Source organism: Peribacillus simplex, from assembly GCF_900156045.1.
GTDB classification, from domain to species: domain Bacteria; phylum Bacillota; class Bacilli; order Bacillales; family DSM-1321; genus Peribacillus; species Peribacillus simplex_D.
The window spans coordinates 57,672-115,342 of sequence record NZ_FTMX01000007.1; the positions used below are offsets into that span (position 1 = coordinate 57,672).

A 57,671-nucleotide genomic window follows, 5' to 3' on the forward strand; every position below is an offset into this window, starting at 1 on the left:
GTAAACAAATGGTTTCAAAGGCGGTGGAAATGCACCCGGTATCAGACTCCGCCACGATAGAAACTGTAGAGGGGAATGACGAACCGGCGGCGAAAGCAACTGAGGAAGGATCCAAAGTAAAAGATAAGGCGGCACCGGAAACGAAAGGCAAAGGAATCAAGGATTCGGTCAGTACATTAAGTAAATCTCAGGCGGAAAAGCTTGTGAAGGATTATGTGGACATGGAAAATTTTTCTAATTTAAATATCGAATATGATCATGATTCCGAAAAGGGCGATTACATTTTTCATGTGTTCGAGGTGGATGAACCTAGTCAGAAAAGTGGCCACAAAACCACTTGGGGCTGGTATGGCGTGAATAAGAAGAATAAAGAAGTTTATGAAGTCATGTAAGGATAACTGAATGGTCGGATTAAAGGCCCCTGTAGAGGCCTTTTTATTTTGTGGCGCGGCAAAGTACAGGATTCGATAAAATTTTATAATTTTTGTAAAAAGATCACCTCATTCTTTATTTTCTTAAGAATTTTTTAATATTTACTGTTTATGATTGAGCCAAGTAAAGGACAATCCTAGGAGGGATAAAGATGGAGAATTATAATGGTGATGAGCAAGTCAAAGTCAAGGCAGAACGGAAAAAGGGTAAATCTCTTTGGATAACCAGTCTTGTTTCCGGAACGGTTGCTTCTATGGTTACATCGTCTGTATTTCTATTTGGCGGGGATTTTATAGATCAAGGGAAAAGTTCAGTGAATGAGGCAACCGAAACGGCAGGTGTACAGCAAACGGAAAGTGTTGAAAAGGATAAAAGTGTCACGGCGGAAAAGTTATCGACAAGTACGGATTCAAATGATAGGGCAGAGATGGTCGAATCAGCATCCAAATCGATTGTAGGGGTCGTGAATTTACAGGAGATGCAAAACCAGAACCCTTACCAGCAGCAAAGCACGGAGAGCGAAACGGTTGAGAGCGGCACTGGCTCAGGGGTCATATATAAAAAAGCTAATGGGAAAGCCTATATCATCACGAACAATCATGTTATTGAAGGAGCTAAGGAAGTCGAAATTTCATTGTATGATGGACAAAAGGCAACGGCAGCGGTTGTCGGCGCGGATGCTTTGACAGATTTAGCGGTTTTGACAATTGATGCCTCGAAAGCACCGGAGGGAATTAAATTCGGTAATTCTGATAGCATGCGACCAGGTGAAGAAGTATTGGCAATTGGCAACCCACTTGGACTTGATTTTTCACGATCGGTTACACAAGGGATCGTCAGTGCGACCGGACGCTCCATTTCAGTCGATACCTCGGATGGGGAGTGGGAACTTGATGTCCTTCAAACAGATGCAGCGATCAACCCCGGCAATAGCGGCGGTGCGTTGATCAACACCGCTGGGGAAGTGATCGGCATAAACAGCTTGAAGATTTCCGAAAACGGCGTGGAAGGCTTAGGGTTCGCCATACCGAGTAATGATGTGATTCCGATTGTTACGGAGCTGATTGAAAACGGAAAAATCACGCGTCCATATTTAGGAGTCAGCTTGGCCAGTATGGAAGAACTGCCGCAATATTATATTCAAAATGTTCCTGAAGCCGTAAAGTCCGGTGTCATGGTGACGAGTATAGAAGCGGGATCGGCTGCGGCGAATGGAGGGCTTAAGCAACAGGATATCATTGTTGAGATTGATGGAACGAAAATAAATACTGCCGCTGCATTAAGGAAGTATTTATATACAGATAAGAAAATCGGCGATAAAGTAAAGGTTAAAGTATATCGGGGTACTGAAGAGAAAACGGTAACGTTAACCTTGCAAAAACCATAGAAAGTAGTTTGCCCCCTGATTATTAATCAGGGGGCTTTTAATTGGAAGTCGAGAAGTTTTTAGTAGTATAGAAAAGGTTAATATCGGAAAAATAGATAGTGTATTTGCACTGTTTTTCAGATTTCAAATATAGTCTTTAATACCTAAAAGCTAATAGTGGCGCGTTCTATTTGTCAAGGTTTTCATTGTAAATATGTTAAAAAATAGAAAAGATTTGACAAATTTGTGAAATGTCATAAAATAGAAAGAAAGGGGATGAAATTATGGAAGCTAATCAGAAGATGTTAGATGCAGTGAAATGGGTATCGGGCACAGGTTGTGTAATCGGAATTATTATTTTTGCTTTAAGTTTCTTTGTAAGCGATTACAATAAAGATTATATATTTACCGCCGTTGGAATCGCCATCACACTAAGCGCAGCTGCAATTTTTCTAGTTGGTATATTTTTTGTCCTAACAGAAGAAATGGTAATGAAAACACATAAAGGTGAAATTGTACAGGAAACGACTAAAATCATAAAAATGAAAACAAAGGCTAACACTCAAACAAAAAGAAGTACGGAATTCAGTAACTAAAACGAGGAATATAGCATAATGAACTTGCATTCTATCATCAGATTTACTAACATGGATGAACGCCTGTCTAAAGAATTTGAGTATACGTGATCCGAATGATTGAATGCGCTTTCATTTCGTGAAGGACTTGGATTAATTATCAGTTGGATACCTTTTAATTCAATACAATATAATGCACTCGTCATGTACCAAAAAAATATTTCAAGAAACCCTTTGTATTTAAAATACATACGATGTGCTTGGACATTCAAACCAAACTGCCTGAACGCCAGGAAGTTTTCACTTTGCATATTGAACTATATCCACGAGAAAAGGACACTTTGTAAAAGTCCTTTTCTCGTGGATTTTTTATGCCTTGCAGATACAAAAGGGATGCCGTTGATTTTTGAGTAGTGAGTTTCCAAAAGCCAAAGTTTATTGAACCACCACATGTACTTTTTTGTGAAATGGTTTTTGTCCTGTCCTACTGATATTGATTGATAAAAAACTTGACTAGTTGTAGCTAGTTTGCTTGACCCCTGAATTACTTCACCCAAGACTACTGCTAAACGGCTGTTTACGAATATGAAAAGTCAATAAGTATTGCGGGGAGAATAAAGCCAATTACATTTCGCACTCGTTATTTCCTTATATATATATAATATTGACCAGTGTAGAATCATAAGGGTATTGAAGCATGGAAAAATCATCTTGTACAATGCGGCCACCATTTGCCAACTTCCATGGCCCAGTGAAAAAAATCCGCTATAAATCATGTTCTCCAACGATATATACCTAATTAGCAGGATAGGTAATATACTTCATAATCTTTATAAGTCTTGAGGCAATAAACGTGGTGAATATAATGTGGAAATTTTATATGATTATATTAGAATAATATTAAATGGAAAGTGACCGATACTGTCAGCAATCCTGTACTAATAAGTGAATTTTCCATAGGTAATTTATTAAACAATTATTATATTTCATTTGCTGAAGATTTTCGAACATTTCTGTTCATTTACCATCTTCTTACTGCTCTTTATTGAACTTTATGTGACAGATGTCACTTTATATTGTCTTTTTTTACACTTGGGATTAATATTGGTATGTCGGGTTTGTGAACATGGTAACACTTTGTCCGAATAATTACCAATTGGAATTTTATTATGTAAGAAAGGGGTAGTACTATGAAAATAAAATGGGCTCTATTAACTATACTTTTTACAATTGCCACTGTACTAACCGGTTGCGATAACCCATTAATGGTCTTGGACCCTAAAGGGCCAGTAGCTGCAACACAAGCAGATGTTATTATGATTTCGATATGGACAATGTCCTTTGTCGTCCTTGTCGTTATGGTACTGTATATCTTCATGATAATGAAATATCGTGCTTCCAAACAACGTGATGATTATGAACCGCCTCATATAGAAGGAAGTAAGGTTCTTGAAATAATTTGGGTTGCGATCCCAATTTTGATCGTCGCTTTCCTATCCGTTGTTACTGTTAAAACAACAAATGAAGTTGAGGCAACACCTAAAGGGTACGGAGATCAAGAACCTTTAGTTATTTACGCTTCATCTTCCAACTGGAAATGGCATTTTAGTTATCCGGAAGAAGATATCGAAACAGTCAACTACCTGTTTATACCTACTAACCGACCAATCGAATTTAAACTTTACTCATTCGGTCCAATCTCAAGTTTCTGGATTCCGCAACTTGGAGGACAAAAATACGCGATGTCTGACATGGTTAATACGTTGCACTTAGCAGCTGATGTACCAGGTGAGTACATGGGTCGAAATTCAAACTTCAGTGGTTCAGGTTTTGCTCAGCAAACGTTCAACGTTAATGCACTGTCAGCAAAAGAATACGATAAGTGGGTAGATGAAATTAAAGCTACTGCTAAACCGATTACTGAGGAAAAATTCAATGAATTATTAAAACCTGGTCATGTGGGACAATCCACTTACACTGGAACTCACTTAGAGTTTTCACCAGCTCCTGAAGGGGAAAATGCTGGTCATGACCACGGATCTTCTGATACTGAAGAAAATGATTCCAAGGATTCACACGAGGAACATTCAGAACACAGCAACATGAATCATGATAAATAAGAATTAATTTCGTTCGATAAAACAACTAGGTTTACAAGATAAGGAATATTTTCCTGAAAGGAGTCACAAAAGTATGGATTACTTTGATCGATTTGCCGTACCTCATCCAAGTCCTGCGATTTATGCATCCATGGTTGCCATTGGTTTAACCATGATTGCGGTTGTTGCCGGAATTACCTATTTTAAAAAATGGGGTTACTTATGGCGTGAGTGGTTAACAACGGTTGACCATAAACGTATAGGTATCATGTACATCTTGGCAGCACTACTTATGCTTTTCCGTGGTGGCGTCGATGCTCTTATGATGCGTGCTCAAACGGCTATTCCAGATAACGGTCTTTTGGATGGACAGCATTATAATGAGGTATTTACAACACACGGGGTCGTCATGATCCTGTTCATGGCTATGCCATTTATCATTGGGTTAATGAACATTGTTACACCATTACAAGTTGGAGCGCGTGACGTAGCATTCCCACGTCTGAACGCAGTAAGCTTCTGGTTATTCTTCATGGGGGCAATGCTATTTAACATCTCTTTCGTAGTCGGTGGTTCTCCTGATGCAGGCTGGACATCTTACTTCCCGCTGGCAAGTAACGATTTCAGTGAATCAGTAGGTTCGAACTATTACGCGATTTCACTTCAAATAGCAGGTATCGGTACATTAATGACTGGTATCAACTTTATCGTAACCATCTTGAAAATGAGAGCACCTGGCATGAACTTAATGAAAATGCCAATGTTCACATGGTCTATCTTGATCACAAACTTCATCATCGTTTTCGCTTTCCCTGTATTGACAGTGGCACTTGCGTTGATGACAATGGATCGTCTATTCGGAACTCAATTCTTTACGATGGCCAATGGCGGTAGTGATATGCTTTGGGCGAACTTGTTCTGGGTTTGGGGACATCCTGAAGTTTATATAGTAATTCTTCCAGCTTTCGGTATTTACAGTGAAATTATTTCGACATTTGCACGTCGTAACCTGTACGGGTATAATTCGATGGTTATCTCCATGGTGGCTATTTCTACACTATCTTTCATTGTATGGGCTCACCATTTCTATACAATGGGTCACGGTGCAATGGTTAATGGTATCTTCTCGATTACCACGATGGCAATTGCCGTCCCGACTGGTGTTAAGATCTTCAACTGGTTGTTCACACTTTGGAAAGGTAAAATCGTATTTACCGTTCCAATGCTATACTCTTTAGCTTTCATTCCGATTTTCACGCTCGGTGGGGTAACAGGGGTAATGCTTGCCATGGCAAGTGCTGACTACCAATACCATAATACAATGTTCTTAGTAGCTCACTTCCACTACGTATTGATTCCAGGTACTGTATTTGCCGTACTTGCCGGTTTTACGTACTGGTGGCCAAAAATGTTCGGTTTCATGTTGAGCGAAAAAATTGGGAAATGGTCGTTCTGGTTCATTATAGTCGGCTTTAATGTAACATTCTTCCCGATGTTCATCACTGGTTTAGATGGGCAGGCACGTCGTATGTATACGTACTCTGAATCAACAGGGTATGGTCCATTGAATATGCTCTCTTTCGTTGGAGCGATTGGCTTGGCAATAGGTTTTGCACTTATTGTGTACAATATCTATTGGAGTACTCGTTATGCATCAAGAAATATTTCGAACGATCCATGGGATGCGCGTTCTCTAGAGTGGGCTACACATACACCAATCCCTGAATATAACTTTGCAGTTGTACCAACAGTTGATTCTACAGAAGCATTCTGGGATTCAAAGAAAAAAGGCTTCAAATTATTTGGCGGTAAAGTAGAAAAGATTCATATGCCAAATAACAGTGGCGTGCCGTTTATCATGAGCTGTATCTTCTTCGTTTGGGGATTTGCATTGGTATTCAGCATGTGGATCATTGCAATCATTGCAACGATCGGTATCTTTGCTTGTATGATTCACCGTTCATTCGAAAAAGATCACGGACGTTATATCTCTGTTGAAGAGATCGAAGAAACTGAAAATAAATTGCGAGGTGCTAAGTAATGAAAATAGATAACTCGCTGCCACTAGAATATAGCACGGAAGAAAATCGCTTAAAGATTTTTGGGTTCTGGATTTTCCTTGGGGCAGAAATAGCTCTTTTCGCTACACTGTTCGCCACTTATTTTGTATTAGTTGATGGTACTGGAAATGGTCCAACAGGGGAACATCTTTTTAAAGTCCCAACCCTAATGTTTCAAACAATCTTTCTTTTAACTAGTAGTTTTACCATAGGTCTTGGAATTAATGCAATGAGACTTGGCAGGCAGAAAGCAACGATTGGTTTCTTCATTATCACCCTTATTCTTGGTTTAGGCTTCTTAGGAGTCGAAATTTATGAATTCGTGGAGTATGTACATGAAGGAGCAACGATTCAAACAAGTGCTTTCTTATCTAGTTTGTTCACATTACTAGGTACGCATGGAGCTCACGTTACACTTGGTTTATTCTGGGGAACCTTCATCATCTTGCAAATTAAAAAGCGCGGTATGACTCCACAAACAACAAACAAGGCTTTCATCTTTTCACTTTACTGGCATTTCTTGGACGTTGTCTGGATTTTCATCTTCAGTTTCGTCTACCTGAAAGGAATGATGTAATATGAAAGAATTATTCCCACGGGGTCAAGTTATGGGATTTGCTTTTTCGCTAGTTCTGACTTTGGTCGCACTATCAGTTATTGTGTTTGATCTCTCGCTTAAAATGGCTGTGATCATCCTACTTGTTACAGCTTTCATGCAAGCAGCACTTCAATTTGTTATGTTCATGCATGCAGGAGAGTCTGAAGATAAAGCATCGATTTACACAAACGTTTATTACGGATTGTTCGTTGCATTGGTTACAATTTTCGGTACATTGCTAACAATGGTTTGGGGATATCAATAATCCATTCCGGAAAAACTGGGCGTCTTGATGACGCCCGGTTTTTTTGTATTTAATTAATAATATATCGCTCTGTCCACTTCATACTTTGTGGATGAACCCACCATGTTTAGTATAACCATTCCGGAACATAATATTTATAATGGAAAAATTTCCTGATTTCGAAGCGTGGCGGTGCGTTCAAGTGCAATGTTTTACAAAAGTAAAACGTTAATAGAACATACACATTTTCTAAGAAAAACTGTCAGACCTTTTGATATAATAAGCGATATAAGTAATTTATAAACGTTGCGCAGATGATAAAATTGACATTGCCGGTCTTGATATTGACCATCTTCTTAAGTTTGTTAAAAATATTGGTTTCCTGTCTTCCAACCGATGCAGTTAATTGGATTATCAGCAAATTTAAAATACACTCAGAAATTAGTGACGAGAATGCGATCGTAACCTTTGACGGAAAACGTTTGGAAGGTGAAGAAAAAATACAAGTCATTAATTATTTTATTTACGCTAGGTTTTTGAAAAAAAATCATATATTCCCAGGGAACGAGCAATTGTTTTTACATCCAGAGAACAGTGGGACCCCATTGGTCATTGATACTAAAAGAAGCCCAAAGGATGTTAGGTTATTTGTGTACATTTACAATGACCACGTGGATGTAGTTAAACAGTACAAGAAGAAAGTCATTTCTTATAGTCTGCTTTCAGATAGCCTCCAAGAGCGTTCCGTGCCATTAATAAGAAATTTAGTTTAATAGAAAAAGACGGTCTCTTTAAGGACCGTCTTAGACTGTAGACAATTTAACCGTTAATTTCCACTCCAGGCACTAGCTTTCCGCGGGTGGTCCCGTGAGCCTCCTCGGCGCCTTTGCGCCTGTAGGGTCTCCCTTGGACTCGCTTTTCCCGCAGGAGTCTCGTAACCTCCGTTCCAATTAACTTTATATAGAACCCTTTTGTCTACAAACTGAGACCATTTTTAATGCATTTTTTAAAAAATCTAGTAAACAAACTGACGTCTTAATTTTAGTATCTTTTGAAAAAAACAATTAAAAGTGTTTTTAAGTAGGAGGGAATTGCTGCAAGAGGGTCTTTAATCGTGCATATGAAAAATATTTTGGATAGTATTTGTATTTAAGGTAATAAAAAAGCAGGTATCTATTGCGATGCCTGCCTTTTTATGCCTTCCATTGTTTTTCAACCTGATGAAGCGCTTGTTGTAAAATTACTTCATGATCTGTATCCGGTTTAGTAAGGACGTTAGTTTGATAAGATTTTCCTTGAAAATCAACTGTTACTGTAACTTTTACCATTATGCATCTTTCCTTTCTTATTTCAGAATTAAATGATGTGGTTGTACCTATTTCTTTAATACCCGTTGCAGAGGATTTTTCAAACATTTCAAAAGCGGTAAAAACTAAAGAATTAATATTCAAAATTATCTGATATTTTTAGGGGAGTGTCAACACTTTTTTTTACCACCATATTTCTGGGCAAAATACAAAACGACCTGGCTTGTAATCATGACAGCCGGGTCGTTTTTGTAAATGAACTATATTCATATTTTAGTCAAGATAATGCCGATCAATGCTGCAAGTACGCCGGCAATTTGATAGTTTTTTAGTTTTTCCTTGAATAAATAACATCCTGCGAATACGACAACTAAACAGTTCAGGCTGACGACAGGGAATATGATGCTTGCGATGCCGGTGTTCAACGCAAAGAAATAACATCCATAGCCTATAGTGCTTAAAAGGCCTACTAAGGAACCGATTTTGACTTCCGGTAGCTTGATTTTTTCCTTTTTAAAGGCCAGAGCCGAAAGAAGATAAAGAGTTCCGCCTCCATACATTGATACCAGGATATCAAGGGAATTTAAATGAAGACGTGTTGATGTCGTCATAAGAACCCCGAGTACACCAAAAGATAAAATGGATAATAATGTGTGCATCATCCAAGGGAAATATTGATGGTTACCTTTAGCATTGGGTGTATACTGAATGACTAATGTAGCGAGAAACATGCAGACGATTCCAGTCCATTGCAAAGTAGAAATATGTTCGTGAAAAATTAAAGCTGCACAGAGAATGGGGAATATTGCATTCGCTGCGATTAATGGAGATGTCAAGCTTGCCGGCCCTTTTTCAAAGGCGCTTGCCATCTGAATATTACCATTAGCGTTCAGTACCCCAATGGCTCCACCAAGCATGATGGACAGCCAGTTAAACTGTAAACCATCCACAAATAATCCATAAGATATGGCCAAAATAAAAGCTGAAAAATAAAAGAAAAATTGGATATGTACTTTTGAGTAACCCTTTCCGCTACTCCATTTAAAAATGCTGTTATTGATTCCGAAACATAAACTAGTGATGAGGGCTGCAAAAATCCACATTGACGTAATCTCTTCCTTCATGTAGGATAAACTTCTTCTACATTTTAAGCTGAATGCATGCAGGAATCAAACCAAATTTAAAAAGTATGATTGACAGATCAGATATTTTTTTCTATATTTACTATGACAATTTTAAAATATTTCCCGATAAACGGGAGAGGTTCATAGCATCACCCTCTTAAAAAAACTATGGCTTTGATATTTTTCGCGAATCAACCATATCTTTGAGGAGATATGGTTTTTGTTATATAGAGGCCCATTTTATGAATCTCCCTGAAACGTGGGATTAGGAGGACTTTTAATGTCTGGAAGAAAAGAAGAAGAATTAAAAAAAGATATCACGCTGCTTGGGAATCAAGGAACAAAATATACATTCGACTATGCGCCTGAGATCCTTGAGTCATTCGATAACAAGCATCCGAACCGGGATTATTTCGTCAAATTCAATTGCCCGGAATTCACTAGCTTATGTCCGATAACGGGCCAGCCGGACTTTGCAACCATTTACATCAGCTATATTCCAAGTGTGAAAATGGTGGAAAGCAAATCTTTGAAACTTTATTTATTCAGCTTCCGCAATCACGGTGATTTCCATGAAGACTGCATGAACATCATCATGAATGATTTAATCGAATTGATGGATCCAAAATATATTGAAGTCTGGGGCAAGTTTACACCTAGGGGCGGAATTTCCATCGACCCTTACACGAATTATGGGAAACCAGGTACGAAGTATGAGGAAATGGCGGATTACCGCTTGATGAACCATGACTTATACCCGGAAACCGTGGATAATCGCTAAAGAATAGGAGAGACAATGGGCAAATGCCCGTTGTCTTTTTTAGTTTTTTAGCCATTCTCGATCAGCGGTTTTGTTGTTTTGTCCTTTTTAAAAATACAAATGTCCTTCAGCAATGGAATTTACACTTGATTGTTTCGGGAAAAAGCGTAATAATAAGGAGAGATAATTTTGACAGAATATTTACGAAAATAGGGGTTGTCGAGATGAAAGTTGCTAAGTTTGGTGGAAGTTCACTTGCGTCAGGTGAACAGTTGAAAAAGGTATTCGAAATTGTTGTTTCTGATCCAGAGAGGAAGATTGTAGTCGTTTCGGCTCCGGGGAAACGCAATTCCGATGATATAAAGGTGACGGATTTATTGATTGAAGCTGCGGAACAGCAGCTGCGCGGGGATAACGGAGAGCATTTGATAGAAGATGTCGTATCCCGCTATGCGAGCATTGCTGAAGAACTGAATATATCCGAGAGTGTCGTCACTGGGATTCATGAAAATTTAATGGCACTGTTGCATGCAGACCAAACTAACCCGAAGCGCTATTTGGATACCTTGAAGGCCAGTGGCGAGGATAATAATGCGAAGCTGGTCGCAGGTTATTTCCAAAGCCTTGGAGTAGAGGCGCAGTATATAAATCCGAAGAAGGCTGGCTTGATCGTAACGGATGAAGGTGGATTTACCAAGGTGCTGCCAGAGTCTTATGATCGGTTATATGCTCTGCGTGATGAGCCTGGAATCATAGTATTCCCAGGGTTCTTCGGATATACGTTAGATGGTGATGTTTTAACCTTCTCAAGAAGCGGTTCCGATATTACTGGTTCGATTCTTGCGAATGGGGTCAAAGCTGATTTGTATGAGAACTTTACGGACGTGGATGCCGTTTATGCGGTGAATCCAAATGTGGTTTCCAATCCAAAGGGAATCCGGGAATTAACTTATCGTGAAATGCGTGAGCTTTCTTATGCAGGTTTCTCGGTATTTCATGATGAGGCGCTGATTCCTGCATTCCGTGCGGGAATACCTGTCCATATTCAGAATACGAACAATCCGGCGGCACAAGGGACCCGCATTGTGAGTACACGGGATAATACGAACGGGCCGGTTATTGGCATTGCAAGTGATAAAGGATTTTGCAGTATTTACATTAGCAAATATTTGATGAACAGGGAAGTTGGTTTTGGCCGGAAACTGCTGCACATCCTCGAAGATTATGGAGTTTCATATGAGCATATTCCATCAGGCATCGATGATGTGACGCTTATTCTAAGGCAGGACCAGATGAAGGGTGAGGCCGAGAAGAAAATCATTTCACGAATCAAGAAAGAGCTTCATGCTGATGAAGTGAATGTTGAGCATGATCTTGCCTTGATCATGGTTGTAGGGGAAGGAATGCGCCATAATGTCGGAACAACGGCAAGAGCGTCAAAAGCCTTGGCCGAAGCGAAGGTGAATATCGAGATGATCAACCAAGGCTCTTCGGAGGTAAGTATGATGTTCGGTGTGAAAGGGCATAACGAAGAGACGGCAATTCAGGCATTATATCACGAGTTCTTTTGAGTATGATAGTTTAGGGACCTCCTTTTAGAAGGGGGTTTTTTGTGATTAATCTTTTAGTCATTACATACGGCTAGTGGACTTTTCATCTGGTTCTTTATGATAGTGGCAATGACCGTGGGGGAATCATTCCAAGCTAACAGACGCGCTGTAGGGTTCAGGAAGCCTGTCTTAATTCAATACCCATTCATCAAGTGGCTAAAGCAATTTGAGGGGAACGGAGTCGACGCTCTTGAAACGGATAAAAAGGGGCGTCCAACCTCTGAATACTTTTCTTTCACCAAATCATAAATGAAAGAGATGTCAATGGCGAATCAAGTTTACGGGCCAAATGATTCACTTGCACAAATTGATTTAAAGTAATCACTTCGAGTTGACCTTGCTGAATAGAATCATGTTTAGAAAGCATCCTTATCATCTCAAGTTTAATACTTCTATATCATACAAAAAAGAATGTAGGAATAAGTTCTATCTATATGTTAAAACAAAGTTGATTGGAGTGTAAGGTGCGGGACTCCTGCGGGAAAAGTCTAGGGGAGACACCACAGAGGATTAAGCCGAGGAGGCCCCCGGACCGCCCGCGGAAATCGAGTGCCCTACGTTACAATCAACGTTCAAATTGTAAAAACCATAAAAAAACTGTAGCCAAACTCGATTTTCATCGAGTTTGGCTACAGTCTGAGCCTCCAGTTGAGAATTGAAGGTCTCTCTTTTATATTAGTCCATAATGGTCAGTATTTGATCGATCTCTTTCCTTGGACGTGGAGTGGGGATCATATCGGGATAGCCGACGTGAAGGCTGCCGACGATCTTCTCGCCGGGTTTCACGCCTAAAGCTTCACGAAACTCCATGCTGTGTATCATGCCGTATGTTTCCCATATCATCCCGATTCCTTTTTCCCAGGCAAGTAGGCTGAAATTCTGGATCAAGGCACTTGTAGCCGCATAATCTTCTTCACGTGTCATGGGATTCGGATTCTCTTCCATGATCACCGCAACAAACATCGGTACACCTATAAGTTTATTATATCCTCGCTCTCCGGCCGCTTTTTTCTTTTCAGGGTCCTTCTCTTTGCCTACCATGAAAGCACTGGTTGCTTCCGCGAGTTTTAAACGGCTTTCACCATGCACCACGACGAAGCGCCATGGTTGGGTCATTTTATGGTTCGGTGCCCATGTAGCAGTTTCCAATAAAGATTGGATGGTATCAATAGGAACAGGAATGTCCTTAAATCGTTTGATGCTGCGCCGTTCTTTAATGATATCTTCCAGTTTCATGATCATCCTGCTCCTTTAATCATATATGTAAGTTTAATAGTTGAAAAAAAATAATCCCCGGCTGCCTAATATGCTTTCAACGTGAATAAATTACTTGAATAAAGAGGGGGCAATATTCTAGTGACTTGCATTCGCTAATGAGCATATAATTTTACTAGGCACAGAGAAGCCGGGGCGACATTGTAGCTATGTACAATATCAAAAGGGTACGATAAGAGAATATCGTAATTGCTTATCAAATTTCAGAGATCGATAATGAAATTGAAAATCATTATCAATTAGAATTTTCGCTTATTTCGTGTAATTTGTCAAGGGTATTTATTAAAAAAAATTCAATATATTTACCAATCCTTTATAATAGTTAATATCTTTTAAAAAATCTGTATAAAAATGTATAATGAAAGGATGAAAAGATGCTATCTACATATGAAGAATCGAAGGGTGTCATAGATGAAAAATTTGTCCTCATTTCTTAAGCCATACTGGCTTTTGATCATTCTTGCTTTATCCTTAATGATTGTCGAGCTCGGGGTAGAGCTGTTACAACCTCTATTTATAGCAAAAATAATTGATGATGGCATTTTGCAGAAAGATTTATCGGTGGTGATTAAATGGGGAAGTGTCATGGTTGGACTTTCCGTTTTTTCATTCCTTGGCGGGATCGTTAATTCCTTTACGGCATCACATGTAAGTCAAAGCTTTGGACATGATGTAAGGAAAAGCCTTTTTGGTAAAATACAGGCGTTTTCTTTTGCGAATTTGAATAATATCCCTACTTCCTCGTTGATAACAAGGATGACGAATGATGTGACCCAACTTCAAAATACGGTTTTTATGGGCCTGCGTATCATGGCAAGGGCGCCATTGATCGTAATCGGCGGGGCGATAATGGCGATTACGGTCGATTTGAAACTATCCCTTGTTTTGGTCATTTCAATTCCAGTTCTTGTCTTCTTCCTTAGATGGGTGATGAAACGAGCGGCCAAGCTGTTTAAGCTCGTACAGAATAAACTCGATAATGTCAATGGCGTCATGAGGGAAAACCTGATAGGCATGCGATTGATCAAAGCTTTTCTTCGTAAGGAGCATGAAATCGGCCGATTTGACGATGCGAATGAAGAGTTGAAAAGAAAGACTGTGACTTCCCTTCGTTTAATTGAAACGACGATGCCTGTGTTGATGCTTGTCATGAATGTGGCGATTCTGATCATTCTCTGGCTTGGAAGCGAATTTATAACAACGGGAGATATACAGGTAGGGGAGGTGGTGGCGATTGTCAACTATGCCACGAGGATTGCGGCATCCCTTTCCGTTTTTTCATGGCTGATCATGGTCATTTCCCGTGCGAAGGCTTCAGCGGAACGTGTGACGGAAATATTTGAAACTCCGATAGATATTGATGAAGGCAAGGCGGAAAGTAAGAGTGGGGACATCAATGGGGGAGGCATCAAGTTTCTGGATGTATCTTTCCGCTATCCTGGAACCGATACCCCGATATTGAAAAACTTGAGCTTCTCCATCGATCCTGGAGAATCGCTTGCCATCATAGGAGCGACAGGATCAGGGAAAACATCACTGTTTCAGCTGATTCCGAGATTATACGAAGTTGAAAGCGGCTCCATTCGAATTGATGACCAGGATGTGAAAGATATTCCATTGAATTCGCTGCGGAAAAGGATCGGCTATGTACCGCAAGAGGCCCTGCTATTTTCAGGAACCATAAAAAATAATGTCGCTTGGGGAAAAGAAGATGCCACGATGGAGGAAATCATGACAGCGGCCATGCATGCCCAGGTCCATGAGACCGTAATGAAACTTCCGAAACAATATGAAACCCAGTTAGGGCAAAAAGGTGTGAATCTGTCCGGAGGGCAAAAACAACGCTTATCGATTGCAAGAGCATTGGTGCGCAGACCTAAGATTCTCCTTCTGGATGATAGTACGAGTGCGCTGGATTTGAAAACGGAAAGTAAATTGCTTGCCGCTTTAAAGGACTATACATGCACAACGCTCATCATTACACAAAAAATCAGTACAGCCATGGAGGCGGACAAAATATTGTTGCTGGAAAGCGGTCAAGTAATTGCGCTGGGGAAACATCAGAATTTGATGCAAACAAGCGATCTTTATCGAAAAATCGTTCACTCACAGTTTGGGGAGGAGGGGATTTCTCTTGAGTCCAAGAACATCTCCCGATAAGGCAAGGACTAAACCGGTCAACTCCTGGAATACGATAAAAAGGATCATTCCCTACTTAGCAACGAATAAAAGCCTGCTATTTTGTGTCCTTTTCATGGTACTGATAAGCTCGGTTTTGGGATTGCTTGGCCCTTTTCTAGTTGGGATGGCCATTGATGATTATATTGTCACAAGAGATAGCGGGGGGCTGATCAGCCTTCTTTTCGGACTTCTCGGGGTCTATATATTCTATTCCTTATCCATGTGGCTTCAGAATTATTGGATGATCGGAATCGCTCAGGATACGGTTTATGCAATGCGCAATCAATTGTTCAAAAAGCTTCACCAGTTGTCCATTCCCTTTTTTGACCGGCGTCAGCATGGTGAATTGATGAGTAGGGTCACGAATGATATAGAAAATGTCAGTTCCACTTTGAATAGTTCAGTCATCCAGATTTTTTCCAGTGTTCTGACACTGGTCGGGACAATCGGAGTTATGCTGTATTTGAGCCCTTTATTAACTGTTTTAACCTTATTAATCGTTCCTCTTATGTTCTTCGGTCTGAGATGGATAACAAATCGGACGGGAAAGCTGTTTAAACAACAGCAGAAGAATCTTGGAGAACTGAATGGTTTTATAGAAGAAACGATTTCAGGACAACGGATCGTAAAGGCTTTTTCACAGGAAGATAAAGTGATCCGGGATTTTGTCATCAGGAGTGAAAATTTAAAGAAAGCTGGTTTCTTATCACAATCATACTCTGGGCTGATTCCGAAATTGATGAATTTACTGAACAACTTAAGCTTTACGGTAATAGCCGCTGTCGGCGGGTTTTTGGCGCTGAGTGGCATAGGGACGGTTTCCATCGGGGTCATTGTCATTTTCACCGAGTATTCAAGGCAATTCACCCGTCCGCTCAATGACCTCGCTAACCAATTCAATACACTTCTCTCGGCTGTTGCCGGTGCGGAGCGGGTTTTCACCATACTTGATGAAAAAGAAGAGGAAGTGGATGAGAAACAGGCCTCTGAGCTTCGTGATGTCCGTGGTGAGGTGGAATTTGAGGGTGTTTCCTTTTCGTATAATGATGAGGAGCAAACGATATATGATGTTGATTTCCGTGCGGAAAAAGGGGAGACCATCGCGCTTGTAGGTCCCACTGGGGCAGGTAAGACTACGATCATTAACCTTATTGCCCGTTTTTACGAGCCGAACAACGGCCGGATATTGATTGATGGCCAGGATATCCAACAGGTGACGAGGTCCAGTCTCCGTAAGCACATGGGCTTCGTTTTACAAGATTCTTTTTTGTTTCAAGGTACGATTCGTGAAAATATCCGCTACGGTCGACTGGATGCCGAAGATGAAGAAGTGGTGGATGCAGCGAAGCTTGCCAATGCCCATTCCTTTATCATGAAACTGCCGGATCGGTACGATACCATCTTGAATCAGGATGGCAGTGGGATAAGCCAGGGACAACGCCAGCTATTATCGATTGCCAGGGCTATTCTAGCCGATCCCGTTCTCTTGATTTTGGATGAAGCGACAAGTAGCATAGATACGATTACAGAGCTTAAAATCCAGGAGGCTTTACACCGTTTGATGGAGGGGAGGACAAGTTTTGTCATTGCCCACAGATTGAATACAATTCAGCAAAGTGACCAAATCCTTGTTCTTGATGAAGGAAGGATCATTGAAAAGGGAGCCCATGAAGAATTGTTGCGGCAGAGGGGTTTTTATTATGAACTGTTTCGCCGTTCATTAAGGGGAAACCAGATTGGATGAAGAAAGAATGTGTGCCGTCAGGGCGCACATTTTTTGTGTTGGTCCCCATTATTAGGATATTAAACTTGGGGATTGCATTCTATTCATATAATGAAAAACCTTCTAAAAAATGTGGATTTTTCACCCAATACGGTTTTATAAAGCGTGAAAATCACCAATTCCATCTTGGTGGGAACCGAGGGAATTATCGACAAAATAATGGGAAATACTTTACAAATTGACTAATTTGCTATTGCTAAAAAACCTTAAGGTAACATATAATTCAGAATATATATAAAATTCTTTAAATTTAATGGGCTAGGGGAGAAATATTGCCCTGGTCCCTTATGAATGAGGTTTTTTATAGTTGCAACCAGTTCAATAGAGAGGAGATGGAAAAAATGAAAACGCTTAAATCTGTCATTCTTTGGGGGATCATATCTGCGTTGGGTGCGGTGAGTTTTGGTTTCGTCGCGCTAAACCGGGGGGAAAGCATCAATGCCATGTGGATTGTCACTGCAGCACTCTGTGTTTATTCAATTGCATACCGCTTTTATAGTAAATTCATTGCACGGAAAGTGTTTGAGCTAGATGACAATCGCCAGACTCCATCTGAAGCGAATAATGATGGGAAAGATTATGTTCCTACAAACAAATGGGTGTTGTTTGGTCACCATTTTGCAGCGATTGCCGGAGCTGGCCCTCTCGTTGGTCCCATCCTTGCAGCGCAAATGGGATATCTGCCAGGGACACTATGGCTTGTAGTCGGAGTTGTATTGGCTGGTGCCGTACAGGATTTTATCATTCTCTTCGGTTCGATGCGCCGTAACGGCAAATCATTGGGAGAGATGATCAAGGAGGAAATTGGACCGATTACAGGCTTGATAGCGATGATCGGTATCCTGGGTATCATGATCATTTTATTAGCGGTTCTTGCCCTGGTTGTCGTAAAGGCGCTAGTGGGAAGTCCGTGGGGGATGTTCACGATTGCCTCGACCATACCGATAGCTGTGCTTATGGGCATTTACATGCGCTATATAAGGCCTGGACGGGTTGGCGAAGGATCGATTATCGGAATCATACTATTGATGCTCGCGTTATATTTCGGTCGCTTTGTATCAGAGAGCGCAACATTGGCGCCAATGTTCACTTTCAATGGGGAAACGATTGCCATCATGTTGATTGTATACGGGTTCGTTGCCTCCGTTTTGCCTGTATGGATGTTATTGGCACCGCGTGATTACTTAAGTACATTCTTGAAAATCGGTACGATCATCGGACTTGCACTTGGTATCTTTATTGTCATGCCGAGCCTTGAAATGCCTGCCGTCACTCAATTCATCGATGGAACAGGACCCGTATTTTCCGGAAACTTATTCCCGTTCCTATTCATTACGATCGCTTGTGGGGCGGTATCAGGTTTCCATGCACTCGTTTCTTCAGGAACAACTCCTAAAATGATCGAACGTGAATCCCATTCACGTCCAATTGGATACGGGGCGATGTTGACTGAATCCTTTGTAGCCATCATGGCGATGATAGCAGCTTGTGTACTGACTCCTGGTATCTATTTTGCCATTAATAGCCCGGGTGCCGTTGTGGGAACGGAGCCAGCACAAGTGGCTGCCACGATATCCGATTGGGGTTTCATTTTGACACCTGAGATGATTACCGGACTTGCTGACGATGTAGGGGAAGAGACCATTATATCCCGTACTGGAGGGGCTCCAACCTTTGCTATCGGCATGGCCCATATCTTTTCGCAAGTGATTGGCGGATCATCCCTGATGGCGTTCTGGTATCATTTCGCGATCCTGTTCGAGGCATTGTTCATATTGACCACCATTGATGCTGGAACCAGGGTAGGGCGTTTTATGATACAGGATATAATCGGGACCTTTTACAAACCTTTTGCCGAAACGAATAAATGGCTGCCCAATATTATTGCGACTGCCATTTGTGTAATCGGCTGGGGGTACTTCCTTTATCAAGGGGTCATTGATCCTCTTGGCGGAATCAACACCCTTTGGCCATTGTTTGGAATTGCGAATCAAATGCTTTCCGCCATTGCGTTGCTGCTTGGGACGACGGTCCTTTTCAAAATGGGCAAAAAAGCGTACACATGGGTCACTCTTGTCCCTACTACATTCTTGTTGATAGTGACCATGACGGCTGGGTGGCAAAAGCTGTTTCACGAAAACCCCGCTATTGGCTTTTTGGCACATAAGGATAAGTTTAAAGCGGCCTATGATAATGGGGAAATTCTTGCTCCGGCAGCTAACCTTGCCGAGATGAAACGGGTTATCGTCAATGATTATGTGGATGCTGCCCTATGTGCCATCTTCATGATCGTGGTGATCACGGTCCTGATTTCTGCAATTAGGTTATGGATAAAAGTCTTGAAGAACCAGAAAATAGATTTACATGAAACACCGTATGTATCAAGGACGTCATAAGGGAGGGAAGGCAATGTTGAAAAGATTGATTAAAATTCTCAGCTACAGAAAGCAATTCGTCAGTTTGCTAGTCGGCGTGCCAAGTTATGATACTTATGTGGCGCATATGAAAATGCATCATCCTGAAGACCCTGTGAAAACCAGGAAAGAATTTTTCTGTGAAGCCCAGGATGAGCGGTATAATGCTAAGGGTGGGAAAGTGTCTCGTTGTTGCTAACTGAATATCTTTTGAAGGGCCCTCATTAGGAGGGCCCTTTTTTTGCTCGCTAGAACTTTAATTCAATATTAAGCGTCATACATCACAACTCTGAGTATAGAAAGGAAAGCCAATAAGGAAACATTACTTCAAGAGGAATTGTTTTCGATAAGCTAAGATTACCCTCTTCATTCAATCACTGAATCTTAAGCTACCTGCAGGTACCATTGCAAAAGCATATGAACCATATCAGTTTCCTATTGTCTATGTGATTTTTCGGTATTTGTTTCGGCATTATTTTAGTGTAGTTTGTTAGTATGTCCTTGTGTAGTAGCTTTTTGTAAAATTGCACAATAGCAACCTAAAAAAACTAAAAATTAAAAATTATCAGTCTAAAAGCGGTAATTTTTCACTATTAAATGAGGAAGGGTTTTGGTCTGTAAAAATAACAACAGGATTAGTTATACTTTAAATTACAAGGTTACTACTTGTTGATTACTATGATAAATGTGGTGATTAAAATGCTTACAACTAGAGAATATCGGATGGTAAGAGAATTACTCCAAACGGTAAATGCAATTCGAATCAAAGATTTATCGGAAGAATTTTGTGTTAGTGTTCGAACGATTAAGAACGATTTGGATAATGTGAGAAGTTGGTTTAAAGAACAGGGAGTAACCTTTCACTCGCAACCCAATAAAGGAATATGGATTGAATGCTTAGAAGTAGAGCGTATATACTTGCGAAATAAAATGGAACAAATCGGAAAGTCAGAAATGTATCCAGATCAAAGCATCCGTGTGCACTTAATTATAGGGTACTTACTTATTCAACCTGGCTACGTAACTGCACAAATGTTAGCTGACTATTTAGATGTTAGTAGAAACACAATTATTAATGATTTAAATCTAGTGGATGAATATGTTAAACCGTGGATTGTTCACTTAGAAAGAAAGCAGCGATCAGGTTATCAATTAGTAGGAGAAGAGAAATATATACGACTATTATATGAACATATTATTAGAGAAGATTTAAGTCATGATAAAATTTACCAAATCATCATGTGTATTTTAAACGAAGAGGAAAATCAAGATGTAGAGTGGGCTTTGGGAGATGGCTTGTTATTTAGTTATAACTTAGCAATGAAGTATATGCGCAAAGAGCTTAAACAAATAGAAAAAAACCTACACAAGCAATCTGAATTAATTACCCTTTTAATAAGGTTGATGGTTTCTGTTACAAGGCTGAGTTTGGGTTATTCATTAGGTAGTTATCGATTATTAAAAAGAGATAAATGTACAAAGCCACAGGAGAGCTTTTTGCTCAAAGTGATGGATAACATTTTCGAAGAAGCAGAATTAGCGTTACTTGAAAGTGAGTTTTTATACATTTCAGGAGGAATGTTTGAAGAAACGAAGCAAATTGATAGTACGTATGTAACCAAACAAATTATTCGTTATGTGAGTGAAAAGGAAAATATAAATTATGACAATGATATGAAATTGTATAGTAATTTGTTAGCTCATTTATCGTTGCGCTTACAAAGTGGAACGACATATCTTGAAGAAATAAATCCATTCACTAATGAAATTAATAAAAATCACTCTACATTAATCCAAGCAATTAAAGAAGCATGTCAATTTTATTTAGGGAATTATGTAATTTTGGCTCAGGAGTCATTTTGTGCGTTTATCGCTTTACATTTTCTCGTTTCCTATGAAAATAAGTTAATTGATAAAAGGAAAAAAGCAAAAGCGATATACGTGTGTGCTACAGGGCACGGTGTAGCGAGACTTATAAAAAATAAAGTGGAACGGGAAATACCTGATATTCACATTTTTGCTTATTGCTCAATTATGGAAGTGGACGAAATATGCAAGAAAGAACAAATTGACCTAATCGTTAGTGTTTTCCCTATTGAAGCTAATATACCTGTTATAGTTGTAAACCCTTTGCCGACAAAAAGTGATTTAAAGTCAATAAAAAAAGAAGTTGAAGCAATTATTAGTTGTGAATACAGACAGGTAGACAATTTTATAACAAACGAATCTTACGAAGAAAGAAATATGGAAAGCGAGGCTATTAGCCAAGAAATCATTGTAAAGGGATACGAAGTTTATCAAGAAATAATCTTTGGATTTTTCAAAGAAGCAGATCAACAAAATAAAAGAAATGCTTTAATGATGCACATTTTTTTAATGGTGCACCGCTATTACTTTGGTAAACAATATGACTATTTTTCTTATTCTAATGAAAATCTTAATGAAAAAGACGAACGGACAAAACAAAAATTGCAAGAAATTATGGAAAAAAATAATCTACAACTTAACGATGCAGAATTAACAGCATTATTACAATATTTTAAGTAAGTAGGTGAAAAAATATTGGTCGAAGCAATAATCATTAAAAATGGCTATGTCGTTGATCCGGAAGTGTCAAAAATTCAAAAAAGAGACATAGGGATGTTAAATGGTAAATTTATCGATCCTACCATTATAGAAAGCTATGGAGCTGATATAAGTTATATTGATGCAAATGGATCTTATGTAGCGCCAGGGTTCATTGACATTCATACCCATGTTTTTAAGGATTATACCACTTTAGGAATTGAAGCTGATAAGGTAGGTATCAACCAAGGTGTGACGACAATTATTGATGCAGGAAGTGCTGGTCTAGATAACTATGCAACGTTTAAACAGAAGGTGATTAACACCAGTAAAACAGAGGTTCTCGCCTTTCTGAATATTTCTACAAAAGGTTTATGTAATGAAGGAGGAGAACTTGCTAATCCAAATGATTTAATGGCAAGTGAAGAAGCGCGCAGTATATTCAGAACAGAACCATCTTTAGTTGGTTTAAAGGCAAGAATGAGTGGTTCAGTTGTTGGAAATAACGGATTATATCCTCTCCTGCACGCAAGAAAATTGGCAGATGATTTGCATGTTCCTATCATGGTACACATTGGCAATCCTCCCCCACTAATTGAAGAAATCCTGCCAATGCTGAGAAAGGGGGATATTGTAACACATGCCTTTCATGGTAAACCCAAAAATAAGATTATTACTCCGCATCAGGAATTAACTTCAGAAGCAATTAATTGCCTAAATAGAGGTGTTTTGTTTGATGTTGGACATGGGGCAGCTAGTTTCAGTTTTAAGACATTATCAATTTATAAGGAAAAATACAACTATCCTTTTTCAATCAGTAGCGATCTTCATGTAAGAAATTACGAATCACCTGTAGGGAGTTTAATGCAAACTATGTCTAAAGTTAGAGGGCTAGGTTATTCATTATTGGAAGTTGTGGCAGCAGTAACTATGGAACCAGCAAAAACACTTCATCTTACCGAACAAGGTACATTTGCTTCTGGTACAAGGGCAGACGTCACTCTTTTCTATGAAACGGATGTTTGCATGGAACTGAAAGATTCGGAAGGTGAACCAATGATCGTAGAAAAAGTGATTGAACCTTATTTGACTATACGAGAGGGAAAGAAGGTCTATGAAAGCAATGTTGGAACTAAATCACAAAGAAATTAAGCAGATGATCTTAAAAAGTGATGATGAAGAAAAGTGTAGAGAAATATTTAATAGATTACAGGTATTTATAAGAGAAAATGAGATGCAGCCAACAGATGTGCAGTGGCTTTCCCTTGTATCACATGTAACAGCAATGGTTAATCGCAGTGTAAATGGAGAGGTAATACAAAGTTTTCATGCATCGCTTTTTTCAGAAGTATCACCTGCATCAATTGAAATGGCCGAAAAGGTTTGTGGATGGCTTACTAGTTTACAAGTAGACGAAAAATATCTATTATCTATTCACTTTGAAAATATTAAAAATAATAAACAATAGGAGGAATACAGATGAATCAAGTAGTTATTGTTATAGGGGATCGTCTAGGAAAAGGACAAAATGTTGGTAAAGGAATTGAAGCTGCGGGCGGGAAGGCGATTGTCATCGAGGGAGTCACTGCTGATATGAAATTGGGAGATGTAATGAAAGCGGAAAATGCTGACATTGGTATATCATTTTGTGGAAGTGGCGGTGCTGGTGCTATAACGGCACAAAATAAATATGGTTATAAAGCACGTTATGGAATGAAATCAATACAAGAGGGTAGAACAGCAGTTCAAGATGGAATTGAAGTGCTTGGTTTTAGTTTTATGGACCAGAAAGAGCTTGGTGAAGAAATAACTAAAGAGCTCATTAGACTAAGGAGTGAAAAGTGATGATTACTAAGGAAATGAATATTCAGGTAGCTTCTTCAGGTCACACAAAACAACAAGCCATTGGTTCAGCACTAAATCAAGTAAAAAAAAAATAGTACAAGATGATTCACAGCTCATCATACGGCTTGAGCCAATCAATGTCGACGTCATTGAAGCATTCGAAATTACCTATACCGAGCACTTCTTATTCTTTTTCTTTCCTAAAGAAAGAAAAAAATACAGATATATGTTGGATGTTAAAGTAAGTGTATCAATAGTAAATGTCAGTGAAATACAGCATGAAAAACAAATTCAAAAGAATGCCTTACCAGAATTTATAAAATACAAAATAAGGCAGTTTAGGCAGGTGAAATAATGGAAACGTTAACAATTTTGTATAAAGCGGTTTTAGTGGGAGCGTTAACAGGCTTTGCAATCGGAGCTGGGGCTGCCCGCATGTTCCATACACCGAAAGTTCAAGGGTTAGGATCTTTCCGTACTTTAGGAGAGTTAAACTCATGTGCAGGAGATAGTGTTTCACATTTCACATTTGGATTGGGTTTCTTTTTCAAAGCATGGGCATCTGCAGTTGGAGTCGGTGCAATAACTTCTGAAACGGATCATCGTGTGTTGCCGCATTGGACAGCAGCAATTGCATTAATGGGAAAAAGGAATCCTGAGGAGACGTTGCACAATCCAAAAAAAATGGGGATTATTGGTGCGTTCGTTGGGGCGGTTACTGTGGCGTTTTTATGTACCACGGCATCAGCGATTCCTGAGTCTCTACAAGTCGTGGCCATGAAAGTACTTGGTCCGGCAGCCAATTTACTTATAGTTTATGTGATGCCAGCGATATTCTGGCTAGCTGCGATTGATGCTGGGAAACGTACAGGATTTTGGGGCACACTTTTCGGGGGAATTGCACAATTAATTATGGGTAATGCCGTTCCTGGGGTTGTTTTAGGGATCTTGCTTGGAAAAGGCGTCGATGACCTAGGGTGGACACGTGCACCAAAAGTGATTTTTACGACGATTATAATATTATTTGCATTAAGTGCATTTTTCCGTGGAAGTGATTTAACTTTACTTACTCAAATGGATATTAATCATCCAGAATGGTTAACCAATTTACACAAACTGGTTGGACAAGAGGTGAAATGATCATGACAGATAATAAAACTATTAATTACAATTCATTTTGGTATGCGGACTGGGCTTTTCCGTTCTTCACAGCATTGTTGGCAGCAGGAACATTTACTGCTTGTCATATGTATGTAGTCCATGGTGTTGGGGCTTTTAATGATATCGCAGTTATCGCATTATTAAAAGCTGGTCTTGATGGTGGAGGTTATGGCGCCGCCGCGGCATTTGGCGCTAGTTTCTTATTTGCCAGAGTATTAGAAGGCCCGCTAGTTGGGATTTTGGATATCGGCGGTGCGTTAAATACTGGGGTTGGTGTTGGAATTCCTGCTATCTTACTTGCTGCCGGAATTACAGCTCCTGTTTATAATTTCCCTTTAGCTATTGCAACAGGATTACTTATTGGTTTAGCTATTGGATATATCATTGTTGGTATTCGTAAAATATCGATTAAATCCGCAAGCTCGACGTTTGGTGCGGATGTTATGATGGGCGCAGGAAATATGGCCGGCCGCTATTTTGGGCCACTAATTATTATCTCTGCTTGCCAAGCCTCTTTACCAGTTGGGTTGGGATCTATTATTGGCGCGTTATTATTTTACATCTGGAATAAACCAATAGCTGGTGGTGCGATTTTAGGAGCGATGTTATTTGGCGGATTTTTCCCGCTGCCACTAGAGTAAGGAGTAAGTATGAATATATATGAACAAATTGGGCTCAAAAAAGTGATAAATGCTTGTGGGAAAATGACACCGCTAGGTATATCAGTTGTGAATGATTTAATCGCTGAATCGATGAAACAGGCGCTACAAGATTTTGTCGAGATAGATACGTTAATTCGCCATACAGGAAAAATAATTGCAAAGCATACCGATACAGAAGATGGTTGTCCAACAATGGGGGCGGCAGCTGGCGTGGCAATAAGTGTAGCCGCTACCATTTCTAAAACCAATTTACATGTTGTTGAACAGCTGCCATTTTTTGAAGGAACGGCAAATGAAATTATTATTCAAAAAGGGCATACAATACACTTTGGGGCAAGTATCAAACAAATGATTGCGCTTGGTGGTGGACATGTCGTTGAAGCCGGGTACGCAAATCGAGTCTATCGGGAGCACATTGAACAATCAATTACTCCCAATACATCTGCATTACTCTATGTTAAATCCCACCATTCAGTTCAAAAAGGCATGCTTCCATTAGAGGTTATGATTGATATTGCAAAGATACACAATATACCTTTAATTGTTGATGCTGCGGCCGAAGAAGATCTGAAAAAATATATAAAACTAGGTGCGGATATGGTCGTATACAGCGGTGGAAAAGCACTTAGTGGACCCACATCTGGATTTATTTGTGGAAAAAAAGAGTGGATGGAAGCATGTCGTATGCAATACAAAGGGATTGGCCGAGCAATGAAGGTGAGTAAGGAAGCGATGATTGGCTTAATCATCGCTCTTGAAAGTTATGAATCGCAGTCCGTAGATCCTGATATACAGAAAGAAAAAATGATTAAGTTATGTAATGTTCTAGAGACAATACCGGGGATAACAACAGGAATAGAACAAGATGAAGCAGGACGTCCTATTTATCGTGCTCGTATCCAAATTGATGCCACAAAGACAGGAATTGCTGCTAATGAATTGAGCGAAGCGTTGAAAAAAAGCAATCCTGCCATCTATTTAAGAGATTACAATGCTGCTTCGGGTGTTTTACATGTCGATCCCCGTCCGTTATTTGAAAGTCAAGAGGATATTGTTGTTGATGGAATAATAAGGATAATTGGAGGGGGATAAGTAACATGACAAATAAGCAAGTAATTTTCAACGTATTAGCTAAAGATTTAGTGAACGCAAAAGAACTTATTAACGTAGCTAATGAACAAATTTTAGTCGGATTAATGGTGAAAGATTTCCCATCAGAAGAAGAAGCTATTGAAGCGGTATTATCATTTAAATCCGCAGGCATCCCTGTTTCTGTTGGATTGGGTGCTGGAGATCCAACTGTTTGGAAAAGTGTAGTGAATGTTTCAACAAAAACAATCCCAGACCATATTAATCAAGTGTTCCCTGCAGCAGCTTATACCCTTGGAGCATTACAACGATTGGATGCTGAACATACAGTTGTTAATGCACTTATTGAACCGAGTGGAATGGCAGGTGAAGTATATATTACAACCGGACCAAAAAGTAAGGAATTAAGAGAAAAGGTATCGTGTGAATTGGCGGCAACTATCCTAGCGGAAATTGGCATTCATTCTGTTAAATTTTATCCGATTGATGGTGATAGCCGATTAGATGAAGTTGCGTTAATGGTAAGAGCTGCAGTGAAATCTGGAATTAAAATTTTTGAACCAACTGGCGGAATTAATTTAAATAATGTTCAAGTGATTGTGCAAACATGTTTTGATAATGGTGCTGAATTAGTTATACCTCATCTATATACATCAATCATTGATAAAAAAACCGGGAAAACTGAAGTGGAAAACTTGGAAAAACTTTTAAATATAGAATGGGAGTAAGGTTTTCCAACTGTATGGGACTGAAAAACACCTGAGTGAAATCTAAAGAATTCATCAGTCATTATTATCCTGGGAGGGGACAAGATTATTCAGAATACAGTGGGGATTTAGAGGGAGTGCTAGCCAATCCTTTACTTATAAATACCTATTCATACCTTGTTGTGGGAAATGCAAATACTCTCTATAGAAGACAGTGGATTATAGTAATGTACGGCCTTTTCCCGATATTCTTCGGGGAAAGGCTATTGCTTTTTCTTTGGAAAACATCAGGAAATAAATCCTTTATTAGAAATTAAAATGTACTTTTCGTGATAAAAACGCACCAAATATTTGTTACGCTTTATCTTTTTCTACTTTCTCCTTCCACTTTCCCCCTTCATTCTTAGCCGGATAATTCTGCTTTATCTCGGCTTCTTGTGATAAGAAATCAGACTATAAAAATTCCCTTTAAACGGTATATATATCAAATTATTTAAATGTAGTTTTTGTGGTGTTACAAAACCTCACATGTTTTCGCGAAAAATAAAAATTAAGTTGAATTTTTAGAAAATTAAGTATATGATAAAAAACATAACATAATAGTGTTAATAAACATAACATATATAAAAAACAAGGGGGAAAAAACAGTATGCAAATGGCGGATTCGGTATTCATGTTTTTGGCGACGATGATGGTTTGGCTAATGACACCAGGGATTGCCCTATTTTATGGAGGGATGGTAAAAAGTAAAAATGTCCTGAATACGGCAATGCATAGTTACATGCCACTGGCTGTCATTTCGATTCTTTGGGTGCTTATTGGATATTCATTATCATTTTCACCTGGTAATACATTTCTAGGCGGTCTGGACTGGGTTGGGTTAAAGGATGTAGGCTTTGCACCTGGACCATACAGCGAAACAATTCCTCATAGTTTGTTCATGTTATTCCAAATGACTTTTGCCGTGTTAACAGTCTCGATCATTGCAGGTGGCATTGCCGAGCGGATGAAGTTTTCAGCATTCCTGATTTTTACGATCCTTTGGTCTTTATTCGTATACGCTCCCGTTGCACACTGGGTATGGGGAGGCGGCTGGTTAGCGGAATTGGGTGCGCTTGACTTTGCAGGTGGCAACGTCGTCCATATTTCTTCAGGGGTTGCGGGTCTGGTTTTAGCGATCATGTTAGGTAAAAGAAAAGAGTCGGGTGACAGTGCACCACATAATCTTCCTTTAACATTCCTCGGAGGTTCATTAATTTGGTTCGGGTGGTACGGCTTCAACGTCGGAAGTGCATTGACAATCAATGAAGTGGCGATGAATGTATTCGTTAATACAGCAGTTGCAGCAGCTGCTGGTATCATAGGCTGGCTGATCGTTGAGTATATGGCTAATAAAAAGGCAACATTGCTGGGTGCGGTATCCGGAGCCATTTCTGGCTTGGTAGCCATTACACCTGCTTGTGGATTCGTAACCACTGCCTCTTCCATCATCATTGGTGTCGTCGGCGGTGCCGTATGTTTCTGGGGCGTATTCTTCCTGAAGAATAAACTGGGTTACGACGATGCACTTGATGCTTTCGGATTACATGGGATCGGTGGGACATGGGGAGGCATCGCCACAGGTTTGTTTGCGACCACTTCCGTAAATGAAAGCGGGGCAAATGGTTTATTCTATGGCGATTTCAACTTATTGTGGAAACAGCTTGTAGCGATCGTCGCGACATATATTTTCGTTGCCGTGGTCACTTATATCGTTGCGAAAGTCATAAACCTTTTCGTGCCGTTGCGTGTCAGTGAAGAAGATGAGTCAATGGGGCTTGATCTTACACTTCATGGAGAAAAGGCTTATCACGAATCAATTTAAAAGGGGGGGCTCATATGTCCGAGGTTTTAACGAAAATAGAAATCATTACACGTCCAATCAAGTTTGAGCAATTCAAAGCGGAACTTGCAAAAATAGGGGTAAGCGGAATGACAGTTTCGGAAGTAAAAGGAACGGGTCTTCAGAAAAGTTATGTGGAAACATATAGAGGCAGAAATCGTGAAATGTCATTGCATGACCGAATGAAAATCGAAATCGTCGTGTGTGAGGTGCCAGTTCAGGATGTTGTGGATGTAGCAAGGAAGTTCTTGAGTACCGGTAAGCCTGGGGACGGTAAAATCTTCATATATGAATTGGCGAATGTGGTGAATATCCGGACCGGAAAAGAAGGTCATGATGCGTTAAAGAATGATATCTGATGCTGTGATTAATTCGGCCGTATGTGCCGGATACAGTAGATTGAGGAAAGGGAGCTGAAAATGGGGAGACTGGTCCGAATTGTTAATGCGAAAAAACAAAAGATCGTTAATACGCTCATTTCAGAGGATGTATATCAACCTGATGACCGACCCTTTTTATTGGAATTGCCACTGAAGAACTTAGAAGAGATATTATCCCTTCGAATAAAATCCTCGTTTCAAAATCCCCGTTTTAAAAAATAACCTTTCAGCCGTTATCCAATAAAGGGAGAGCGGCTTCTTTATGCATTGATGCCCAACCTCGGTTATGGAGATTATATGTTAGGTATAAGGAAGCTTTTTTCTAGAATCCCCCATGGAAATCAGGGCGCTTTCCAACTATAATGAATAAGGATATAAATTTAAATACGATTTTTTTGCTTTTTTTGACGTTTTTCGCTTAGTTACTTCCATTTTTCTTTATTTTGCGAAACGCGAATTCAAAAAAATGTAAGTTTTCCAGAAAACTATGAATTATTTCATGAATGCCCTGTTTAAAAATAGGGAAATTATTAATATGTTCTTTTAAGAGGTGAAAGGAAATGGATCAATTTACGGTCGAATCCGTTTTGAATATCATCAGGGAGTTTGTACCGAAGGATGCTTCAATTTCTGTGGCTGATTCTGAAAAATACATTTATTATCAACCGAGCAAACAAGTTGACTTAAGAATAAAACCGGGTGATTTAATCAGTGAAAAAACGGCGACATATAAAGCGTTGAGTGTTCGTAAAAAAATAGGGGTGCAAGTTGAAAGTAATGTATTTGGCGTTCCTTACTATGGGCTGAGTGTTCCTATAATGGACGAGGGCAATCCGTTAGGGGCGGTAACGGCCATCTTGCCGTCAAAGCCATTAATTTTACCGACATCATTCTTGACCATTAAAACAGATGACCGCTGGATACCGCTTCCATATGATGAAATTATGTATTTGGAAGCTCAAAATAGGAAAACTAAGATTCAGTCCGAACGTGTGAGTGGATTTCATAAAATGAACTTAAGTGAATTAGAATTCATTTTACCTAGTGATTTATTCATTCGCGTGCATCGTTCGTACATCGTCAATATCAATTATATACAAGAGATCCTTCCCGATTTTCATTCTACATTTTTACTGATAATGAAAGACAATTCCAAAATCCAGGTCAGTCAAACATATGCAAGTCAATTTAGAAGGGCTTTGGGGTTTTAGTGATTCTCCTTTGTGTGAAAAAAATGCTGGTTTATGCTCTATTTAAGGCTTTTCATTCAGAATCGAATGTGATGATTACACAGGATTGGTAAAATTAAGTGTAAGAAAAGCGAAAAATGGGGGTCTTTTGTATGAACGAAAGCGTTTTCAAAAAAATTCGCAACGAACAATTTAAGGGGAAAGTAGTTACAGCGGAAGAAGCAGCTTCATGGATTAAAGATGGAATGAAACTCGGTATGAGCGGATTTACCCGTGCTGGGGATGCTAAAGTTATTCCTATGGCTCTAGTTGAAAGGGCTAAAACTGAAAAATTCAAAGTTGACGTATATACAGGTGCCTCATTAGGACCGGAAGTCGACCAACATATGGCGGAAGCGGGTATCATAAACAAACGTTTGCCGTTCCAAGCGGATAAAGGCATTCGCAATAAAATCAATGCTGATGAAGTCACTTATGTGGATCAGCATTTATCTCATACAGCTGAACAAGTTCGTCAGGGCATTGTCGGCCCTATAGATTTTGCAATCATCGAAGCATTGGCGATTACGGAAGATGGATTAATCATCCCGACAACTTCTGTAGGAAACTCAGCCATATTCGTTCAAGAAGCTAAACATGTAATCATTGAATTAAACGTGTCCCATCCAGAAGGATTGGAAGGGATGCATGATATATATACACCAGCTAAACAAGGGGAACGCGAACCGATCCCTATGACTAAAGCAAGTGATCGTCTTGGATCGATCGGTATTGCGGTTGATCCTGAAAAAGTAATGGGAATCGTCGTTTCCACGGATCTTGATGCACCTTCTACAATCGTGCCGCCGGATGAAGAAACAGCAACAATCGCCAACCACCTTATTAACTTCCTTCGTGAAGAAATCAAGGCTGGCCGTTTAACTGAAAGCCTTGCTCCACTTCAGTCGGGTGTAGGTTCAGTTGCAAATGCAGTATTCGCTGGCTTCCTTGATTCTGAATTTAAAGATTTGGAAGTTTATTCAGAAGTGTTGCAAGATGCGGTATTTGATTTAATCGATGCTGGAAAAGTTAAATTCGCTTCGGGTTGTTCGATTACATTAGCTGAAGAAAAAGGTAAACAAGTTTACGGTGAGCTTGAAAAATACCGTGATAAACTAGTTCTTCGTCCACAAGAAATATCTAACCATCCTGAAATCATCCGTCGCCTTGGCTTGATTTCAATCAATACAGCGTTAGAGTGTGATATCTACGGTAACGTGAACTCGACACATGTTTCTGGGACAAGAATGATGAATGGAATCGGTGGATCTGGTGATTTTGCACGTAACTCACGCCTAGGCATTTTCGTAACGAAATCATATGCAAAAGGCGGCAAAATTTCTAGTATCGTTCCTTTCGTTTCACATGTGGATCATACTGAACATGATGTGGATGTATTAGTGACAGAGCAAGGGATCGCTGATTTACGTGGTTTGGCACCAAAAGAGCGCGTAGAGTTAATCATAGAAAACTGTGCGCATCCTGACTACCGTCCACAGCTTCGTGCATACTTCTCTGAAGCTGTTGCGCAAACTGGCGGGCATCAAACTCCACACATTCTTGAAAAAGCATTTTCATGGCATACAAACCTAGCTAAAAATGGTACGATGCTTGAAGCAGTACTTCAAGATCAAAAATAAGACTCAAAAACCCCGCTAATACAGCGGGGTTTTTTTATTTGGGTCCGTGTCCCTTATTGGTGAAAACAAACCCATGAATCTTTCGACACCACTGGAAAGGAATATTTTAAAAAGAAGCTTAACCATCAAAAAGATAGGGAACTGTATCTTTAGGCTTTTTCTTTTATTTTTGTATATAATTATTCATTCAAGTTATGGAAATATGGTAAACTGCTAACAATGAGAGATTATCATACATAGGATTTTTCGTATTTATGATGTTGTTTCCTTAGAAATAGGGAGTTAAATAGAATGGTTATAGTGGAGGAGATAATTTGTTCAAGACAAAATTACATTTTTGGACGTTAGAGTTATTACTATTGTCTTTACTTTTTTATGTTGGTACAAAAATTTCTTTTCTTTTTGAACCGATAGTCATCTTTACATCTACATTGTTCTTTCCAATCTTGATTTCAGGTTTTCTCTACTTTTTGTTCAACCCCACTGTTGATTTCCTCGTTAAAAGGAGAATGCCAAGGGGATTGGCGATTTTATTGCTTTATGTATTTTTCCTGGGATTGATTAGTTTGTTGGTCGGTCTGGTCGGCCCGTCACTGTCCAAACAGGTTACGGATTTAGTTAATAACCTCCCGGATTATTTCAATCAAACAAGGAAGTTCATTGAAGATTCAGCTGAGTCAAAATGGTTTTTGTGGACGGTTGAACAAGATTATGTACCACTGCAAGAAGTAGGGGATTCGCTGCAAAAATATTTGACGAACTTACCTAGTAATATAACGAACAGTTTAACTTCCGTTTTCAGCGTGGTGACGAATATTACGTTAGTGGTCGTAACGGTTCCTTTCATCCTGTTTTATATGTTGAAGGATGGGGATAAGCTTCCGGCCGCCATTATGAAATTCGTACCGGTTCGCTATAGAAAACCGGCTTTAACTGTACTTCAGGAAACTGGCGGGACGCTTACCACATACATACAAGGCCAGATGCTTGTTTGCATGTTCGTCGGGATCGGAACGTTCATCGGGTATTTGATCATTGGTTTGCCTTACGCGTTCTTATTCGCGCTAATTGGTGCTGTAACCAATATCATCCCATATGTAGGTCCGTTTATCGGAGCGGCTCCTGCGGTCATTGTGGCGTTGATTCATTCACCGACCGAGGCGTTACTGGTCATTCTGGTTGTAACGGTCATTCAGCAACTGGATGGTAATTTTATATCACCGTTAGTCATAGGGAAAAAATTGAACACACATCCGCTCACCATCATCATCCTTTTGCTCGTCGCCGGAAACATTGCCGGTATCATCGGCATGATTTTGGCCGTTCCGACTTACTCCGTTGTTAAAACGATTGTATTGAATATCGTAAAATTCATCAGGATCCGAAAAGAAGAAAAGCTTGAAGAAGATATATTGGAATGAAAAAACGGGCCCGACTCAATTGAGTCGGGCCCGTTTTCTTAGTGAAGGAGCAAAAGCGCCTAATCAGGTTACAAACCTAAGGAAATATATTTTACTTCCAGGAATTCTTCGATGCCTTGATGTCCACCTTCACGGCCGAGCCCGCTTTGCTTGAATCCGCCAAATGGAGCTTGCGGAACGGAAGGGAGTCCATCGTTCAAGCCAACAATGCCGAATTCAAGTGCCTCGGTGAATTTGATGCCCTTGGTGATATTTTCAGTGAAGACGTAAGCTGCCAAACCGAAGATGGAGTCATTCGCCCTCTTGATTGCCTCTTCATCAGTCTTAAAGGAGGCGATGGGAGCTAGAGGACCAAATGTTTCTTCCTTCATGCAGAGCATGCTGTCATCAATGTTGGATAGTACAGTTGGTTCAAGAAAAAGACCGCTTATTGATTTACCGCCAGCTTCGAGCTTAGCACCGCTGCTGATTGCTTCATCAATTTGTTTTTGAACCTTATCAACTGCATTTTGATCGATAAGCGGACCGATATCGACGCCATCCTCCAGTCCATTTCCTACCTTTAGTTCTTTGACCTTGGCAACGAGCTTTTTGATGAAGGCTTCTTGAATGGCTTCGTGGACATAAATGCGATTTGAACAGACGCATGTTTGTCCTGCGTTACGGAATTTTGAACTGATGATGCCATCAACCGCTTTATTAAGGTCGGCATCCTCAAGAACGATTGCGGGTGCGTGACCCCCGAGTTCAAGCGAGATTTTCTTTACCGTGTCAGCTGAGCCCCTCATAAGGGTTTTACCGACTTCTGTAGAACCGGTGAACGTCAATTTACGAACCCTTGTATCTTGAAGCCAAGTTTCGCCGATTTCTGATGATTTTCCTGTCACGACATTGATGACTCCTTTTGGAATGCCAGCTTCTTCAGCTAATTCAGCCATTTTTAGAGCTGTTATGGGAGTCAGGTTTGCCGGTTTAATGACGACTGTGCAGCCGACTGCAAGCGCTGGTGCAACTTTTCTTGTAATCATGGCTGCGGGAAAGTTCCAAGGCGTAATGACAGCTACAACTCCGACAGGCTGTTTTGTCACGAAAAGCCGCTTATTGGATACGGAAGCAGGAATCGTTTCGCCGTATACCCGTTTTCCTTCTTCGGCAAACCAAGATAAAAAGCCATTTGCATATGTCATTTCACCAAGAGCCTCTTTAAGGGGCTTGCCTTGCTCTTCAGTCATGATTTTGGCTAGTTCTTCTTTATTATCATCGATCAATCGATGCCATTTCCAAATTAGTTCAGCACGTTCATAGACTGAGAGTGCAGCCCAGCCCGTAAAGGCTTCATATGCGGCATCTGCAGCCTTCGCCGCTTCAGTTGCACCGCCTTTAGGAACGGTGGCAACTACCTCATCCGTTGCCGGGTTTCTCACTTCAATTTTATCCAATCCAAAATCCGACCACTCACCGTTAATAAATAATCCGTAATCCTTCATGATAAAACCTCCTAATTTGGTTAAATCCATCAAACTACTAAAACTTTTAACTATATACTTTTACCTGTTACATAAAAGTATAAACACTTTTCAGTGATTCTGAAATTTATTTGATTGGCTATTTATAGAAAATCGGCTGTTCATTGATAGAATGGGAGCAAGACATAAAAAAAAGAGGTGCAAGTTGCACACCTCTTCATTCAAGACTCGCTTATTTTTCCGATGAGACGGCCACTTCACCCATATCGCCTGAGATGGCTTGATTTGGATTGAATTCACCTTCCGATTTAGAAATGACCACTGTAGCAACACTGTTACCGATTAGATTGGTGATGGCACGTGCTTCAGACATGAAACGGTCGACTCCCAGCAGTAAGGCCATTCCTTCAACTGGAATCATTGGGAAGGCAGCTAATGTTGCAGCAAGTGTAATGAAACCGGATCCCGTTACACCGGCAGCTCCTTTGGATGTTAACATCAAGATTCCGAGAAGGGTCAATTCCTGCCAGATGCTTAAATCGACACCATAGGCTTGGGCGATGAAAATCGCTGCCATGGATAAGTAGATCGATGTGCCATCAAGGTTGAAAGAATAACCCGTTGGGACAACTAAACCGACTACCGATTTTGAACAACCATATTTTTCAAGTTTTTTCATTACGCTTGGTAGAGCCGATTCCGACGAAGATGTTCCTAAAACTAAGAGGATTTCTTCTTTTAAATAGGCTATGAACTTGAAAATATTAAAGCCGTATATTTTTGCGATCGAGCCAAGGATAAAAATGATGAATAGTGCCATTGTGATATATACGCTACCCATTAATTGTCCTAAAGAGCTTAGAGAACCAAGGCCGAACTTACCGATTGTATAAGCCATTGCTCCAAAAGCCGCCAATGGAGATACTTTCATGATCATACCGACGATGCCGAAGAAAATATCGGCAATATGCTGAAAGAAAGAAACGACTGGCTGCACTCTCGGTCCCATTGCCGCCATTGATAATCCGAATAATACGGCAAAGAATAGAATAGGGAGTAAGTCTCCGCCAGCAAGTGCGGCAACGGCATTATCAGGAATAATATTAGAAATGAAAGCAACGGCGCCATGTTCCGTTTCGGAAGCGGCTGTTGTATATTGTGATACATCTCCGCCCTCGACTGAATCGATGTTAAAGCCTTTACCAGGTCCCAGCAGATTGACTACGATGATTCCGATGGCAAGTGCGAAAGTGGTAACGATTTCAAAATAGAGCAGGGCCTTTCCGCCGATGCGGCCAACCTTTTTCATATCACCCATACCGCCAATTCCGATTACGACGGTTAAGAAGATGATTGGTGCAATGACCATTTTAATCATTTTAATAAATAAATCAGCTAATATCTTCAGCTGTTCACCGAAAGAAGGGAAGAAGAAACCGACTGTTATACCCAGAATGATACCGATGATGACCTGAACTGTTAGATTTTTTAATATTTTCAAGGTGCATTCTCCTTTGTTATATGATAGCGCTTTCTTAACTTGGTTATAGTGTAACAGAAGGAAGAATCAGAATATTCTTTTGGTGATATTGTTTTCTTTTTGTTCTTTTTGGTCTTGGGATTTTTAATAACTAAAGGGTGGAAGAGGAATTAAAGTGTCTATTAGTGTTCATGATAGATTGATAAACTGCAATAAAAAAATACCGGTGGGGAGCCGGTATCGGGAAAAATCAATTTTCGAATGGTTTTATGAGTGCATAAAGGGTTCCGATCACTGGAAGTCTCAAACCGGCCTTGTCGGCAAGGCGCAGTGCACCGCCCTGTAAATGTTCCACTTCCAGGGTTAGGCCCTTCCGGCGGTCCTGGTGCATGGAAGAGGTGGATTCATCAGGTAAACCTGCCATGTTTTCCAACGCCTGGGCAATATTTTCCACAGAAATTCCGACACCATGAGCATTTGCGAGCTCCTTCATTTCAACAAGGACCTTTTCCAGCAATCCATTGGTTTCAGGGAATCTCCGTATCGTGCCGATAGGGAGGTTGGAGGCAGTTGTCACACCGGAGAAAGCGGTGATGAACATGTATTTGATCCACATCCTGATCAATATGTTTTCCGTTCTGCCAGCCTTCATGATAGCTGATCCGGCCGCCTGTTCGAATTCATCACAAATCTTTTTTTGTGACGGATGAAGCGGGCCATAGATTAAATCGTGATTATCATTGGAGTGAATGACATGACCTTTTTCATCGAGCGTGGCGATGATAAAGGCGCTTCCTCCCAAGACGGCTTCATCGCCCAGTTCATCCTGTAAAATGGATATATGTTCCAATCCATTCAAAAGCGGGAGGACCTTTGCGCCTTTTTCGACAAGGACCTTTAAATCTGTAAGGGTGCCTTGCAGATGCTGGCCTTTTACGGCGAGAATCACAAGGTCGACCTTTTCGATATCATTTACGTTCTCTGTGATATGTAGGTCGTTAAATTGGTAGTTTCCATGTGGGCTGGTTATGCTGATACCGTTTTCTTTCAATTGTTTGGCGCGGTTTTTTCGGACAAGGTATTGAACATGCTGCCCCGCCTGCTGCAACCTGCCTCCAAAGTAGGAGCCGAGTGCTCCGGCCCCTATAATGACAATATTCAATGTGCACACCTCTCTTTTGATTAAGATGTACTAATCATAACATTGACTGAAATTTCAGTAAATATTTCCGTTTGAAGGGAAACTGGTTGTTTAGGTGTTTGTAAGAATGGGAAAAACAAAAGACCAGCCTGAATTAGGTTTCAGGCTGGTGCTTATCATTATTTATAGATTTTTACTTTAACGGTTTTTCTGCCCCAATTGATGGCTTTTGAGTGAGAAGAGTAGAAGACGTCAATTTTATTCCCTTTGATTGCGCCGCCTTTATCTGCCGCAATGGCATCCCCGTATCCTTCTACATGAACTTTTGTTCCTAGCGGAATGACCTTAGGGTCGACTGAGATGGCTTTTACGTTAGGGTTTTTCTTTAAGTTAAGACCCGATGCTGTAATACCGCTGCAACCTTTGCAGTTAGCAGTGTAAGCTGTTGCCTTCACCGTGATCGTTTTATATTTCTTGGATGATGATGATGTTTTAGCTTTAGGTTTAGCAGAGGTTGAAGTTTTCTTGACCTTTAAAACTTGTTTTGGATGGATGTTATCTTTTTTCAGGTTGTTCCAACTTTTGAGTTGATTGACTGTTATATTATGTTTATTGGCGATACCCCATAGTGTGTCGCCGCTTTTAACTTTGTATGTAGTAGTAGCAGCCGATGAAACTCCGGAAAAACTAAATACCAAAAAGAAAGCAGTGAATAGTGGAAGTAGTATTTTTTTCAAAATGAATAGTCTCCTTTGTTTTAAATCGTAGACTTAGAATAACAGGTCTTTATGACAACAATGTTTCGCTGGAATAGTAATTGTGTTACAAAAAGGTTTCCCTTGATAAATAAATGTAATATAAACTAGGACAAAAGGACTTATCTATTAAATGTAAATATATTATTAATTATGTCAGTATAAGCGTATTTTTGTTAAATAGTGCTGGTATTATGGCGTATCCTGTTTAATTAGGTAAAATATGGAGGTGTAATCCCTGGTTTTAAAGTCCTGTATATTTTGTAAAAAAACAACGTAATAATAGAGGATTGAATGCTATTTATTTTAGTAGGAGAGATTATTCGGGGCATGAAAAAAGCCCGCATCTATGTGATGCCGGCTTTTTTTTTGATTTGGATTAATATAAAACAAATTCAGAAGCGAAATAGACTAGCATTTTTTGATAGACTGCTACTGATTCAAGGTTGACGCATTCCCTATCTCCATGCCAGTTCTCACCTTTTGGACCGAATTCAATGGCTGGGATACCATATGCCGCAAAAAACACGGTATCCGCAGAGCCGTGCTGCCCAAAAATGACAGCGTCCTGCTTGGTGTTCCTTTCGATAATCGGGCGGAGCAGAGTGATGAATGGATCTGACTCTTCGGTTTTTACAGGTTTGCTGTACATATTAATATGAACATTATTTCCTGTCACACTTTCGATCTGAGCAATGATATCTTCCATTGTTTGCGTAGGAAGGTAGCGTATATCAAGGCTTAGCAAACAGGCATCCGGTACCTTATTATAAACATCCCCGCCTTTGATTTTTGCTAGGTTAAGTGAAGGGGAAGAGTAAAGGGGAGTGTGATCCCGGGTGAAAGGAAGTTCCTTTATTTTTTGATAGAGATCATAGGCCTTTTCAATCGCATTCACGCCTTCCCATGGACGGCTTCCGTGTGCAGATTTGCCGGATACTTCAATATCGAGACGAAGGGCACCCTTTGCCTGGAGTCCAATCCCCAATTGCGTTGGTTCAGCACAGATTACAAAGTCCCCTCTATACCCATGTTTCGCTAAATATCCGGAACAGTTCAACCCGCCAATCTCTTCATCCGATACGATCTGCAACTGGATTTTTAAACCTAAGTCCTTATCTTTCAGTTCGGTAAATGCACACATCATCCCTGCAACTCCCGCTTTCATATCGGCTGTCCCGCGTCCATATAAGTTTCCTTCATGAATCTCAGGGAAAAATTGATCCGGCGTTCCGCTGACAACATCGACATGGCCATTCCAAATTACGGTTTTATCTCCGCTGCCAATCTCGCTAACAAGCATTTTATAACCGTTATTCACGATCACATTCACGGTAATTCCTTGTTTTTTAAGCCACTCCGCACAGTAATCAACTGCCTGGTTGGCCCCTTCTTTCGCTGAACTGTCAATAGATACTAAATCTTTAAGTAACTCGATGAGCAAAAAGAAAACCCCCTAAAAATGTGCATACTAGTATTATATATACCCTTTCCAAGTAAGGGTTAACTCAAAAATATTTTCCCGTTAAATAACGTTTTCCTTTTCATCCCCTGGGGTATGTAAAGGGGGAGCGACAATTTACATTCTTTAAGGAGGATGATAGATATGGATAAGCGTATAATAGGTGTTTATGAAACTGGAGAAGAAGCCATAAAGGCTGTTGAGTCATTACAGGCTCAAGGGTATGATCGTGAAGATATTTCGGTGGTGGCTAAAGATAAAGAAGAATTAAATGCAGTGAATGAAGAAACGGGTACAAAAGTTGAAGAGGGGCTCGCAGCTGGTGCGGCGACCGGAGGTATTTTGGGCGGTGCTGCTGGATTATTGGCTGGTGTGGGTGCGTTGGCCATTCCGGGAATCGGACCGGTACTGGCAGCCGGGCCGCTTGCTGCAACATTAGCCGGAGCGGCTGTAGGTGCTGGTACAGGCGGATTGGCCGGTACATTAATCGGAATGGGCATACCTGAAGACGAAGCTAATCGTTATGAAGCGGATGTAAAGAGTGGCAAGCTGCTTGTTTTAGTCGATTCTGATGCGAGAAAATCCAGTTCTTCTTACTCAGGAATAACTGAAACCGATGAAACGCTAACGAACAGTAGAAGAACTCTATAAATCGTAAGGTAAAAGGACGGTTCCCTTAGGACCCGTCCTTTTTTTGATTAGAATGTGAATTTCTTTATTTCTTTGTGCATTTCCTGGGATAGGGCATCCAATTCACTAGCCAGGGCATTTAATTGTTCCATGGAAGCATTCGTTTGTTCCACGGAAGCTGATACTTCTTCGGTTCCTGCCGCAGTTTCCTGACTGATTGAATTTAATCTTTCTGCATTGCTCGCCATTCGTGTGACTTCGTTTACCATATCGTTCATCATCTTTTTGATTTCATCGAAATTGCTGAATGTGTTCGCGATAATGGATGCAATGTGACTGAAGGCATTCTCCGTATCCGTTACAGAAGTATCCTGAAGATGGATTTTTTGATTGACTTGATCAATCAATAGAACGGTATTGGTTGTATCGGTTTGCATGGCTTGAATGATTTCAGAGATTTCTTTCAGTGAGTTTTCCGTCTGTTCGGCCAATTTCTTCACTTCATCGGCAACAACTGCAAACCCTTTTCCGTGCTCACCAGCCCTGGCTGCTTCGATGGCGGCATTAAGAGCGAGTAAATTCGTTTGTCCTGCAATCCCGCTTATGGTCTTTACGATTGCACTAATATCATTGGAGCGTGCATCCAATGATTTGACTGCCTTACTCATCTTACTGGAAATCAGTGACGTTTCATTGAATTGTTGTTTTAGGCCTTGCACTTGAGTGATTCCGTTTTCGGAAGCCTTGAACATATTTTCGGATTCCATGGCCATTTTGCTCGCTTGTCCTTCAAGATTATTGATTTTGTCAGCCAATAGCTTTACAGCCATTTCGTTATTCTGCCCGACTTCAATTTGGTCTATGGCACCGGCCGCTATTTGTTCCATCGTCATGGCCACCTCGTTAGCCGCCGCTGAATTTTCATCTGCACTAGCCACTAGCGTCATGGAGGATTCCGATACTTTATCGGAAAGGTTGTTGACAACCCCTAACATATGACTCATATTCCTGGTCATTAAGCTGGTGTCTTCCGCAAGTTGCCCAATCTCATCTTTCCTGGAAATGGAATTGTTGGATGTGAAATCGCCGTCAGCCATTTGCCTTATGGATACCTGCAGCTTTTTAATCGGATTCGTTAAAGAACGGGTGATGAAGATGGCAGATAGTGCCGTGACAGTAAATACGATCAACAGTGTGATGATATTATCGATTATCATCGGGCTTGCACGGACTTTCACTTCATTTTCATCCATCACCCCTGCTATTCTCCATCCAGTTGTCGGATTGGTGGCGTATCCGATGATCCGGCTTTGCCCTTCGTATTGCTCTATCATCGAACCGGATGCACTTTTCATTTTTCTGAACATATTTTCCTTTGATATATCCTGTTGAATTTTTTCCTTGTCTGGATGTGTAACGAATGACCCTTTCTTATCCAGTAAAACCGTATAACCCGTTTCACCGAATTTCGTTTGATTGACCATCGTGATCAATGTATCGATCGAGATGTCGACACCGAGCACGCCTATTAATTCATCACGATCATCATATATGGCTTTTGCTGCCGTAATGACAAGTTCATTCGTCGCCTGATCCGTATAAGGTTCCGTCCAAATGGTCTTGTTTTTTTGTTTCAATGCCGATTGATACCAATCCCTTTGTCTTGGATCAAAGTCAGCCGGCAATTCAGCTTTTGGGAATATCAATGTTTTTCCGTGTTTCTCTGTGCCGAGGTATAAACCATTTATTTCAGAACTGCTTGACTGTGTATGGGAAAACTCATCCATTATCGATTCGGGGTTCTTATCATAAGTACTCATGAAAGGGTACTTACCGATCCTATCCAATTGATTTTCCGTTTTTTGAAAGAAGATTTCGAAAGAATCGTTCATTGACTTGACTTGTTCTTCCGTCGTTCCAGTAAGTTCCTGTGTCGTCAACTCGATACTATTTTTATAGCTCATGTAAGAGATGGCCATTCCGCTTATCATGATCAAAGCTAAAAAAGGAATCAATATTTGTTTTTTAAGCGAATTAAAATACCAGTCTGTCAGTCTTTTCATATGTACAATTCTCCTTGTATACCTCAAATTAATTTAGGCTTCTATAGATATTTCGGCCTGCATTGACTTTTTTGAAGTTTCAAGTTAGAAAATTCCCAATATTAATTCTGAGGTGAGTGGAAGACAAATATTCAAGGTATAGAGGATAAAAAAAGAGCTGACTGCCACCGTCAACTCTTTGATTCTTGATAACTATTCGACTTGAATATTTTTTGTCCTGTCCATATACCATGTGTAAAACTCGTCTGCATATTCAACGGATACATCCTGGAGCTTTGTATGGTGTACAGGCTTGGAGCGGTTGATCGTTTCAATTGTGGCAAGACCGAAAAGCTTTTGCAACTTCGAACGTTCCACCTCAATTTGAATGACCTTGCTTCTTTTGGTAATGAATAGCGATGTTTCCAAACTTCCGGATTTGAACTGAATGAACTCATCATTTAACAAGTAACGGCTATTTTTGTAATCCATTATTCTCAATGAATAAATGAGGACGAGTAAAATCAGCGATATATACCATAGGGAGGGTTTAAAATAATAGATTGCCAATGTTGTGAGAATCCAGAAAAAGCTGGGCCGCAGCATTCGGATTTTGAAGGCCTGTTTCGATAGCGGCTCCATTGACCGTTCCACTTTATAAGCGGGTAAAATCTCTTCTACCATCCCATATGCCCGTTCGATCGATAAAAAAGGATAGAGTGTATTCGTTTCCAACTCTTCCCCGCCCGTATTTCCTGCACTGACCAGTTTCACTTCTGCCAAGCCTAGCAATCTTTTAATGATTGATTGGGTGATTTCTACAGCTTGTACTTTTTCTTTCTGAACGGAAAAAGCGGATTCATCCAATACACCTTTCTTGATATATATACGCTCGTGATCGGATGAAATTTCATATTTTCCATATTTGACGAATGTGGAGACGATTCCGAAGGCAACGGCGACACATACGAAGCCTGCAAGAACGATGGTTATGATCCACCACGTATCCAATAACTTGGCAAGAAACCCTTCGGCGTTCTCCAAATTGATAAAATCATCGAGTGTATTATATAACGTAGCCAATATCGGGATAAGAGCCAGGAAGCTGAGTGATGTAAAGGAAGCTTTCAGGACATCTTGCTTGGTTGGTGTGAAATGGATTGTTTTTTCATTGATTGGTTCAGCTATTCGTTTTTCGGGAATATCCACTTCGATAACCGGAATTTCCTGTTTTGAAGCATATTCCCCCTCAAGCCGTTCGGCCTCTTTTCGGGAAATCACCTCGAAAGGTACGGTACCCTGATCACCAGTCACCCCCGTTTCGAATGTTAAAGAGGTTAAACTGAAAATCTTATGAAATAACGTCGTGCGTTGCTGAACGTTCTGTACCTTATGAAGCGGGACCGTCCGATACGATTTCGAGATGAGCCCTGAAGTAATATATATGGTTCCTTCTTTGATTTGGTATTTATACGTATACCATTTTAGGATGACGGAAATGACTTTCCAAATCAGATAAACTAGAAAACCGACTTGGAGTACCATCATATACACCTTTTCAGAACCGAAGTTCAGGACATAAAGCATGATGATGAAAAACGCATTTCCTTTCAGCAATTTCCAAAACTCGAAAGGGATTTTGAAAGGGTGTAATCGTTTTGCGTGTTCTTCCATCATTAATCCACTTCCTTAATTTTTGCGAAATGGGCAATTTTATCTCGTAATTCATAAGCTTCTTTCTCGGGGATGGCAGGTATGTCATGAGAGTCGCCCATTGTTCCGATGCTAAGGGAATAAAGGTTATATTTTCGCAAAAACGGTCCTTGGTTCAATTTGACGGATTGGACCTTCGTCATCGGAATGAGTTCATGCGTTTCACTCCAGGCTCCACGTTTTGTTTGAATGAATTCTTCGTTCACATCGTAACGCCAATACTTTTGCAACAAGATCGGTTCAATGAAGATGGACCAGATTGCATGAAAAAAAGATAATACGATAAGTCCGTTTAAAATCCATCCAATCCATTCTTTCCAAGTGAAATAATCATCAACAAATAATAGGATGCCAAGGACGGTGAGGATAATGAGATTGGTAATGGCTTCAGTCATCCGCCAAACCTTCACTGATTCTTTGGAGATTTTCTTGGTTGGTGGCTGTATCTTTGAATACATATATTCACTCCTTACTATGTCTATATACTTATACGGATTAGCCGACAAGAAAGTTCCTTATTATTCTTTTGTGCAAAGGAATCATGAAGTCGGGTTCCCTATCGATTCCGTGGGATGGCAGCCGAATAATCCTCCAGTTTCCTGAGTATGTATAAATAAGGACTTCGAGTGGATCTTTTCTTTTTATATGACTGTAAATTGGACAAGATAGAAGTGGTGAGCATTTAGAGTGGGAGTGATAGGTTTGACATACAAAAGGAAGTTGAGTTTTATATTCTTCCTGTTTTTGATCTGTTTTTTTAATGGAGAATCGATGCAGGCTGCGAATGATGATGGAAACCTAGGGCAGGAGATTCAACAAATATTGGATGAATCGCCGGGATTGGCTGGCGCGTTAACGGGAATTTCCATCCGTTCAGCTGAAACGGGGGAAATGATTTATGTACGGGGGGCGCAAACGAGATTGCGTCCTGCTTCGAACCTTAAGCTATTGACTGCAGCAGCTGCGCTGGAAACTTTAGGGGAAGATCATACTTTTGAAACGGAACTATACATAAAAGGAGTGCAAGTTGGCCAGGTTCTGCAGGGCGATGTATACCTGAAGGGAAAAGGAGACCCTACATTATTGGAAAAGGATTTCGATGAGCTGGCAGCTTCACTGAAGCACAGGCAAGTTAAGCTGGTTCACGGGGATCTTATAGGCGATGATTCTTGGTATGATGATGTTCGTTATTCCCAAGACTTAGTTTGGAGCGATGAACAGGAATATTATGGGGCAGCCGTTTCGGCTTTAACCGCTTCCCCGAATGAAGACTACGATACCGGTACCATCATCGTGGAGATATCACCTGGGAAAAAGGCTGGTAAAAGGGCAACGGTGAAGCTGAAGCCGGAAACGGATTATGTGAAGGTCATCAACAAAACGAAAACTGAATCGGAAGACGGCAATAATAAAATTGAAGTCGAAAGGTCTCATGGCACACAAGTCATTACGGTGACCGGAACCATTCCGGAGCATGCCGGGGTGATCAAAGAGTGGATTTCCGTGAAAGATCCCACAGAATATGCCCTGAGCTTATTTGAAAACTCAATGAATAAACAAGGAATTAAAGTGTTGGGAAAAAGGAAAAAAGGGAAAACGCCAGTAGGAGCGGACATGATTGCCACTCATCGGTCCATGCCGCTTTCACAACTGCTTATTCCTTTCATGAAATTGAGCAATAACGGCCATGCCGAGGTTTTGGTGAAGGAAATGGGCAAAGAGGCAGAAGGGGAGGGAAGCTGGAAGGATGGTTTGAAGGTTGCTCGAAATCAGCTGAAGAGTATGGGTCTCGATATGCAAACGATCATGATGCGTGATGGATCAGGAATTTCACAAGTCAATATGATTCCAGCGAATGAAATAACGAAGCTGCTGTATGCCGTACAGGAAAAAACATGGTTTACTGCTTACTTGAATGCTTTGCCGATTGCAGGCAACGACAATCGGATGGTGGGCGGTACGCTAAGAAAGAGGATGAAAGGAACATATGCAGCCGGGAATGTTCGCGCAAAAACTGGGACGATTTCAGGAACGAGCTCCTTATCAGGTTATGTTACGACCAAAAGAGGGGAAAAAGTCATATTTTCGATCATCTTGAATAATTTTGTAGAAGAAAAAGGCATTACGGCAATCCAGGATAAGATAGCCGTGATGCTCGCAGAAAAGGAAAACCGGTTGGGGAGTGGCCTTTAGTATCCATTTGGAAAACAAAGTTTGAAGTTCAGGGAAAGCTGCTAGAAACAGTTCGGCATCTGCCAATTCATTTTCTTCGGCAAATCCGAATGGCGTATTCAAGTCGATGGTCATCCAGTAACATTGCCAGCACCTCCATCTAGTTTTTTTCATTTTATCCTCTCAAGGAAGGATTTTGAGGGAGGGGGAATAGAAATAAGTAGTATAGGAGGAATGCTCATGAATTTTCCAACACTTGATGGACAGTATGCGATTAGCAGCCTTATAGCTGAAATTCACGAAATTTCCAAAAAACGATTTCCATATATATTGGCCATAGATGGCCGGGGCGGATCTGGAAAAAGTACACTCGCTTCCCGTATCCAAACTGAGTGTCCGGGTAGCACGGTCGTACATATGGATGATTTTTATTTGCCATCATCGGATAGGGTCCAACTGCCTCCATCCCAAAAGCAGATTGGTGCGGATTATGATTGGGAACGGGTGTTTAACCAAATTATGAAACCGCTTACAATCGGGCGGGATGCAAGGTATCAAAGGTATGATTGGGAAACGGACACTATGGCCGAATGGCATGATGTTCCTGCTGAAGGCCTTGTAATTATAGAAGGGACATATTCCATCCGTAAAGAATTGGCAGGGTACCATGATTTCACGATTTGGGTGGAATGTCCCCGTGATCAGCGTTTGAAACGGGGGCTTGAGCGGGATGGTGAAGAAGCGCGGCAAATGTGGGAGGATAATTGGATGGTGCATGAAGATTTTTATGTGGGTGCGCAAAGGCCTCAAGAAAGAGCGGATCTTATTGTGGACGGAACGAGCTGAATCCTTTGATTTCTGGAACTCGCTTTTAATTGTAAAGGTTTACCTATAAAATTGTATGTATGTTTAGATAAAGCCGAGAAACTTGGGGGGAAACTATGTTTACTAATGAAGAACAAGCTGCCGTTTATAAAGCCATTTATAACCGAAGGGATATCAGGAGTTTTTTGCCTAAGCCCATTTCAAAGGATATACTCCGCAGAATTTTGGATGCTGCACATCATGCGCCGTCTGTAGGATTCATGCAACCTTGGAGTTTCATCGTGATTTCATCTCAGGAAACCAAGAACAGTTTGGCATGGGCAGCGGATAAAGAAAGAAGGGCACTCGCCATTCATTATGAAGGAGATAAAGAAAATAAGTTTCTTGGTTTGAAAGTGGAAGGGTTAAAAGAAGCACCTTACACCATTTGTGTTACATGCGACCCGACACGGGGCGGCTCCCATGTTTTAGGGAGGAACTCCATTCCGGAAACGGATATCCTATCCACAGCCTGCGCGATTCAAAATATGTGGCTGGCTGCCTGTGCGGAAGGGTTGGCAATGGGATGGGTAAGCTTTTATAAGAAAAATGATATTCGTGATATTTTGGAGATTCCGCCGCATATAGAACCTGTCGCACTCCTGTCGATTGGCTATACGGATCAATATCCGGATAAACCCATTCTTGAACTTGCTAATTGGGAAAAAAGAAGGCCGATGGATGAACTTATTTTCAAAGATAAATGGGGGAATAAATAAAACTATATATTATGATTCTAGCCCCTGTTTCAGGGGTTTTTTGTTAGAGTGGAATTGATTTTTCACAAAAAAATGAAATGAAGCAGTGAAAAAGTAGAAGACCCTTACGATGGATACATCCTTTGTAAGAGTCTTTTAGAATACGTCATTCCGTAATGTGGACACAAAATTTGGTTGATTTTAAAATCTGCGCCGTTTTGAAGATCCCGGTATACCGAGATCTTCACGGTATTTTGCAATAGTGCGGCGGGAGATCTTCATCCCTTCATTTTCGAATATTTGACAAAGTTTCTGATCTGAAAAAGGCTTTATCTTATCTTCATCGGCAATCAAGACCTTTATTTTTTCTTTGATAGTGGTCGTTGATTCGGTTGCTTGGCTATTCACGCGGTTTACCCCTCTAGTAAAGAAGTTCCTAAGTTTAAAGAGGCCATGCGGCGTCTGGATATATTTATTGCTCGTGGCCCTGCTGATTGTTGATTCATGAACTTGAAGTTTTTCCGAAATGTCTTTCAGTGTCATAGGTTTTAGCCCCGTAATTCCCTTCATGAAAAACTCTTGCTGCTCGTCCACGATTGTCGCTGCCACCTTGTAAAGTGTCATTTGCCTTTGTTCGAGCCCTTTTAAAAGTAATTGGGCATCATTTATATGCCTTTTTATATAATCTTTAGCTGGATTAACAGGATTCAGAGAGATGTGGTCCTTGTAGAAAGGACTGATGGAAAGTTTAGGTGTGCAGCTATCATTGACCGTTATCAGAAAACCTTCTTTTTCTTTTTCCACGTAAACGTCCGGAGTGATGTAATGAGTCAAATCATTGGAAAAGTGACTGACGGGACGCGGGTTTAACGTACGGATGAAATCCGCTGCTTCTTGTACTTCCTGAATGGTCACTTTATAAAGGGCGGCAATTTTCCTGTAGCGTTTTTCTGCTAAGTCCGTTAAGTGCTTTTTAACGATCTTATACGCCAATTCATTGTGATCCTCATGCTCACGCAGTTGAATGAGTAAGCTATCGGTCAGATCTTCAGCCCCGACTCCAATCGGGTCAAGGGATTGCAAAACTTGAATCATTTTTTCTATTTCTTCGACGGACACGGAAAAGTGCGAGGCAGTCCAATTGGCATCCAATTCAAGAAATCCATATTCATTTAAGTTCCCAATTAAAAATTGGAGAACCCTCCTTTCAATTGCTTTCAACGAACTTAGTAAACTCAATTGTTCCAGTAAATGGCTTTCCAATGTTTCTGTGTTGATTGAATAATTGTTGATTGGGTTGTAATCATTATCTCCGTTGAAACTTTTACTTTTAGAGGACCGTTTCAGAGAATGTATTTTAGGTGTACGAATGCTAGATTCGGAAAGTGATGCGAGGGGGTCTTTAAAGCTTATTTCTAGAACGGGATTTTCATAAGCCTGTCGGTTTAGGAAACCTATTAGTTCATGTGTCGAATATTGAAGGATCTTGATCGATTGCTGTAATTCAGGGGTTAATGATAATTTCAAGGTTTGTTTTTGGTACAGTTCGAATCCTACCTGCATATATATCAACTTCTTTCGTTTAGATTAACATGGCGATTCAAGAGAGATGAAAAAATATTAACGTGATAATAATACAAATCTTCCGAAAATTCAACATTGTGTGTCAGGTTTTATAACATCAATTAGAAAATAAAGTGGGGGGACTCGTAATTTAGTATTTATTCTTATGAATGAGTGTTGGTTGATTCGGATACGAATCAAATGATTTATATATGAATCAACTCAAACTCCTAATGATTTATATATGAATCATTTTAACTTGAATACCTTTAATATAAGGCACATATAATTTGGCATGCATCTTGCTATATCTAAATATATAAATAAAAAAATAAACTAGCTTGAAAAAATCCACTACAAGAGAAGGGTGTTTTTTACATGATCAAAGAAACGACGGGTATTCAGGAATTAATCGATTTGGATAAAAAGCATTTTATTCATCCGACTACGGCAATCGAGCAACAGCAAGCAGATGGTCCAAGTTTCATCTTTAAGGAAGGGAAGGGAATATATCTTACGGATGTCAAGGGCAGAACTGTCATTGATGGCATGGCTTCACTTTGGAATGTGAATATTGGACATGGACAAGAAGAGATGGCTGAAGTCGCGAAGGAACAAATGACGAAGCTGGCTTTCACCTCAAGTTTCGCCACTTTCAGCAATGAGCCGGCAATCCGGTTGGCGGCCAAAATCGCTTCCATCGCTCCAGGGGATTTGAATGCAGTTTTCTTCACTTCAGGTGGATCGGAGTCGAATGATACGGCCATCAAACTTGCTCGTCATTACTGGCTTTTGAAAGGGCAGCCTAATCGTCAAAAAATCATTTCCCGCTCGAAATCCTATCACGGAGTGGCAATGGGAGCTACAAGTGCGACTGGCCTGAAGCCGTTCCGGGACTTCACGAATTCAATCGCACCGGATTTTTACCATGTGGACGGTTCCTCCATTGAGGAGTTGCGTAAGGTCATAGAACAGGAAGGGCCGGAAACGATTGCAGCATTTATTGCTGAACCGATTCAAGGGGCTGGTGGCGTGAACCTTCCTCCTGAAGGCTATTTTAAGGAAGTAAGGGAAATTTGTAATGAATACGGCATTTTAATGGTGACGGATGAAGTCATTACAGGTTTCGGAAGAACAGGGACTTATTTTGGGATTGAACACTTTGGGGTTGTACCTGATATGATGTGCTTCGCAAAAGGTGTGACGAGCGGATATGCACAGTTAGGCGGGGTCGTCCTGAATGATAAGATGCATCAGGATTTCATTGCCCTTTCAAAAGGCACGCTTTTACACGGCTACACATACAGTGGCCATCCTATGGCATGTGCGGTTGCTTTGAAAAATATTGAAATAATTGAACGTGAAAACTTGATAGAAAACTCAAAACAGCGTGGTGAAGAGTTGCTTGCCGGCTTTAAGAAGCTTCAAAGCAAACACCCGATTATTGGTGATGTCAGGGCACTTGGATTAATTGGAGGCATCTCCATCGTAAAGGACAAACAAACATGCGAAGGCTTTGAGACACAGCTTGCTCCAAGACTGGTTGCTGAAGCGGCGAAAAACGGCTTGATTTGCCGGTCTGTTACGTTTGATCAAGATACACTCGTATTCGCACCGCCTTTAATCATTACTAAATCGGAAGTCGAAAGAATAATTGAAATCCTTGATGAGACATTTACTGCTGTCGAAAAAGAAATTTTATAAGAGGTGAAAGTGATGGTCATGACGGAAACGCTGAAAAAGAAATTATTCATTAATGGTAAATGGCAAGAAGCTGAAAAGTTCACGACACTAAAGTCTCCCTATAGCGGGGAAGTTCTAGCGGAGATTCCTTCGGCAAGCCTTGAAGATGTAGAGTTGGCAATAGAATCAGCCTATCAAGCTAGAAAAACAATGGCAGCTTTACCTAGTCATAAACGCGCTGCAATACTTGAAAAGCTTGCGAGCCTTTTGGAGAGCCGCAAAGATGAGGCAGCTGAAATAATTGCTAAAGAGGCAGCGAAACCAATCAAAACGGCAATGGTTGAAGTATCCCGGACGATTGCCACATATAAATTTGCAGCAGAGGAAGCAAAAAGGATTCATGGGGAAACATTGACGATGGATGCTACAGCTGACGGAGAAGGAAGGATAGGATACACAGTTCGTGAGCCTCTAGGCGTTGTGGGTGCGATTACCCCTTTTAATTTTCCGATGAACCTGGTTGCCCATAAAGTAGGCCCGGCCATTGCTGCCGGAAATACACTTGTCCTGAAACCTGCGAGCCAAACACCGCTATCTTCGCTATTTCTTGCTGAACTATTAGCCGAAACTGATTTGCCGGCAGGTGCGTTTAATTTAGTTACCGGAAGCGGTTCGGTTATTGGTGATAAATTAGTCACCGATTCACGGGTGAAGAGCATTTCATTTACTGGAAGTCCGGCTGTCGGAATCGGGATCCGCAATAAGGCAGGATTAAAGAAAGTGAGTCTTGAACTAGGTTCGAATGCGGCTGTCATCGTTGATAAAGGGATCAATATCGATAAAATCATCCAACGCTGTGTATCGGCAGCATTCGCTTTTCAAGGGCAGGTATGTATTTCCTTACAGCGCGCATATGTTCATGAAGAGGTATATGATGAGTTCGTCAAAAAATTCATAGAAGCAACGAATGGCTTGAAACTGGGAGATTCTTTGGATCCGTCTGTGGATCTTTCGGCATTAATCAGTGCTGGTGATGTACAGCGAAGCCTGGATTGGATCGGGGAAGCTAAACAACACGGTGCGATCGTTGCAGCAGGAGGTAAATCTGAAGGGAATATCCTGCATCCGACTGTATTGCTGGAAGTGGATGCAATGCTTAAGGTATCTTGTCAGGAAGTCTTCGCTCCCATTGTTTTGATCAATAAGGTTTCTTCCGTTGAGGAAGCGATTGACTTGGTCAACGATTCCGAATTCGGATTGCAGGCAGGGATATACACAGAAAATATCAATCTGGCTCTTTCTGCTGCAGAACAATTGGAAGTCGGCGGTGTTATCATTAATGATATCCCAACTTACCGTGTCGACAACATGCCGTATGGCGGAGTCAAAAAAAGCGGGACGGGCCGCGAAGGGTTAAAATATGCCATTGAAGAAATGACGGAAATGAAACTGGTCATTATTAACCGAAATTAATCAGAAAAGAGATGAGCAGCTGCTCATCTCTTTTTTTGACTGCAGGTTTATTTTTCTATGAATCTTGAAAGAGCTTGAGATGAAGGATTGCCCATATGTTATGCAAAAATGAATAGGTAATTCACGATTGAATTTAAATGAGACAGGAAAGGGTAAAAAAACGTGTTTTACCTATTATTTCAAACTGGCATGAATCTTGCTCATATCTTATATATAGGTAGATAACTTAAAACCGAGGAGGAATTTACATGCAGGAAACTTTGCAAAATAACACGAAGAAAGAAGGAACGGGAGCACTGGACTTAAAGATGTTCATCAATGGGGAATGGGTGAATTCGACTTCAGGAGAGAAGAGGGATGTATTGAATCCGGCCACCGGGGAAGTTATTGCCAAAGCTGCGGAAGGAACACAGGAAGATGTGGATGCAGCGGTCGAGGCAGCAAAATATGCTTTCTATGAAGGTGGTTGGTGGGGAACTCCTGCAGTGGAAAGAGCTCGCATTTTATTCAAAATAGCCGACAAAATAGAAGAAAAAGCTGAAGAATTAGCTGCGTTGGAAACATTGGATAATGGGAAACCATTGCGTGAGGCTCGTTTTGATATAGCGGATTCAGCAGCCTGTTTTAGATATTATGCAGGATTGGCTACAAAACCGACTGGCCAAACTTTTGAAGTTCCTGACGGTCAGCAAGCGATGGTCGTAAGGGAACCGATCGGTGTATGCGGGCAGATCGTTCCATGGAATTTCCCGCTAATGATGTCAGCATGGAAACTCGCCCCGGCGCTTGCTGCAGGAAATTCCGTTGTGTTCAAACCATCTGAGATCACCCCTGTGACAGCGGTCAAACTATTCGAAATCATGGATGAAGTCGGATTGCCAAAAGGTGTCGCAAACCTTGTGTTAGGTGCTGGCCCAGTTGTCGGACAAGCCATTGCCGAACATGAAGAAATCGATAAAGTGGCCTTTACAGGAGGAACGGCAACAGGACGTAAGATCATGGAGGCTTCACTGGGTAACCTAAAGAAAGTGACATTGGAACTTGGCGGGAAATCGCCTAATATCGTATTTGCGGACTCTGACTTTGAGACTGCCGTTGATTATGCTTTATACGGGATTTTCTGTAATCAAGGACAAGTGTGTTCAGCAGGTTCTCGTTTACTGTTGGAAGAGTCCATTTACGATCAGTTCATTGCAAGTCTTACTGCGAAGGCGAAAAAGATCAAAGTAGGTTCAGGTTCTGATGAAAGCAGCCAGATGGGTCCTATCGTTTCAGAAGCCCATATGAACAAAATATTATCGTATATCCAAATCGGAAAAGAAGAAGGTGCCAAAATAATCGTCGGTGGAAATCGAATGAAAGAAGAAGGCTTGGATAAAGGATACTTTGTCGAACCTACTATTTTTGTTGATACGACACCGGACATGCGGATTGTGCAGGAAGAAATTTTTGGACCGGTGCTTGTCGTTCAAAAGTTCAAGGATGAAGCGGAAGCACTTCGACTGGCCAATGATACGAAATATGGTTTGGCGGGAGCGGTGTTCACGAATGATATCGCAAAAGCGTACCGTGTCATTAAAAAAGTGCGTGCCGGCATCACGTGGATAAACTCATATCATCCGACTTATAACGAAGCTCCTTGGGGAGGGTTCAAGCAAAGTGGAAATGGACGCGAACTGGGAACTTTCGGTTACGAAGCTTACACCGAAGTGAAGCAAATCAATAACAACTTGGATATTCAGCCAACAGGCTGGTTTGACGAAGAATAAATGGCTAGACAAAAAGGCTGTTCCTTTGGGAACAGCCCTTTTTTTGAAATTGCAGATAAAATGCCGGAATCGGAGATATAATCCGGAAATCGCAGATATAACTCCGAAAAGTGCAGATATGATGCCAGAATCGCAGATATATTTCAAAAATCGCAGATATAACTCCGAAAAGCGCAGATAAAATGCCGGAACCGTAGATATATTCAAAGATTGCTATACATTGATTTACTTTTGGTGGACTTTTTCAAGATCAACCCGTCCTGAAAAGAAAACGGCGCCATTACCCATATCTGAGAGGCGATCTGGGGTAAGGGAATTGATGTGTTGTTTTGTTTCAGGTGTATTCTGCCACAAGCCTTGGCTGACAAGAACGCCGGGTAACACATTTTCACCGGGAGCAGCGGTAAGCAAACATTCACCGCGACCGTTCCAGATTTTAACCATATCTCCAGAGGCTATCCCCATTGTTTTGGCATCGGCGGCATTCATGTGCAGCTTCGGTTCCTTTTCCATGGAGATATGTTTGGCATTATTTGAAAAGGTTGAATTCAAGAAATTGTGATTAGGTGCCGGAATGAATAAAAATGGCAGGTCGCTGTCTTTTATGATTGGCGTATATGTTGGCAAAGGCTCGTATCCATCCTGCTTCATCCGTTCGGAATAAAGTTCGATTTTACCGCTTGGTGTCGGGAGTTTGCCTGGGAACATCGGCTGCATTTTGGCTTTGACAAATTGATTCCTTGAAAGGGAGTCATAGGTGATGCCATCTAAATGCGGGTTATCGTGAAAATCCAGCGCCTGGCGTATCATCTCTTCCTCTGAATCTCTAAATGCTTGTTCCTCAAATCCCATTCCAGCAGCTAACAGTTTGAACAGTTCAACATTCGATTTCGACTCGCCATATTTTTCGATTACAGGTTTTTGTATTTGCACGTAATTATGCCAGTATGAATTATAAAAATCCTCCGTTTCATAAGATGATGTGGCAGGGAGGACGAGGTCGGCAAACATGGCCGTTTCGGTTAAGAATAGATCATGTACAACTGTGAATAGATCTTCCCGCATTAGGCCTTCCTGCACCATATTTGCATTCGGGGCGACAAGTGCTGGGTTGGAGCCGTATACAAACATGGAGCGAATCGGGTTTTCCTTTTTGAGGAGAGCTTGACCGATTTGGTTCATATTAATGGTCCGGGTAGCTTTATTATGCAATAAATCAGGACGTCTTAAGGCATTTGTATTAAAAGCCAGATATCCAGAATTCCCTTTGATGGCTCCGCCGCCTTCGGTCATCCATTGGCCGGTAAGTGCCGGCAGGCAAGCAATGGTACGTACCGCCATGCCCCCATTGTCATGGTGCTGCAGGCCATTGCCTATCCGAACGAATGATGGACTTGTGGTGCCGTACATCCTGGCTAATTCATATAAGTCTTCAATTGGAACGCCAGTGATTGCGGATACGGTCGCAGGGTCATATTGGCGGACGTGTTCACGCAATTCGGCAGCCCCCACTGTGTATTCATCGAGAAAGGGCTGGTCGACTAGATTCTCGGCATATAGTATATGCATTAATCCGAGGGCGAGCGCACTATCGGTGCCAGGCAGAATCGGAATGAACCAATCTGCCCACTTGCCGGTTTGGTTTTTATGTACGTCAATGACAACTACTTTGGCCCCGTTTTTTCGGGCTTGCTGGGCAAGTGTCACTTGATGCATATTTGTGCTCACAGCGTTAATGCCCCACATGATGAAAAGCTTTGTATGAATCGTTTCTTCTGGATCGATGCCGAATGAACCACCCATTGTATAGCTGTATCCGACTGAGCCTGCCGCGTTACAAATGGAACGCTCGAGCATGCTTGCACCGAGTTTGTGGAAAAAACGGCGATCCATCCCCTCGGCGCTGAGGTTGCCCATGTTTCCGTAAAAGCTGTAAGGAAGTATGCTTTCCGGACCGTGCATTTCGATCAGGTCTTTCCATTTTGAAGTGATTGTGTCAATGGCCTCTTCCCAGCTGATTGGAGCAAAATTCCCTTCTCCTTTCGGACCGATGCGCTTTAATGGCTGTTTTAAGCGATTAGTGTCATAAAGGCGGGCAGTCATGTTTCGGACTTTGTTGCAAATATTCCCTTTTGTGACTGGATGATCAGGATCTCCTTGAACTTTAATGATTTTCCCGTCTTTTTTGTGCAGCAGTAAACCGCATTGATCAGGACAGTCAAGAGAGCAAACAGAGGGAAAAACTCCATCTGGCTGATTGATATAGGATTGCATGGCGTATTCCTCCTAAATAATTAATCTAATAAAATGAATTTTCTTAATTATATTGAAAGTGAAATCGTTGAAAGGTG

The 57,671-nt window shown here is 40.8% G+C and carries 49 protein-coding genes and 1 riboswitch (1 of these 50 only partly in view); of the genes, 36 read left to right on the forward strand and 13 right to left on the reverse strand.

From position 1 onward, the window contains the following. The 8 genes from BW986_RS21935 to BW986_RS21975 all read left to right on the forward strand — a co-directional run. Positions 1 to 392 carry the 3' portion of a hypothetical protein gene (locus tag BW986_RS21935; RefSeq protein ID WP_076370773.1) on the forward strand. The gene continues 280 nt to the left of window position 1, outside the view, so the window shows 392 of its 672 coding nt (coding positions 281-672); its start codon lies off the left edge, out of view; the stop codon is at positions 390 to 392. A 191-nt stretch (positions 393 to 583) separates the two neighbouring features. After that, entirely contained in the window at positions 584 to 1,819 is a 1,236-nt protein-coding gene (locus BW986_RS21940; protein WP_076370775.1) for a S1C family serine protease, read from the forward strand. 263 nt (positions 1,820 to 2,082) lie between these two features. Further along, positions 2,083 to 2,394, forward strand: a complete 312-nt coding sequence (locus BW986_RS21945) for a hypothetical protein (RefSeq protein WP_076370777.1) — start codon at positions 2,083 to 2,085, stop codon at positions 2,392 to 2,394. 1,169 nt (positions 2,395 to 3,563) lie between these two features. Further along, the gene (gene qoxA / locus BW986_RS21955; protein WP_076370781.1) at positions 3,564 to 4,493 is read left to right on the forward strand and encodes a cytochrome aa3 quinol oxidase subunit II; all 930 of its coding nucleotides are present in this window, start codon (positions 3,564 to 3,566) and stop codon (positions 4,491 to 4,493) included. A gap of 73 nt (positions 4,494 to 4,566) precedes the next feature. Continuing rightward, positions 4,567 to 6,513, forward strand: coding sequence for a cytochrome aa3 quinol oxidase subunit I (qoxB, locus tag BW986_RS21960; protein ID WP_076370783.1), 1,947 nt, complete (start codon positions 4,567 to 4,569; stop codon positions 6,511 to 6,513). Next, positions 6,513 to 7,109: a cytochrome aa3 quinol oxidase subunit III gene (gene qoxC, locus BW986_RS21965; RefSeq protein WP_076370785.1), complete on the forward strand. Its 597-nt coding sequence runs from the start codon at positions 6,513 to 6,515 to the stop codon at positions 7,107 to 7,109. The genes qoxB and qoxC overlap by 1 nt, the downstream gene beginning before the upstream one ends. Position 7,110: 1 nt before the next feature. Then, positions 7,111 to 7,395, forward strand: coding sequence for a cytochrome aa3 quinol oxidase subunit IV (qoxD, locus tag BW986_RS21970; RefSeq protein ID WP_076370787.1), 285 nt, complete (start codon positions 7,111 to 7,113; stop codon positions 7,393 to 7,395). 293 nt (positions 7,396 to 7,688) lie between these two features. After that, on the forward strand, positions 7,689 to 8,147 hold the full coding sequence (locus tag BW986_RS21975) for a YfmQ family protein (protein WP_397222851.1): 459 nt from the start codon (positions 7,689 to 7,691) through the stop codon (positions 8,145 to 8,147). A gap of 420 nt (positions 8,148 to 8,567) precedes the next feature. Here BW986_RS21975 and BW986_RS29800 read toward each other — a convergent pair whose 3' ends face one another. Beyond that, a complete protein-coding gene (locus BW986_RS29800) occupies positions 8,568 to 8,825 on the reverse strand; it encodes a BA3454 family stress response protein (protein ID WP_142244714.1) in 258 nt (85 codons plus the stop codon). Between the two features lie 122 nt (positions 8,826 to 8,947). Further along, positions 8,948 to 9,805 carry an EamA family transporter gene (locus BW986_RS21980; RefSeq protein WP_260320931.1) on the reverse strand — a complete coding sequence of 286 codons (858 nt, stop codon included), beginning with the start codon at positions 9,803 to 9,805 and terminating at the stop codon, positions 8,948 to 8,950. Positions 9,806 to 9,935: 130 nt separating this feature from the next. Further along, positions 9,936 to 9,981: riboswitch (PreQ1 riboswitch) on the forward strand. 104 nt (positions 9,982 to 10,085) lie between these two features. On the opposite strand from BW986_RS21980, the gene queF reads away from it, so the two are divergent. From queF to BW986_RS30380, 3 genes are all read left to right on the forward strand, one after another. Continuing rightward, complete coding sequence (queF, locus tag BW986_RS21985) at positions 10,086 to 10,586, forward strand: preQ(1) synthase (RefSeq protein ID WP_061461394.1); 501 nt, start codon at positions 10,086 to 10,088, stop codon at positions 10,584 to 10,586. A gap of 203 nt (positions 10,587 to 10,789) precedes the next feature. Then, entirely contained in the window at positions 10,790 to 12,136 is a 1,347-nt protein-coding gene (locus tag BW986_RS21990) for an aspartate kinase (RefSeq protein ID WP_076371193.1), read from the forward strand. Positions 12,137 to 12,250: 114 nt separating this feature from the next. Then, positions 12,251 to 12,424, forward strand: a complete 174-nt coding sequence (locus BW986_RS30380) for a hypothetical protein (protein WP_179086134.1) — start codon at positions 12,251 to 12,253, stop codon at positions 12,422 to 12,424. Between the two features lie 426 nt (positions 12,425 to 12,850). Here the strand turns inward: BW986_RS30380 and BW986_RS21995 are convergent, their stop codons facing one another. Then, the gene (locus BW986_RS21995; RefSeq protein WP_076370793.1) at positions 12,851 to 13,411 is read right to left on the reverse strand and encodes a nitroreductase family protein; all 561 of its coding nucleotides are present in this window, start codon (positions 13,409 to 13,411) and stop codon (positions 12,851 to 12,853) included. Between the two features lie 450 nt (positions 13,412 to 13,861). On the opposite strand from BW986_RS21995, the gene BW986_RS22000 reads away from it, so the two are divergent. The 18 genes from BW986_RS22000 (at position 13,862) to BW986_RS22095 (ending at position 34,409) form a co-directional block, all read left to right on the forward strand. Further along, a complete protein-coding gene (locus tag BW986_RS22000; protein WP_076370795.1) occupies positions 13,862 to 15,610 on the forward strand; it encodes an ABC transporter ATP-binding protein in 1,749 nt (582 codons plus the stop codon). Further along, complete coding sequence (locus BW986_RS22005; RefSeq protein WP_260320932.1) at positions 15,585 to 17,375, forward strand: ABC transporter ATP-binding protein; 1,791 nt, start codon at positions 15,585 to 15,587, stop codon at positions 17,373 to 17,375. Before BW986_RS22000 ends, BW986_RS22005 begins: the two co-directional genes overlap by 26 nt. A gap of 380 nt (positions 17,376 to 17,755) precedes the next feature. Then, positions 17,756 to 19,810: a carbon starvation CstA family protein gene (locus BW986_RS22015; RefSeq protein WP_076370799.1), complete on the forward strand. Its 2,055-nt coding sequence runs from the start codon at positions 17,756 to 17,758 to the stop codon at positions 19,808 to 19,810. Positions 19,811 to 19,823: 13 nt separating this feature from the next. Next, positions 19,824 to 20,027, forward strand: a complete 204-nt coding sequence (locus BW986_RS22020; protein ID WP_076370801.1) for a YbdD/YjiX family protein — start codon at positions 19,824 to 19,826, stop codon at positions 20,025 to 20,027. A gap of 500 nt (positions 20,028 to 20,527) precedes the next feature. Continuing rightward, a complete protein-coding gene (locus BW986_RS22025; RefSeq protein ID WP_076370803.1) occupies positions 20,528 to 22,375 on the forward strand; it encodes a BglG family transcription antiterminator in 1,848 nt (615 codons plus the stop codon). 15 nt (positions 22,376 to 22,390) lie between these two features. Further along, positions 22,391 to 23,545, forward strand: a complete 1,155-nt coding sequence (locus BW986_RS22030) for an amidohydrolase/deacetylase family metallohydrolase (protein WP_076370805.1) — start codon at positions 22,391 to 22,393, stop codon at positions 23,543 to 23,545. Continuing rightward, the gene (locus tag BW986_RS22035; protein ID WP_076370807.1) at positions 23,508 to 23,861 is read left to right on the forward strand and encodes a hypothetical protein; all 354 of its coding nucleotides are present in this window, start codon (positions 23,508 to 23,510) and stop codon (positions 23,859 to 23,861) included. The genes BW986_RS22030 and BW986_RS22035 overlap by 38 nt, the downstream gene beginning before the upstream one ends. An 11-nt stretch (positions 23,862 to 23,872) precedes the next feature. Beyond that, a complete protein-coding gene (locus tag BW986_RS22040; RefSeq protein WP_076370809.1) occupies positions 23,873 to 24,238 on the forward strand; it encodes an SFCGS family glycine-rich protein in 366 nt (121 codons plus the stop codon). Positions 24,239 to 24,371: 133 nt separating this feature from the next. After that, the gene (locus BW986_RS31320) at positions 24,372 to 24,593 is read left to right on the forward strand and encodes a DUF4312 family protein (RefSeq protein WP_397222936.1); all 222 of its coding nucleotides are present in this window, start codon (positions 24,372 to 24,374) and stop codon (positions 24,591 to 24,593) included. Beyond that, the gene (locus tag BW986_RS22050) at positions 24,593 to 25,378 is read left to right on the forward strand and encodes a DUF4311 domain-containing protein (protein WP_076370811.1); all 786 of its coding nucleotides are present in this window, start codon (positions 24,593 to 24,595) and stop codon (positions 25,376 to 25,378) included. Before BW986_RS31320 ends, BW986_RS22050 begins: the two co-directional genes overlap by 1 nt. A gap of 2 nt (positions 25,379 to 25,380) precedes the next feature. Further along, on the forward strand, positions 25,381 to 26,040 hold the full coding sequence (locus BW986_RS22055; protein ID WP_076371197.1) for a DUF4310 family protein: 660 nt from the start codon (positions 25,381 to 25,383) through the stop codon (positions 26,038 to 26,040). A 9-nt stretch (positions 26,041 to 26,049) separates the two neighbouring features. Then, entirely contained in the window at positions 26,050 to 27,153 is a 1,104-nt protein-coding gene (locus tag BW986_RS22060; RefSeq protein WP_076370813.1) for a DgaE family pyridoxal phosphate-dependent ammonia lyase, read from the forward strand. Positions 27,154 to 27,158: 5 nt separating this feature from the next. Further along, positions 27,159 to 27,878: a KDGP aldolase gene (locus BW986_RS22065; RefSeq protein WP_076370815.1), complete on the forward strand. Its 720-nt coding sequence runs from the start codon at positions 27,159 to 27,161 to the stop codon at positions 27,876 to 27,878. A gap of 628 nt (positions 27,879 to 28,506) precedes the next feature. Next, a complete protein-coding gene (locus BW986_RS22070) occupies positions 28,507 to 29,721 on the forward strand; it encodes an ammonium transporter (RefSeq protein ID WP_076370817.1) in 1,215 nt (404 codons plus the stop codon). Between the two features lie 14 nt (positions 29,722 to 29,735). Then, positions 29,736 to 30,098 carry a P-II family nitrogen regulator gene (locus BW986_RS22075; protein WP_063235326.1) on the forward strand — a complete coding sequence of 121 codons (363 nt, stop codon included), beginning with the start codon at positions 29,736 to 29,738 and terminating at the stop codon, positions 30,096 to 30,098. A gap of 581 nt (positions 30,099 to 30,679) precedes the next feature. Beyond that, positions 30,680 to 31,330, forward strand: a complete 651-nt coding sequence (locus tag BW986_RS22085; protein WP_076370821.1) for a LytTR family DNA-binding domain-containing protein — start codon at positions 30,680 to 30,682, stop codon at positions 31,328 to 31,330. Positions 31,331 to 31,461: 131 nt separating this feature from the next. Continuing rightward, on the forward strand, positions 31,462 to 32,988 hold the full coding sequence (locus tag BW986_RS22090) for a succinyl-CoA:acetate CoA-transferase ScpC (protein ID WP_076370823.1): 1,527 nt from the start codon (positions 31,462 to 31,464) through the stop codon (positions 32,986 to 32,988). Between the two features lie 314 nt (positions 32,989 to 33,302). Beyond that, complete coding sequence (locus BW986_RS22095) at positions 33,303 to 34,409, forward strand: AI-2E family transporter (protein ID WP_076370825.1); 1,107 nt, start codon at positions 33,303 to 33,305, stop codon at positions 34,407 to 34,409. A 68-nt stretch (positions 34,410 to 34,477) separates the two neighbouring features. Here the strand turns inward: BW986_RS22095 and BW986_RS22100 are convergent, their stop codons facing one another. The 5 genes from BW986_RS22100 to BW986_RS22120 all read right to left on the reverse strand — a co-directional run bounded on the left by BW986_RS22100 (position 34,478) and on the right by BW986_RS22120 (position 40,695). After that, positions 34,478 to 35,896, reverse strand: coding sequence for an NAD-dependent succinate-semialdehyde dehydrogenase (locus tag BW986_RS22100; RefSeq protein ID WP_076370827.1), 1,419 nt, complete (start codon positions 35,894 to 35,896; stop codon positions 34,478 to 34,480). Between the two features lie 211 nt (positions 35,897 to 36,107). After that, positions 36,108 to 37,376 carry a dicarboxylate/amino acid:cation symporter gene (locus BW986_RS22105; RefSeq protein WP_076370829.1) on the reverse strand — a complete coding sequence of 423 codons (1,269 nt, stop codon included), beginning with the start codon at positions 37,374 to 37,376 and terminating at the stop codon, positions 36,108 to 36,110. A gap of 229 nt (positions 37,377 to 37,605) precedes the next feature. Next, on the reverse strand, positions 37,606 to 38,526 hold the full coding sequence (locus BW986_RS22110; protein WP_311316571.1) for a ketopantoate reductase family protein: 921 nt from the start codon (positions 38,524 to 38,526) through the stop codon (positions 37,606 to 37,608). Between the two features lie 149 nt (positions 38,527 to 38,675). Beyond that, entirely contained in the window at positions 38,676 to 39,233 is a 558-nt protein-coding gene (locus BW986_RS22115) for a 3D domain-containing protein (protein ID WP_076370833.1), read from the reverse strand. Positions 39,234 to 39,630: 397 nt separating this feature from the next. Continuing rightward, the gene (locus BW986_RS22120; protein WP_076370835.1) at positions 39,631 to 40,695 is read right to left on the reverse strand and encodes a M20 family metallopeptidase; all 1,065 of its coding nucleotides are present in this window, start codon (positions 40,693 to 40,695) and stop codon (positions 39,631 to 39,633) included. A gap of 162 nt (positions 40,696 to 40,857) precedes the next feature. Here BW986_RS22120 and BW986_RS22125 point away from each other — a divergent pair, with 162 nt between their 5' ends. Further along, positions 40,858 to 41,364 carry a general stress protein gene (locus tag BW986_RS22125; RefSeq protein ID WP_076370837.1) on the forward strand — a complete coding sequence of 169 codons (507 nt, stop codon included), beginning with the start codon at positions 40,858 to 40,860 and terminating at the stop codon, positions 41,362 to 41,364. A 47-nt stretch (positions 41,365 to 41,411) separates the two neighbouring features. Here BW986_RS22125 and BW986_RS22130 read toward each other — a convergent pair whose 3' ends face one another. From BW986_RS22130 to BW986_RS22140, 3 genes are all read right to left on the reverse strand, one after another. Next, entirely contained in the window at positions 41,412 to 43,406 is a 1,995-nt protein-coding gene (locus BW986_RS22130; protein WP_076370839.1) for a methyl-accepting chemotaxis protein, read from the reverse strand. Between the two features lie 192 nt (positions 43,407 to 43,598). Then, on the reverse strand, positions 43,599 to 45,062 hold the full coding sequence (locus BW986_RS22135; RefSeq protein WP_076370841.1) for a PH domain-containing protein: 1,464 nt from the start codon (positions 45,060 to 45,062) through the stop codon (positions 43,599 to 43,601). Further along, positions 45,062 to 45,556 (reverse strand): PH domain-containing protein, encoded by a 495-nt coding sequence (locus BW986_RS22140; RefSeq protein WP_076370843.1) that lies wholly within the window; start codon positions 45,554 to 45,556, stop codon positions 45,062 to 45,064. Before BW986_RS22140 ends, BW986_RS22135 begins: the two co-directional genes overlap by 1 nt. 313 nt (positions 45,557 to 45,869) lie before the next feature. Between BW986_RS22140 and dacB the strand changes: the two genes are divergently transcribed. The 3 genes from dacB to bluB all read left to right on the forward strand — a co-directional run bounded on the left by dacB (position 45,870) and on the right by bluB (position 48,853). After that, positions 45,870 to 47,291 carry a D-alanyl-D-alanine carboxypeptidase/D-alanyl-D-alanine endopeptidase gene (dacB, locus tag BW986_RS22145; protein WP_081395750.1) on the forward strand — a complete coding sequence of 474 codons (1,422 nt, stop codon included), beginning with the start codon at positions 45,870 to 45,872 and terminating at the stop codon, positions 47,289 to 47,291. 219 nt (positions 47,292 to 47,510) lie between these two features. After that, the gene (locus BW986_RS22150) at positions 47,511 to 48,116 is read left to right on the forward strand and encodes a uridine kinase family protein (RefSeq protein WP_076370847.1); all 606 of its coding nucleotides are present in this window, start codon (positions 47,511 to 47,513) and stop codon (positions 48,114 to 48,116) included. Between the two features lie 95 nt (positions 48,117 to 48,211). Next, positions 48,212 to 48,853, forward strand: a complete 642-nt coding sequence (gene bluB, locus BW986_RS22155; protein WP_076370849.1) for a 5,6-dimethylbenzimidazole synthase — start codon at positions 48,212 to 48,214, stop codon at positions 48,851 to 48,853. A gap of 180 nt (positions 48,854 to 49,033) precedes the next feature. Here the strand turns inward: bluB and rpoN are convergent, their stop codons facing one another. Then, positions 49,034 to 50,395, reverse strand: a complete 1,362-nt coding sequence (rpoN, locus tag BW986_RS22160) for an RNA polymerase factor sigma-54 (protein WP_076370851.1) — start codon at positions 50,393 to 50,395, stop codon at positions 49,034 to 49,036. A gap of 378 nt (positions 50,396 to 50,773) precedes the next feature. On the opposite strand from rpoN, the gene BW986_RS22165 reads away from it, so the two are divergent. The 3 genes from BW986_RS22165 (at position 50,774) to BW986_RS22175 (ending at position 55,320) form a co-directional block, all read left to right on the forward strand. Continuing rightward, on the forward strand, positions 50,774 to 52,099 hold the full coding sequence (locus BW986_RS22165) for an aminotransferase family protein (RefSeq protein ID WP_076370853.1): 1,326 nt from the start codon (positions 50,774 to 50,776) through the stop codon (positions 52,097 to 52,099). Positions 52,100 to 52,117: 18 nt separating this feature from the next. Then, positions 52,118 to 53,551, forward strand: a complete 1,434-nt coding sequence (locus tag BW986_RS22170) for an aldehyde dehydrogenase family protein (protein ID WP_076371199.1) — start codon at positions 52,118 to 52,120, stop codon at positions 53,549 to 53,551. A gap of 248 nt (positions 53,552 to 53,799) precedes the next feature. Then, positions 53,800 to 55,320 carry an aldehyde dehydrogenase family protein gene (locus tag BW986_RS22175; protein WP_076370855.1) on the forward strand — a complete coding sequence of 507 codons (1,521 nt, stop codon included), beginning with the start codon at positions 53,800 to 53,802 and terminating at the stop codon, positions 55,318 to 55,320. 225 nt (positions 55,321 to 55,545) lie between these two features. Here BW986_RS22175 and BW986_RS22180 read toward each other — a convergent pair whose 3' ends face one another. Next, positions 55,546 to 57,594 (reverse strand): molybdopterin oxidoreductase family protein, encoded by a 2,049-nt coding sequence (locus BW986_RS22180; protein WP_076370857.1) that lies wholly within the window; start codon positions 57,592 to 57,594, stop codon positions 55,546 to 55,548. Positions 57,595 to 57,671 lie beyond the last annotated feature (77 nt).

Excerpts from the sequence above, each read along its gene's own strand:
- BW986_RS22140 (WP_076370843.1), bottom strand. The coding sequence starts at position 45,556 with ATGTATTCAAAGATACAGCCACCAACCAAGAAAATCTCCAAAGAATCA.
- BW986_RS22175 (WP_076370855.1), top strand. The coding sequence starts at position 53,800 with ATGCAGGAAACTTTGCAAAATAACACGAAGAAAGAAGGAACGGGAGCA.
- BW986_RS22130 (WP_076370839.1), bottom strand. The coding sequence starts at position 43,406 with ATGAAAAGACTGACAGACTGGTATTTTAATTCGCTTAAAAAACAAATA.
- BW986_RS22000 (WP_076370795.1), top strand. The coding sequence starts at position 13,862 with ATGAAAAATTTGTCCTCATTTCTTAAGCCATACTGGCTTTTGATCATT.
- qoxC (WP_076370785.1), top strand. The coding sequence starts at position 6,513 with ATGAAAATAGATAACTCGCTGCCACTAGAATATAGCACGGAAGAAAAT.
- BW986_RS22135 (WP_076370841.1), bottom strand. The coding sequence starts at position 45,062 with ATGATGGAAGAACACGCAAAACGATTACACCCTTTCAAAATCCCTTTC.
- bluB (WP_076370849.1), top strand. The coding sequence starts at position 48,212 with ATGTTTACTAATGAAGAACAAGCTGCCGTTTATAAAGCCATTTATAAC.
- BW986_RS22125 (WP_076370837.1), top strand. The coding sequence starts at position 40,858 with ATGGATAAGCGTATAATAGGTGTTTATGAAACTGGAGAAGAAGCCATA.
- BW986_RS22070 (WP_076370817.1), top strand. The coding sequence starts at position 28,507 with ATGCAAATGGCGGATTCGGTATTCATGTTTTTGGCGACGATGATGGTT.
- rpoN (WP_076370851.1), bottom strand. The coding sequence starts at position 50,395 with ATGCAGGTAGGATTCGAACTGTACCAAAAACAAACCTTGAAATTATCA.
- BW986_RS22020 (WP_076370801.1), top strand. The coding sequence starts at position 19,824 with ATGTTGAAAAGATTGATTAAAATTCTCAGCTACAGAAAGCAATTCGTC.
- BW986_RS22085 (WP_076370821.1), top strand. The coding sequence starts at position 30,680 with ATGGATCAATTTACGGTCGAATCCGTTTTGAATATCATCAGGGAGTTT.
- BW986_RS21995 (WP_076370793.1), bottom strand. The coding sequence starts at position 13,411 with ATGAAACTGGAAGATATCATTAAAGAACGGCGCAGCATCAAACGATTT.
- qoxA (WP_076370781.1), top strand. The coding sequence starts at position 3,564 with ATGAAAATAAAATGGGCTCTATTAACTATACTTTTTACAATTGCCACT.
- BW986_RS22025 (WP_076370803.1), top strand. The coding sequence starts at position 20,528 with ATGCTTACAACTAGAGAATATCGGATGGTAAGAGAATTACTCCAAACG.
- BW986_RS21980 (WP_260320931.1), bottom strand. The coding sequence starts at position 9,805 with ATGAAGGAAGAGATTACGTCAATGTGGATTTTTGCAGCCCTCATCACT.
- BW986_RS21975 (WP_397222851.1), top strand. The coding sequence starts at position 7,689 with ATGATAAAATTGACATTGCCGGTCTTGATATTGACCATCTTCTTAAGT.
- BW986_RS21940 (WP_076370775.1), top strand. The coding sequence starts at position 584 with ATGGAGAATTATAATGGTGATGAGCAAGTCAAAGTCAAGGCAGAACGG.
- BW986_RS22090 (WP_076370823.1), top strand. The coding sequence starts at position 31,462 with ATGAACGAAAGCGTTTTCAAAAAAATTCGCAACGAACAATTTAAGGGG.
- dacB (WP_081395750.1), top strand. The coding sequence starts at position 45,870 with ATGCAGGCTGCGAATGATGATGGAAACCTAGGGCAGGAGATTCAACAA.
- BW986_RS22100 (WP_076370827.1), bottom strand. The coding sequence starts at position 35,896 with ATGAAGGATTACGGATTATTTATTAACGGTGAGTGGTCGGATTTTGGA.
- qoxD (WP_076370787.1), top strand. The coding sequence starts at position 7,111 with ATGAAAGAATTATTCCCACGGGGTCAAGTTATGGGATTTGCTTTTTCG.
- BW986_RS22015 (WP_076370799.1), top strand. The coding sequence starts at position 17,756 with ATGAAAACGCTTAAATCTGTCATTCTTTGGGGGATCATATCTGCGTTG.
- BW986_RS21990 (WP_076371193.1), top strand. The coding sequence starts at position 10,790 with ATGAAAGTTGCTAAGTTTGGTGGAAGTTCACTTGCGTCAGGTGAACAG.
- BW986_RS22040 (WP_076370809.1), top strand. The coding sequence starts at position 23,873 with ATGAATCAAGTAGTTATTGTTATAGGGGATCGTCTAGGAAAAGGACAA.
- BW986_RS22060 (WP_076370813.1), top strand. The coding sequence starts at position 26,050 with ATGAATATATATGAACAAATTGGGCTCAAAAAAGTGATAAATGCTTGT.
- BW986_RS21945 (WP_076370777.1), top strand. The coding sequence starts at position 2,083 with ATGGAAGCTAATCAGAAGATGTTAGATGCAGTGAAATGGGTATCGGGC.
- BW986_RS22050 (WP_076370811.1), top strand. The coding sequence starts at position 24,593 with ATGGAAACGTTAACAATTTTGTATAAAGCGGTTTTAGTGGGAGCGTTA.
- BW986_RS22165 (WP_076370853.1), top strand. The coding sequence starts at position 50,774 with ATGATCAAAGAAACGACGGGTATTCAGGAATTAATCGATTTGGATAAA.
- BW986_RS22180 (WP_076370857.1), bottom strand. The coding sequence starts at position 57,594 with ATGCAATCCTATATCAATCAGCCAGATGGAGTTTTTCCCTCTGTTTGC.
- BW986_RS22065 (WP_076370815.1), top strand. The coding sequence starts at position 27,159 with ATGACAAATAAGCAAGTAATTTTCAACGTATTAGCTAAAGATTTAGTG.
- BW986_RS22055 (WP_076371197.1), top strand. The coding sequence starts at position 25,381 with ATGACAGATAATAAAACTATTAATTACAATTCATTTTGGTATGCGGAC.
- qoxB (WP_076370783.1), top strand. The coding sequence starts at position 4,567 with ATGGATTACTTTGATCGATTTGCCGTACCTCATCCAAGTCCTGCGATT.
- BW986_RS22170 (WP_076371199.1), top strand. The coding sequence starts at position 52,118 with ATGACGGAAACGCTGAAAAAGAAATTATTCATTAATGGTAAATGGCAA.
- queF (WP_061461394.1), top strand. The coding sequence starts at position 10,086 with ATGTCTGGAAGAAAAGAAGAAGAATTAAAAAAAGATATCACGCTGCTT.
- BW986_RS22150 (WP_076370847.1), top strand. The coding sequence starts at position 47,511 with ATGAATTTTCCAACACTTGATGGACAGTATGCGATTAGCAGCCTTATA.
- BW986_RS22075 (WP_063235326.1), top strand. The coding sequence starts at position 29,736 with ATGTCCGAGGTTTTAACGAAAATAGAAATCATTACACGTCCAATCAAG.
- BW986_RS22035 (WP_076370807.1), top strand. The coding sequence starts at position 23,508 with ATGAAAGCAATGTTGGAACTAAATCACAAAGAAATTAAGCAGATGATC.